This window comes from Sharpea porci (assembly GCF_009695655.1).
Taxonomy (GTDB): Bacteria; Bacillota_I; Bacilli_A; order Erysipelotrichales; family Coprobacillaceae; genus Sharpea; species Sharpea porci.
In genome coordinates this window covers 1-48,474 of the sequence record NZ_VUNM01000017.1, presented here as the reverse complement: position 1 = coordinate 48,474, position 48,474 = coordinate 1, and the positions used below count along the sequence as shown (strand labels likewise).

At 36.0% G+C, this 48,474-nt stretch carries 41 protein-coding genes and 1 tRNA gene; 36 read left to right on the top strand and 6 right to left on the bottom strand.

Annotated elements, in window-relative coordinates:
* Window positions 1-154: 154 nt before the first annotated feature.
* On the top strand, window positions 155-568 hold the full coding sequence (locus FYJ79_RS08020; RefSeq protein WP_154516569.1) for an Hsp20/alpha crystallin family protein: 414 nt from the start codon (window positions 155-157) through the stop codon (window positions 566-568).
* A gap of 35 nt (window positions 569-603) precedes the next feature.
* On the opposite strand, the gene FYJ79_RS08015 is transcribed toward FYJ79_RS08020, so the two are convergent.
* Window positions 604-1,290 (bottom strand): hypothetical protein, encoded by a 687-nt coding sequence (locus FYJ79_RS08015; protein WP_195837043.1) that lies wholly within the window; start codon window positions 1,288-1,290, stop codon window positions 604-606.
* 124 nt (window positions 1,291-1,414) lie between these two features.
* Here FYJ79_RS08015 and FYJ79_RS08010 point away from each other — a divergent pair.
* From FYJ79_RS08010 to FYJ79_RS07995, 4 genes are all read left to right on the top strand, one after another.
* Window positions 1,415-1,490, top strand: a tRNA-His gene (locus tag FYJ79_RS08010).
* 171 nt (window positions 1,491-1,661) lie between these two features.
* Complete coding sequence (locus tag FYJ79_RS08005) at window positions 1,662-1,937, top strand: hypothetical protein (RefSeq protein ID WP_154516563.1); 276 nt, start codon at window positions 1,662-1,664, stop codon at window positions 1,935-1,937.
* Between the two features lie 48 nt (window positions 1,938-1,985).
* Entirely contained in the window at window positions 1,986-2,384 is a 399-nt protein-coding gene (locus FYJ79_RS08000; RefSeq protein WP_154516559.1) for a hypothetical protein, read from the top strand.
* Complete coding sequence (locus tag FYJ79_RS07995) at window positions 2,374-2,976, top strand: hypothetical protein (protein ID WP_154516555.1); 603 nt, start codon at window positions 2,374-2,376, stop codon at window positions 2,974-2,976. The genes FYJ79_RS08000 and FYJ79_RS07995 overlap by 11 nt, the downstream gene beginning before the upstream one ends.
* A gap of 36 nt (window positions 2,977-3,012) precedes the next feature.
* Here FYJ79_RS07995 and FYJ79_RS07990 read toward each other — a convergent pair whose 3' ends face one another.
* Complete coding sequence (locus FYJ79_RS07990) at window positions 3,013-4,221, bottom strand: NADP-dependent isocitrate dehydrogenase (RefSeq protein ID WP_154516552.1); 1,209 nt, start codon at window positions 4,219-4,221, stop codon at window positions 3,013-3,015.
* 165 nt (window positions 4,222-4,386) lie between these two features.
* Between FYJ79_RS07990 and FYJ79_RS07985 the strand changes: the two genes are divergently transcribed.
* The 14 genes from FYJ79_RS07985 to FYJ79_RS07920 all read left to right on the top strand — a co-directional run bounded on the left by FYJ79_RS07985 (window position 4,387) and on the right by FYJ79_RS07920 (window position 18,109).
* Window positions 4,387-5,556, top strand: a complete 1,170-nt coding sequence (locus FYJ79_RS07985) for an aspartate aminotransferase family protein (RefSeq protein WP_154516549.1) — start codon at window positions 4,387-4,389, stop codon at window positions 5,554-5,556.
* Between the two features lie 54 nt (window positions 5,557-5,610).
* Window positions 5,611-7,653: a cysteine peptidase family C39 domain-containing protein gene (locus FYJ79_RS07980; protein WP_154516546.1), complete on the top strand. Its 2,043-nt coding sequence runs from the start codon at window positions 5,611-5,613 to the stop codon at window positions 7,651-7,653.
* On the top strand, window positions 7,650-8,114 hold the full coding sequence (ybeY, locus tag FYJ79_RS07975; RefSeq protein WP_154516543.1) for an rRNA maturation RNase YbeY: 465 nt from the start codon (window positions 7,650-7,652) through the stop codon (window positions 8,112-8,114). Before FYJ79_RS07980 ends, ybeY begins: the two co-directional genes overlap by 4 nt.
* A 1-nt stretch (window position 8,115) precedes the next feature.
* Window positions 8,116-8,514, top strand: coding sequence for a cytidine deaminase (locus FYJ79_RS07970; protein WP_154516540.1), 399 nt, complete (start codon window positions 8,116-8,118; stop codon window positions 8,512-8,514).
* Window positions 8,514-9,407 carry a GTPase Era gene (era, locus tag FYJ79_RS07965; RefSeq protein WP_154516537.1) on the top strand — a complete coding sequence of 298 codons (894 nt, stop codon included), beginning with the start codon at window positions 8,514-8,516 and terminating at the stop codon, window positions 9,405-9,407. Before FYJ79_RS07970 ends, era begins: the two co-directional genes overlap by 1 nt.
* The gene (recO, locus tag FYJ79_RS07960; RefSeq protein WP_154516534.1) at window positions 9,385-10,122 is read left to right on the top strand and encodes a DNA repair protein RecO; all 738 of its coding nucleotides are present in this window, start codon (window positions 9,385-9,387) and stop codon (window positions 10,120-10,122) included. Before era ends, recO begins: the two co-directional genes overlap by 23 nt.
* A 24-nt stretch (window positions 10,123-10,146) precedes the next feature.
* Window positions 10,147-11,025: an alpha/beta hydrolase gene (locus FYJ79_RS07955; RefSeq protein ID WP_154516531.1), complete on the top strand. Its 879-nt coding sequence runs from the start codon at window positions 10,147-10,149 to the stop codon at window positions 11,023-11,025.
* A 125-nt stretch (window positions 11,026-11,150) separates the two neighbouring features.
* Complete coding sequence (locus tag FYJ79_RS07950) at window positions 11,151-12,524, top strand: glycine--tRNA ligase (RefSeq protein WP_154516528.1); 1,374 nt, start codon at window positions 11,151-11,153, stop codon at window positions 12,522-12,524.
* A 15-nt stretch (window positions 12,525-12,539) separates the two neighbouring features.
* Window positions 12,540-14,327 carry a DNA primase gene (gene dnaG, locus FYJ79_RS07945; RefSeq protein ID WP_154516525.1) on the top strand — a complete coding sequence of 596 codons (1,788 nt, stop codon included), beginning with the start codon at window positions 12,540-12,542 and terminating at the stop codon, window positions 14,325-14,327.
* Window positions 14,327-15,580 (top strand): RNA polymerase sigma factor RpoD, encoded by a 1,254-nt coding sequence (rpoD, locus tag FYJ79_RS07940; RefSeq protein WP_154516522.1) that lies wholly within the window; start codon window positions 14,327-14,329, stop codon window positions 15,578-15,580. Before dnaG ends, rpoD begins: the two co-directional genes overlap by 1 nt.
* Entirely contained in the window at window positions 15,580-16,251 is a 672-nt protein-coding gene (locus tag FYJ79_RS07935; RefSeq protein WP_154516519.1) for a tRNA (adenine(22)-N(1))-methyltransferase, read from the top strand. The genes rpoD and FYJ79_RS07935 overlap by 1 nt, the downstream gene beginning before the upstream one ends.
* Entirely contained in the window at window positions 16,248-16,991 is a 744-nt protein-coding gene (locus FYJ79_RS07930; protein WP_321042827.1) for a Nif3-like dinuclear metal center hexameric protein, read from the top strand. Before FYJ79_RS07935 ends, FYJ79_RS07930 begins: the two co-directional genes overlap by 4 nt.
* A complete protein-coding gene (locus FYJ79_RS07925) occupies window positions 16,988-17,440 on the top strand; it encodes an NUDIX hydrolase (protein WP_154516516.1) in 453 nt (150 codons plus the stop codon). Before FYJ79_RS07930 ends, FYJ79_RS07925 begins: the two co-directional genes overlap by 4 nt.
* A 45-nt stretch (window positions 17,441-17,485) precedes the next feature.
* Window positions 17,486-18,109: an NUDIX hydrolase gene (locus tag FYJ79_RS07920; protein WP_154516513.1), complete on the top strand. Its 624-nt coding sequence runs from the start codon at window positions 17,486-17,488 to the stop codon at window positions 18,107-18,109.
* A 9-nt stretch (window positions 18,110-18,118) separates the two neighbouring features.
* On the opposite strand, the gene FYJ79_RS07915 is transcribed toward FYJ79_RS07920, so the two are convergent.
* On the bottom strand, window positions 18,119-19,033 hold the full coding sequence (locus tag FYJ79_RS07915) for a 4-hydroxy-3-methylbut-2-enyl diphosphate reductase (protein WP_154516510.1): 915 nt from the start codon (window positions 19,031-19,033) through the stop codon (window positions 18,119-18,121).
* A gap of 138 nt (window positions 19,034-19,171) precedes the next feature.
* On the opposite strand from FYJ79_RS07915, the gene FYJ79_RS07910 reads away from it, so the two are divergent.
* The 9 genes from FYJ79_RS07910 to FYJ79_RS07870 all read left to right on the top strand — a co-directional run bounded on the left by FYJ79_RS07910 (window position 19,172) and on the right by FYJ79_RS07870 (window position 32,445).
* Complete coding sequence (locus FYJ79_RS07910; RefSeq protein WP_154516507.1) at window positions 19,172-20,557, top strand: DEAD/DEAH box helicase; 1,386 nt, start codon at window positions 19,172-19,174, stop codon at window positions 20,555-20,557.
* A complete protein-coding gene (locus FYJ79_RS07905) occupies window positions 20,548-21,423 on the top strand; it encodes a deoxyribonuclease IV (protein WP_154516504.1) in 876 nt (291 codons plus the stop codon). Before FYJ79_RS07910 ends, FYJ79_RS07905 begins: the two co-directional genes overlap by 10 nt.
* Window positions 21,424-21,605: 182 nt before the next feature.
* The gene (locus FYJ79_RS07900) at window positions 21,606-22,667 is read left to right on the top strand and encodes a Fic family protein (RefSeq protein WP_154516501.1); all 1,062 of its coding nucleotides are present in this window, start codon (window positions 21,606-21,608) and stop codon (window positions 22,665-22,667) included.
* Complete coding sequence (locus FYJ79_RS07895) at window positions 22,654-24,156, top strand: type I restriction-modification system subunit M (RefSeq protein WP_154516498.1); 1,503 nt, start codon at window positions 22,654-22,656, stop codon at window positions 24,154-24,156. The genes FYJ79_RS07900 and FYJ79_RS07895 overlap by 14 nt, the downstream gene beginning before the upstream one ends.
* An 80-nt stretch (window positions 24,157-24,236) precedes the next feature.
* The gene (locus FYJ79_RS07890; RefSeq protein WP_154516495.1) at window positions 24,237-25,328 is read left to right on the top strand and encodes a restriction endonuclease subunit S; all 1,092 of its coding nucleotides are present in this window, start codon (window positions 24,237-24,239) and stop codon (window positions 25,326-25,328) included.
* Window positions 25,329-25,339: 11 nt separating this feature from the next.
* Window positions 25,340-26,467, top strand: coding sequence for a toll/interleukin-1 receptor domain-containing protein (locus FYJ79_RS07885; protein WP_154516492.1), 1,128 nt, complete (start codon window positions 25,340-25,342; stop codon window positions 26,465-26,467).
* Window positions 26,468-26,889: 422 nt separating this feature from the next.
* Window positions 26,890-27,858: a site-specific tyrosine recombinase/integron integrase gene (gene xerA, locus FYJ79_RS07880; protein ID WP_154516489.1), complete on the top strand. Its 969-nt coding sequence runs from the start codon at window positions 26,890-26,892 to the stop codon at window positions 27,856-27,858.
* Between the two features lie 26 nt (window positions 27,859-27,884).
* Window positions 27,885-28,973 (top strand): restriction endonuclease subunit S, encoded by a 1,089-nt coding sequence (locus tag FYJ79_RS07875; protein WP_154516486.1) that lies wholly within the window; start codon window positions 27,885-27,887, stop codon window positions 28,971-28,973.
* A gap of 109 nt (window positions 28,974-29,082) precedes the next feature.
* A complete protein-coding gene (locus FYJ79_RS07870) occupies window positions 29,083-32,445 on the top strand; it encodes a DEAD/DEAH box helicase family protein (protein ID WP_154516483.1) in 3,363 nt (1,120 codons plus the stop codon).
* A gap of 34 nt (window positions 32,446-32,479) precedes the next feature.
* On the opposite strand, the gene FYJ79_RS07865 is transcribed toward FYJ79_RS07870, so the two are convergent.
* Window positions 32,480-32,719, bottom strand: a complete 240-nt coding sequence (locus FYJ79_RS07865) for a hypothetical protein (protein ID WP_154516480.1) — start codon at window positions 32,717-32,719, stop codon at window positions 32,480-32,482.
* Between the two features lie 296 nt (window positions 32,720-33,015).
* Here FYJ79_RS07865 and FYJ79_RS07860 point away from each other — a divergent pair, with 296 nt between their 5' ends.
* Window positions 33,016-33,597: a manganese efflux pump MntP gene (locus FYJ79_RS07860; RefSeq protein ID WP_154516477.1), complete on the top strand. Its 582-nt coding sequence runs from the start codon at window positions 33,016-33,018 to the stop codon at window positions 33,595-33,597.
* Between the two features lie 39 nt (window positions 33,598-33,636).
* On the opposite strand, the gene ispG is transcribed toward FYJ79_RS07860, so the two are convergent.
* A complete protein-coding gene (gene ispG, locus FYJ79_RS07855; RefSeq protein ID WP_154516474.1) occupies window positions 33,637-34,716 on the bottom strand; it encodes a flavodoxin-dependent (E)-4-hydroxy-3-methylbut-2-enyl-diphosphate synthase in 1,080 nt (359 codons plus the stop codon).
* A gap of 121 nt (window positions 34,717-34,837) precedes the next feature.
* Entirely contained in the window at window positions 34,838-35,101 is a 264-nt protein-coding gene (rpsT, locus tag FYJ79_RS07850) for a 30S ribosomal protein S20 (protein WP_033162830.1), read from the bottom strand.
* 1,461 nt (window positions 35,102-36,562) lie between these two features.
* Here rpsT and glgB point away from each other — a divergent pair.
* The 7 genes from glgB to FYJ79_RS07815 form a co-directional block, all read left to right on the top strand.
* Window positions 36,563-38,707 carry a 1,4-alpha-glucan branching protein GlgB gene (gene glgB / locus FYJ79_RS07845; RefSeq protein ID WP_154516471.1) on the top strand — a complete coding sequence of 715 codons (2,145 nt, stop codon included), beginning with the start codon at window positions 36,563-36,565 and terminating at the stop codon, window positions 38,705-38,707.
* 25 nt (window positions 38,708-38,732) lie between these two features.
* Window positions 38,733-41,132, top strand: coding sequence for a glycogen/starch/alpha-glucan phosphorylase (locus tag FYJ79_RS07840; protein ID WP_154516468.1), 2,400 nt, complete (start codon window positions 38,733-38,735; stop codon window positions 41,130-41,132).
* Window positions 41,132-41,395, top strand: a complete 264-nt coding sequence (locus FYJ79_RS07835) for a DUF1292 domain-containing protein (protein ID WP_154516465.1) — start codon at window positions 41,132-41,134, stop codon at window positions 41,393-41,395. The genes FYJ79_RS07840 and FYJ79_RS07835 overlap by 1 nt, the downstream gene beginning before the upstream one ends.
* A gap of 95 nt (window positions 41,396-41,490) precedes the next feature.
* Window positions 41,491-43,578: a type I pullulanase gene (pulA, locus tag FYJ79_RS07830; RefSeq protein ID WP_154516462.1), complete on the top strand. Its 2,088-nt coding sequence runs from the start codon at window positions 41,491-41,493 to the stop codon at window positions 43,576-43,578.
* A gap of 7 nt (window positions 43,579-43,585) precedes the next feature.
* On the top strand, window positions 43,586-44,146 hold the full coding sequence (gene pth / locus FYJ79_RS07825; protein WP_154516459.1) for an aminoacyl-tRNA hydrolase: 561 nt from the start codon (window positions 43,586-43,588) through the stop codon (window positions 44,144-44,146).
* Window positions 44,147-44,150: 4 nt separating this feature from the next.
* Window positions 44,151-47,579: a transcription-repair coupling factor gene (gene mfd, locus FYJ79_RS07820; RefSeq protein WP_154516456.1), complete on the top strand. Its 3,429-nt coding sequence runs from the start codon at window positions 44,151-44,153 to the stop codon at window positions 47,577-47,579.
* Window positions 47,580-48,172: 593 nt separating this feature from the next.
* Window positions 48,173-48,474, top strand: a 302-nt coding sequence (locus tag FYJ79_RS07815) for a helix-turn-helix domain-containing protein (protein ID WP_195837042.1), incomplete at its 3' end; no start/stop codon positions are given.

The window sequence follows — 48,474 nt, the reverse complement described above, 5'->3', positions numbered from 1 at the left end:
TGATGGCATCAAGGAAAGTGATATCAATGCGAAATTCGATAATGGTGAATTGATCATCACCTTACCAAAGGCTGATGAAAAAGCTGTTGAAGAGAAACACTTTATTCCAATTGGTTAATGCATGAAAGACAAGCAATGAAAAGGAGATGTTATTATGCGTTACTTACCTACATTAGATAATTTGTTTGATGATATATTTGATTCTGATTTCTTAACACCTACTAAGAGTATTAATACAATGCGTACGGATATTAAAGAAGTGGATGGACAGTATCAATTAGCTATTGAACTTCCAGGATATGATAAGGATCATATTCATGTCGAATTAAAAGATGGCTATTTGAATGTTTCTGCTGATGCCAACGAGTCCAACGAAGATAAGGATGACAAGGGCAATATCATTCGTAGTGAAAGATATCATGGCACTTGTAGCCGTAGCTTCTATGTTGGTGAAAATTATAAGCCTGAAGATATTAATGCGAAATTTGATAATGGTGAATTGTTGATATGCTTGCCTAAGGAAACACCTGAGCAGGTTGAAGAGAATCACTTTATCGCTATTGAATAAAGCAAAAGACTGCTGCATGATGCAACAGTCTCTTTTTATTTCTTTTTGGACTTCTTTAAAGCATAAAGAATAATAGCGATGATTAAGGCAAGACCCCCAATAATAAGAAATAATATCTTTGCGTCAAATGTCTTACCTGTCTTACTGCTTACAACAATATTCTCAGCTTTCGCATCCGTCTTTAAGATTTCATGCAAAAGATCGACAGTCACTTTATTGCCTTTAACTTCGCCAATATTACTTTTAGCTTTATCAGGCATATTAAAGACTAATTTCATTTCAACACCATTCTTCTTGAGTGATTCTTCATTCATGTTGAAATTGTTGAGTGTCCCCGATGTAATATTGTTATCAGTGAGGGCGGAAGTGAAAGTCTTCATAGGGATTGTCACTTGCACACGGCCGTTTTTTACGACAGCCTTGATAGAAGAACTCATGGCATTGCTAGCTTCAACACCAATATATTTTTTTCCATCATGCGTCTCTTTAATGACGTGGGCAGAAACATCTTTATTATTTTTCGTGAATTGTTTTTTTAAGCTTTCGGTAAATTCGCTTTCCTTCATACCACTTGTTTTCAACGTATCCTCACTAGCAAGCATACGTACACTTGTCTTGACTTTGCCATTACCTGAAACATCAAGGGTCATATTCATCTTCATGCATCCGGACAATAGAAAGGCAAGTAGTATGAGAGATAAGCTTTTGAATCGTTTTTTCATCCTCATAACCTCCACTTTCATTCTAACATAAAAGCCTCTTTAAGACATCTTTTTGAAAAAAATATATTTACCCCTTTACAAACAACTTCATATCATGTATTATATCACTTGTCTTCAAGAGATGGCGGATATGGTGAAGTGGTTAACACACCGGATTGTGGCTCCGGCATGCGTCGGTTCGAACCCGATTATCCGCCCCATTTAGAAGATAGAGATCTGCTTAGGCAGATCTTTTTTGTCTTCTTAAATTCTTTATATATTCTTCTAAAATATTCTATATTACAATATAAAATATATAATGAAACATATAAACATAATTATGTTGCATAAATAGATTGAATATGTCATACTCTTAATAGAGAGGTGATTCTATGAATGCGACGAATGGGGATTATCTACATTTATATAAACGTTATGTAGATGTCATTACGGTTATGAAAAAGGATGGTCAGATGTTACCGCTATATCTTGCCTGGGATGATGAAAATGGAAGAAAGCTCTATAAAATTGACAAAGTACACCAAATTAAGAAGGCTGTGAGTGAAGTGGGAGGCTGTGGTATTCGCTATGATGTGCGTATTTCCGGTCATGAACGCCGTCTTTTCTATGAAAAGAATCGCTGGTTTATTGAATCCCATCAACCTTAATATTTTTTTAGAAAATGATTAATGATAGAATAGGAATGGAGGTTATTTATGATTACTGGAGCTACGATTATTTCTAATAATGTCAGTGTGAAACATATGCCTGAAGCTGGAGTGGATGCGCAGCAGACATTGAATATCACACCAACACATGCCACCTTAACGAGATATAAGCTTGATCAGAAGATGGTTGAAAAAGGGAAGGAAGAAGCAGACCTTGATGGACAGGCTATTCTTGATCTAATTGAACAGTCTTTTCATAAAACATCACCTATTATTGCTTCACTTGAAGACAATAGCTGGGAGATTATTGTCAAAGATGAAACAGGATACCGCTGGTTCTCTGGGAAAATGGGTGAGAAAATTTCTTATCAGGATCAGGATGTCAATGAGCTGATGGCCAAGATGCTGCCTTTTGAGAATTTGATATTATTTGGCTATGGCAAATAGAATACGTAAGATATCTGGGAAAAAGCCAAGCTGGCTACAAGTTTTTAAAGAAGACCTGATTATATTATTGCTCAGTGTTGGTATAAGTTTTCTTGTCAAGAATCAATCGGTCACAGCGTTGTCTTTTATTGATCAGGCTAATTTTATTCTTGTTGTGATGATGGCTTTAGTGCTCTTTTCCTATTCACCACTTGTGGGAACGTTGCGTTCTTTATGTTTTTATGGGGGAATGATTGTTGGAAAACATATACAAGCGATGATTTCTATGAACTACCAGCCTGATCAAAAGACAATCGTTGGGTTTGTGATTGTCATTATTGTAGCGATTGGGCTATGGTATAGCCGTGGAAAAGGACAAGTCAGTGAAATGATAGCGGGGGCTGCTTTAGGCTTCTTGCTTGTTTATGGTTTGAATATTGCTTTGAATCATTTGGCGATTAGTTCGCTTTATGATCTGGTCTTTCTTGTTTTTGGGGTGATTCTTCTTTACCAGAACATGAAACAAATGGTGATGGTTTGTCTTTATGGCTTATTGTTTTATTTTCCTTTCAAGATTATGATTTTACCGGGATATTATATGTTTCTAGGATAGAAAAACGCTCTCGTCTAGGCGAGAGCGCTTCTTTATTTATAAGAGCTTTTCAAGTTCCTGGCGAATTGCTTTTAAGAATTCTTCAGAATTCACCTGTTTAACTTCAACACCAGTTGCCAGAGCAGAAAGATCTTTAGTCATAACGCCACTATTTAATGTATTCAAACAAGCTTCTTCAAGCTTATCACCAAAACGCATTAAATCAGGCAAATGATCTTTTTCCCCACGTTTTCTTAAAGCTCCACTCCAGGCAAAGATTGTTGCCATTGGATTTGTAGAAGTGGCTTCACCTTTAAGATAGCGATAGTAGTGACGTGTCACTGTACCGTGGGCTGCTTCATATTCATAATTGCCTTCAGGAGAAACAAGGACACTTGTCATCATCGCAAGTGATCCAAAGGCTGTTGAAATCATATCACTCATCACATCACCATCATAGTTCTTACATGCCCAAATAAAACCACCCTTGGAACGAATAACTCTAGCGACAATATCATCGATAAGTGAATAGAAATATGTGAGGCTGGATGCTTCGAACTTCTCCTTATATTCGTTGTCATAGATTTCTTGGAAGATATCTTTGAAGCGATGATCATATTTCTTGCTGATTGTATCTTTAGCACCAAACCAAAGATCCTGTTTCATATCACGGGCATAATTGAAACAACTACGGGCAAAAGAACGAATAGAATCATCCTTATTATATTGTCCTTGTAAGACACCTGGCCCTTCAAATGTAAAGATTTCCTGACTGATTTCTTGCCCATCATCGCCTTTGAAATTTAATGTTGCCTTGCCTGGTCCTGGAACTCTGATCTCTGTTGATTTATAGACATCCCCATAGGCATGTCTGGCAATCGTAATAGGTTTTTCCCAGTTTTTCACAACAGGCTTGATGGGATCAATCATGATTGGCGCTCTAAAGACAGTACCATCTAAAATAGCACGTATTGTCCCATTAGGGGATTTCCACATTTCATGTAAGTTATATTCATCCATACGCTGTGCATTTGGCGTAATTGTAGCACACTTTACTGAGACACCATATTTCTTATTGGCATTTGCGGCATCAATAGTTACCTGGTCATTAGTTTCATCACGATGAGGTAAACCTAAATCATAATATTCACTCTTCAAATCGACAAAAGGAAGAATAAGCTCATCTTTAATCATCTTCCATAATACTCTTGTCATTTCATCGCCATCCATTTCTACAAGTGGCGTTGTCATCTGAATCTTAGCCATATCTGTATCCTCCATTTATTGATGATATTATACACAGATTGTATACAATTATGCAAGAAATTTATGAAAAAGCCAAAAGTAATAGAAATACTTCGGTAAATAGGGAGAAATATTGAAAAGTAATGTGTATTTTGATAGAGTGTACACAATATCAAAGGGGGTTGTATGATGTTAAATGATGAATATCTTATTCATGCCTATGGTCGTCATGAAGTTGCCATTGATCATGGTGAAGGTGTGTATTTATATGATACAAATGGTAAGAAATACTTGGATTTTTATGCTGGAATTGGTGTAAATGCGCTAGGCTATGGCTATCAGGCTTACAATGATGCTTTGCATAAGCAATTGGACAAGGTCCTGCATGTTTCTAACTATTTCTATACACCACCACTTCTCGAAGCAAGCAAGAAGGTTGTTGAAGCGACAAAACTTGATCAGGTCTTTTTTACGAATTCAGGTGCTGAAGCAATAGAAGGGGCTTTAAAGCTTGCTCGTAAATATTATTTCTTAAAACATGGAAAGGCAGATAGTGAGATTATCTCTTTCCATCACTCATTCCATGGCCGTACGACTGGAGCTGTCAAACTTACTGGAAATGCACATTATCAGGAAGCATTTGGGCCTTTGATGACAGGTGTAAAATATGCTAGTTTGAATGATCTGGAAAGTGTTAAAGCACTTATTAATGATCATACAGCAGCTATTATTGTTGAACCGGTTCAAGGTGAAGGTGGTGTCAATCCTTGTACCAAGGCTTTTCTACAAGGCTTAAGAGCGCTTTGTGATGAAAATGACTTATGTCTTATTCTTGATGAAGTTCAATCTGGAATGGGAAGAACGGGTAGCTTGATGACATATTTTCAGTTTGATATCATGCCTGATATTGTTTGTCTTGCCAAGGCACTGGGATGTGGTGTACCTGTTGGAGCTTTTGTGGCCAATAAGAAATATGGTGATGCCATGACACCTGGTGATCATGGGTCGACATATGGAGGTAATCCATTTGTCTGCGCGGCTGTATCGGCAGTTTTTGATATCTATGAAAAAGATCATATTGTCGAAAAAGCACAGGAAGCAGGACAATATTTGGAGACTAAGCTTGATGAACTTGAAGCAAAATGCAGTCATGTCATTGGACATCGTGGGTTAGGATTAATGCAGGGCATTGTCATTGATGAACCAAAGAGTGGCTTTTATGTCAAAGAAGCACTTGCGGCTGGCTTGATTGTTGTATCGGCAGGGGATGATGTTGTTCGATTATTACCCCCACTCATTATTACGCATCAAGAAATTGATCAGGCAATGGCTATTTTAGAAAAGATTTTAAAATAAGTGTGAGAAAAACATCTTCTATTGACAAATATATATATAGGAGGTGTTTTTTCTATGGGTAGATATCCTATTTATTTGCAGGATGATGAAAGAAGTTGTGGTGTTTATTGTTTAAAGATGTTGTTGAAGTATTATGGTATTGATGAAGATACAACCGTATTAAAGACCAAGACAAGGGTGGATGCCAGTGGGACAACGATCAAGGGCCTTGTTGAGACATTGAAGTCCTATCATGTTGAAACAAAAGCATATAAAGCATCACTTAAACAACTTGCAGACAATACAATTACTTTGCCAGCTATCTTGCATTTGATTGATGGGAAGCTTGGCCATTTTGTCGTTTTATATGAGCTAGGTGAACAATGTGTTATTGGTGATCCAGCTAAGGGCTTGTTGACACTTTCGCTTTCTGAACTAGAAGAAAAATATTCTGGCTTTGTGATTACCGTAAGACATATTGGTCGCTATTATGAGTATCATGATGTAACCTATAAGGATTTCTTAAAACAGACATATAAGCTTTATCAAAAAGAAATAAGCTTGCTTATTCGCTATGCCATTCTCTCATCATTGCTTTCTTTTGCCTTAAGTCGCCTTGTTGGTATGATGATTGATGAGATGAAAGTTAAGACACCACTATTCTTTGGAATTGCGCTTTTTATTGCCTATAGTATGTTAGGTCTTACAAAAATACTCTTGACAAAGATGAAAAATAAAAAGACGGTGTACTTTGAACGGGCGCTTAATAAGGAAGTTGTCTATCAGTCCATGGTGAATGCCTTGCACCTGCCTGAGCACTTGTTGAACAGTGATGTGGGGATGATTCAAGCGAAACTTCTCAATCTCTACCAGCTTTCATCCTATACAGTACGTTTTTATGAAGCTTTTAGTATTGATATTCTAACGATTATCTTGCTTTTGGGGGCATTATTGTGGATTTCTCCGATCATGGCATTGCCAGCCCTCTTGAGCTTTCTTGTCATCTTTTTCTATGTGAAAAAGTCTTCACAGACACTCTTTGAACTCTACAAGACAACCTATGAGAAACATAATAAGCATATGTCTGAATTGTTGGAATTTATTTCTTCAAGACATCTCTATCGTCAGCTTGCTTCAGGGAAGAAATGGGAAAAGCGTTTTGAACATGCTTATGAACAAGAAGCGAATAGTGTTGAAGATCAGGAAATAGAAAAAAAGCGTTTTGTCGCTCATTTAGAAATCCTTCATGTTCTTTCCTCAACCATTATTCTCACAGTAGGCTACTATTTATTTCATATGTCCAAGTTAAGTATGGGCAGCTTGCTTGCTTTCTATATGCTTTATAGTTTGATGGAAGGACCGATTATTGAACTTGCGACAAGCATGGTCTCATATAAAGAAAATGTCTTGTTGTTTGAAAGCTTTAAGGAATTTAGCTTACAACAACATGATGGAAATGAAGAACTGCAACAACCCATTCACTCTATACGCTTTGATCATGTCACTTATGGATATGGTTATCATGTCGATGTCTTAAAGCATCTTGATCTCACTATTGACCACAATCTCTTTATCATGGGGGCTAATGGGACAGGCAAAAGTACAATGATTTATTTATTAAAGGGCTTGGATGAATGTTTTAAAGGGAATATCTATCTCAATGATCAGGAAATCAGAACGCTAAAGAAAGTCTCGCTTTATAAACATATGACATATTGTGCGAGGGGAGAGAGTCTTCTTAAGGGCAGTGTGCGAGAGAACCTAGGTGTCAAGGACGAAACAGCTATTCTAGAAGTCTTAACGCTATTAGAGAGTGAAGAGCTCTTTTATCATCTTGATGATCAGTTAGAAATGGATGGTAAGCCATTTTCCTCAGGACAACAGGCGATTATTCAGATTGCCCGTTGTCTATTGAAAGAGAGTGATGTTTGTCTATTTGATGAGGTCTTTTCTTCGATTGCTTTTAGTAAAGCGAAGAGAATTGTGCATAAGATGATGAAGGCTTATCCTGAGCGAATTTTTGTGATTGTGACACATCAGTTAAATTTAATGAATAAAGGGGAAGAATATGTTATAATGGAGGATGGAAAAGTAAAGGAAATAAAGGTAAAAAGATGAATATTGATTTAGCTTATCAAAATGAAGTAACTGATTTTAAAGAAGATTATGAAGAAGACTTTCAGGCTATTATTCAAACAGCTTTAGAAGTCCTCGAGATAAAAGATGATATTGAAATGAGTGTAATTCTCGTTGATGACGAAAAGATTCATGAAATAAATCGTGACTATCGTCATATTGACCGTGCAACTGATGTCATTAGCTTTGCCTTAGAAGATAGTGAGCAGTTCTATATGGAAGGTATGCCAAGGGAGTTAGGAGATATCTTTATCTCTGTTGATCATGCGAAAGCGCAGGCCATAGAATATGGTCATTCATTAAGAAGAGAGATGTGTTTCTTGTTCTGTCATGGTTGTTTACATTTACTTGGTTATGATCATATGACTGAGGAAGAAGAAAAAGAAATGTTCCATTTACAGAAAGTCATTTTGGACAAGCTTGATATCAAGCGGGAGGGTTAGTATGAAAGATTATCAATATCTAGTGGACGAAGCTTATCGAGCAGCTAAGCACGCTTATATCCCTTATTCAAAGTTTCCTGTTGGAGCTTGTGTGGAAACACGTGATGGTCATTTGATTCATGGCTGTAATATTGAAAATGCGGCTTTTGGTTCAACAATGTGCGCAGAAAGAAATGCGGTTTATGGGGCATATTGTCAGGGCTATAGGAAAGATGATATAGTGGCTATAGCTATCGTTGGTGATGGGCCAACACTGATTTCACCATGTGGGGCATGTCGCCAGGTATTAAGTGAACTCTTAGATCCTCATACACCTGTCATCTTAGGTGCACGTGATCGCTATGAGGTCACAAATATGGAAGAATTATTACCAAGAATGTTCTTAGAGGAGGACCTTTAATGTATAAATCAGGATTTGTCAGTATTGTCGGCAGACCAAATGTAGGAAAATCAACACTATTGAACCAGCTCTTAAAAAGAAAGCTCGTCATCACATCCCCAACAGCCCAGACAACACGTAATACCGTTCAGGGCATTTTAACGGATGATGAGGCTCAGATTGTCTTCTTAGATACGCCAGGTGTTCATAAGCCACAGGATGGCTTAGGCTCATTCATGAATGCGAATGCCTTGAATTCGATGCTTGATATGGATGCTGTTGTGTTAGTAGAACCTGTTGATGAAAGTGTCGGACGGGGCGATAAATTCATCCTTTCAAGACTTGAAAAGGTGGAATGTCCTGTATTCTTAGCACTCAACAAGAGTGATCTTGTCAGTAAAGAACGCTTGATGGAAAAACTTGTAGAATGGCAATCGCTCTTTGATTTTGCCGGTATCATTCCTATTTCAGCAAAGAGTGGGGATAATGTCGATGAACTTGTCAAAACACTTAAAGATGTTTTACCAGAAGGGGAAGCCATTTACCCTAAGGATATGATTACTGATCATCCTGAACAGTTTATTCTTGCGGAATTTATTCGTGAACGTATTCTCTATTTTACACGTCAGGAAATTCCTCATGATGTGGCTATTGTTGTGGAATCATGGGAAGAAAATGAGAAAGAGATTTCTATTATGGCAGCCATTATAGTCGATCGACCAAGCCAGAAAGGTATCATTATTGGTAAACAGGGTGCGATGATTAAGAAAATCAGAGAACAGGCAAGACGTCAGATGACACGCTTTGTCGGCAAGACAGTGCATCTTGAACTCTTTGTCAAGGTTGAAAAGAACTGGCGTAATAAAACAAAATATCTGAAAGAATTTGGCTATGATGAGGACGACTACAAATAGCGAAATCACAAAGGGCATTGTCTTAAAGGCAATGCCCTATAAAGAAAATGATCAACTTGTCACAATCTATACCTATGAATTTGGCAAGCTGACAATCAGGGCAAGAGGAAGCCGTAAGCTCACCAGCAAGAATGCCCCTTCTTTGCTTAGTATCACCCAGGGTGAATATGAAATTACCTTGCATAATGGTCTTTCTACACTGATTAGAGGGACAGCGATAGACTATTATCAAAATATCAAGAAAACAATAGAAGCAGAGATTATCGCTAACTATCTTTTAGAATATTTCTATCGCTATGAAGAAGAAAACAAGCCTTCACTTGAACATTATCAATTCTTAGCGGGTATTCTTGAAGCATTGGATATTGGCTATGATTATCGTATTATTTATGCTTATATCAATTGTTTTATCATGAAAGAAAATGGTGTGGAACTAATGATGGATGGGTGTGTTGTGTGTGGTAATCATCATGTCGATGCCTTTTCTTTAGAGAGTGGGGGATTTGTCTGTCATGAGCATATGCATCTTAATGATCTGCGTCTGCCTAAAGAACAGCTTCAGGCTATTCGTTATCTCTACAAATGTCCTATTGAACGTCTTAATGAACTGCATCTTGCGGATATTGGGCCTATTCAGAAAATCTTTGAATATTATGTCGATGAATTCTGTGGGGTCAATCTCCGGTCTAGAAAATTTGTGAAAAGCATTCTATAATAGACACAAGTATGGAGGCGCCCCATGAAAAGAGAAGATACAATGACCTCTGCCCTCAAGACAACAGTCCATTTCTCAGTCTATGAACCAACGATTGTATTAAGAATTAAGGCTGTTGTGATTGTGGTGCATGACTTAGGTGAAAATAGACATAATTATGAACATTTTGCGAATGTATTAAGCCGTCAGGGCTATGTCGTAGTCGTTCCGGACTTAGTAGGACATGGTGAATCATTGGTGAATTTTGAACGAGGTTACTTTGGTGAAGGCGATATCACACAAGCCGTCATTCAGGACTATTTCAAGCTTCAAAATATCATCATGCGTAAATATCCTGATACATTCTATTTTATGCTTGGTTCAGGTGTAGGCAGTAATATTGCCTTGCTTTATGCGAGTCAGTATGGTGAATATTTATCAGGTTTGATGCTTCTTTCCCCAATTCGGCATTTAAGCCATTTAACGCTGCGTAAAATGGTTACAAAAATGCATATGCGTATAAAAGGCTCACATTATCATTCCCACAACCGTCTATTAAAACTGCGACCAACCCATGAAAGCGGGCTTGTCAAAAAAAGACGTGATCAGTTCAATGAAGCCTTCACTTATGCTTCAAAGGCTCTTGAAGATATTTATCAGTTTGTAGAAATGAGTAATTCTACTGAAACACTCCAGAATATTCCCCATCATTTACCAATATTTTTTGTCAGTGGCAAGAAAGATGGCATGACACATTTCTCTGCTGATCATAAATGGCTTTGTCCTTTGTATCAACAAGAAGGCTTTGAAGAAGTGAAATCTAAGATCTACTATCAGAGTGGTCATCATTTGATGTTTGATGTGGAACGAGAAGAATTATATAAGGATATATTGGATTATCTAAATGATCATATTTATTATTAGTACACTTATTGTTGGTTGACAAATAACTACTATAAGTGTACATATAAGATGTTTTAAAATATTATGAAATGACTTAGCTCAGGCTAGGTCATTTATCATTTTTGTGATAACTTAGGAGGCTCAAGATGGCATTAGATATGGAAAAACTCATCGCGCATGCGAAGAATAACGGCTTTGTCTACCAGGGTTCAGAAATCTATGATGGCTTAGCTAATACCTGGGATTATGGTCCTTTAGGTGTAGAATTAAAGAATAATATTAAACGTGCTTGGTGGAAACGTTTTATTCAGGAATCACCATATAACGTTGGTATTGATTCAGCTATTTTTATGAATCCAAGAGTATGGGAAGCAAGTGGTCATATTGGTAATTTCAATGACCCATTAATTGACTGTAAACAATGTGGTAAGAGACATAGAGCGGATAAACTTATTGAAGCTTATGATCCTAATATGCATGCTGATGGTATGGAACCAGAAGAAATGATGGCCTATATTAGAGAACATCATATTGCCTGTCCTGATTGTGGTGGACATGATTTCACTGATATCAGAAAATTCGAATTAATGTTTGAAACATCTATGGGTGTTGTCAAAGATGCCAAGAGCACTGTTTACTTAAGACCAGAAACAGCCCAGGGTATTTTCGTTAACTTCAAGAATGTAGCAAGAACAACACGTAAGAAAGTCCCATTTGGTATTGGTCAGATTGGTAAATCATTCCGTAATGAAATCACACCGGGTAATTTCATTTTCCGTACAAGAGAATTTGAACAGATGGAACTTGAATTCTTCACAAAACCTGATACAGACTTAGAATGGTTTAGCTATTGGCGTAGTGCCTGCATGAATTTCTTAAAGGACTTAGGTTTAAAGGAAGAAAACTTACGTTTTAGAGATCATGAACAAAAAGAATTATCATTCTATTCAAAAGCTACAACAGATATTGAATACCTCTATCCATTTGGCTGGGGTGAATTATGGGGTATTGCGGATCGTACTGACTATGATTTAAATAGACATATGGAATATTCGAAGAAAGATCTCACTTATCTTGATCCAACAACACATGAAAAGTATGTCCCATATGTCATTGAACCATCAGTAGGTGCTGATCGTCTCTTCTTGTCAATTATTGCTGATGCATATGATGAAGAAGAATTAGAGGGTGGCGATACAAGAATCGTAATGCACTTACATCCAGCTTTAGCACCAATCAAGGTGGCTGTATTACCACTTACAAAGAAATTAAGCGAAAAAGCAGAAGCTATTTATGCAGCATTATCTGTAGACTTCAATACAGAATATGATGTTTCTGGTAAGATTGGTAAACGTTATCGTCGTCAGGATGAGATTGGTACACCATTATGTGTAACAGTTGACTTTGATACATTCGAAGATGAAGCAGTTACTGTACGTGACCGTGATACTATGAAACAGGAACGTGTGAAGATTGCGGATTTAAAAGACTATATCGCTCAACGCGTCGCATTTAAATAATAAAGGAGGGAGTGTATGCCCCGTATTCCACAGGCAAAAATTGATGAAATCAGACAGAGTGTTGATATCGTTGATGTCATGGGGCAGTATCTTTCATTAACGAAAAAGGGCAGAAATTATGTCGCTATCTGTCCTTTTCATGAAGATACCCATCCCTCTCTTTCTATTTCAGAAAATAAACAAATCTATATGTGTTTTGTTTGTCATAATGGTGGTAATGTCTTTACATTCTTACAGAACTACCTACATATAAGCTATATTGAAGCGGTTGGTAAGGTGGCTGAAATGGGTCATGTAGACATGAGTGGCTATGATTTGACAAAACGTGTCGCTCCTGTTGACAATAAGCTTAAGCCTTATTATGACATGCATGAAGAAGCACAGAAAATTTATACATACTATTTAAATACTCAAGTTGGTATTGCGGCTAAGGATTATTTGCATGATCGTGGCTTTGATGAGGAAATCATCAAGACGTTTGGCATTGGCTATGCGCCAGCTAAAAATATTCTCTTTGATGCTTTCACAAAGCTTGGGTACGATACGATTGCGATGGAGAATTCAGGCTTAGTTATTGAATCCCACCAGCATTATGATCGATTCAGCGATCGTATCATCTTCCCATTATGGGATGAACAGGGACGTGTCGTTGGCTTCTCGGGCAGAATTTATCGCCCAAATCAAGAAGGCGCCAAATACATGAACTCACCAGAAAGTGAGATCTTCATTAAAGGTCAGACCCTCTATAACTACCATAATGCTTTGCGTCCAGCCAGGGAAGCAGGCTTTGTCTATATTAATGAAGGGTTTATGGATGTCATTGCGATGCATCGTGCCAAGCATGACAACTGTATTGCCTTGATGGGAACAGCTTTGACAAATGGACATGTGCGCATGTTGAAGAGGATGACGAAAAAGATCGTCCTTTGTCTAGATGGTGATGCAGCAGGACAGAATGCCGCCATGAAATCCTGTGATTTCTTGGTGAAAAATGGCTTTGAAGTGCGTATCATTCTTTTGCCTGACGGTCATGATCCCGATGAAATCTTTAAGACGGATGGCAAAGATGGCTTGGATCGTCTCTTAAGAGATGAGCTAACACCATTTGATTTCCTGATGCTTTTTGAGTCAGGCAGACTGGATTTACGTAACTATGATGATCGTTCAAAGTTATTTGATCGGGGTGTTGAAGTCATTAGCCAAATGACGGATGATAAACAAATTGATGATTGTGTGACAAAATTGTCCAATCTCACCCAATTCTCAAGAGAAATCATTCTTAATCACCTCCAGAATAAACAAATCGAGAAACCACAAGAATATGCACCGGTTGTTAGACAGATAGAAGAAACAAGAATGCTTGTGGATAAATATATCCAGGCCGAAAGAAACTTGCTTTTCTATATGTTGAATGATAAAGAAGTGGCCGAGCAGTATAAAGCGAAGGCAGGCTTCATGTACAATGATGTTTACCGTGTTGTGGCAAGCTATATTGTGGATTATTATCGCAAGAATAATGTCATGGATGAAGCCAATCTGATTGACCGTATTCTTTCTGATCGTATTAGTGAACAGAAGAAGAATATTCTTGTCCAGGCGATTGTAGAAATATCCAATATCCAGTTGCCTTTACCTGCCAGCAACCAACAAGATGCCATTCGTGATTATATTAAGACGATTGGTGAAAATGCGATTGAATTAAAGAAGAAACAGCTTTTGGATCAGTTCCAACATGTCCTTGATCCTAAACAACAAGCTGCCATACTTCAAGAGATAAATGAGTTAAAGAAGGAGACTATGTAATGGCTAAAAAGAAAAGTGTAAAAGGCGTTACTGTTGATGATCTTAAAAACCTCATTCTAGAAGAATCAAAGGCCAATGATGGCAAGTTATCTAGTGATGATGTTGATGAGTTATTCACAAAATATGATTTAGATGAAGAAACTATTGATGAATTACAAGAATTCATTAGTGGACATCCAGAAATTGAACTTGTAGAAGATGATGGTCTTGATGATTTAGAAGTTGATGACGATGACATCATGAGTGGCACAAGTGATTTGGATGATCTTGAAAGCCTTGATGATCTTGATGGCTTAGGTGGCGATAGTGATGCTGATATGCCTGATTTAGACTTTGATGCCGACTTAGACATGGGTGATACCATGAATATGTTGGAAGATGCCAAGACTGATGATGACAGTCAGCTAGGCTCAAATGTCAAGATCAGCGATCCTGTCAAGATGTACTTGAAGGAAATCGGTACTGTTGACCTCTTAACCCAGGAAGAAGAAGTTGAACTCGCTAGAAAGATTCAGGAAGGCGACGAGGAAGCTAAGAAGAAACTTGCTGCTGCTAACTTAAGATTGGTTGTATCTATCGCTAAGCGTTATGTAGGTCGTGGCATGCTTTTCTTGGATTTGATTCAGGAAGGAAATATGGGTCTTATTAAGGCTGTTGAAAAGTTCGACTATACAAAGGGCTTTAAATTCTCAACTTATGCCACATGGTGGATCAGACAAGCCATCACGAGAGCTATTGCCGACCAGGCAAGAACAATCCGTATTCCTGTTCATATGGTTGAAACCATCAATAAGCTTACACGTGTTCAGCGTCAGCTCATTCAGGAACTTGGCAGAGAACCAACGGCTGAAGAAATTGCCGATAAGATGGAAGGCATGACACCTGAAAAAGTCCGTGATATTCAGAAGATTTCCTTAGAACCTGTTTCCCTTGAAACACCAATTGGAGAAGAAGATGATTCACATTTAGGTGATTTCTTGGAAGATGAAGGGGCTATGTCTCCTGATGACTATGCATCCAATGAATTACTCAAGGATGAATTGAATGAAGTGCTTCTTGAATTAACTGATCGTGAAGAAAAAGTCTTAAGATTGAGATTTGGTCTTGATGATGGTCGTACAAGAACACTTGAAGAAGTAGGTAAGGAATTCAATGTCACAAGAGAACGTATCAGACAGATTGAAGCTAAGGCTTTAAGAAAACTGAAACATCCATCACGTTCTAAACGTTTAAAGGATTTCTTAGACAAGTAATGAAATTACATTCCAAACGCTTGCTTGCGATTGCTCAGGCTATTGCGCAATATAAGCAGGGAACAATCTTGGCAGATATTGGCACTGATCATGCTTATCTGCCTTGTTTTCTATATGATCAAGGTGTGATTGAAAAGGCTTATGCCTGTGATGTAGCTAAGGGACCTTTAGTTTCTTCCAAGCAAACAATCATGACTCATCATATGGAAGACCAAATTATTCCCTTGTTAGGCAATGGGTTGGATCCCATTGTCGATAAAGAGGTGGATATGATTTCTATTTGTGGCATGGGTGGAATGTTGATGATAGAAATCTTGGATGCGCATAAAGAGATGCATGATCATCGTTTCTTTCTACAAGCCAACAATGGCTTATCAGAATTACGAGCCTATTTAGAAAAGCATCACTTTCATATTATTGATGAGGATCTTGTAGAAGATGCTCATCATATTTATGAATATATGATCGTAGAAAAGGGAGAAATGGTTCTTGATGAAGATGATCTTCTCTTTGGGCCAATAAACCGTAAAAAGAAAAACAACCTCTTTAGGCAAAAATGGCAATTTGAATTAAATGTTCAAAAGAAAATTATTGCTTCTTTGCCTGAAGGACATCCTAAACGTACACAGGTTATGAAAATGATTAAAAAGATAGAGAAGGTGTTAGCGTGATTGTACAAGATATTATTGATATAATGCAAAGCCATTTTCCTGAACATATACAAGAAGAATGGGATAAAACGGGCTTTCAGTTGGGTGATCGTCAACAGAAAGTATCAAAAATCATGGTTGGACTAGATGCGGATATACGTACATTAGATGAAGCTATTGATCAAGGCTGTGATATGTTGATTACACATCATCCTTTCTTATTCAATAAGCTTGATCTTGATTTTAAGACTTCAACAGGCCGGTTTATTCAAAAAGCTATCATTCATCATATTGCCATTTATTCCGCTCATACCAACCTGGATAAGGTTGCTATGAATGTTTGGCTAGCAGAAGCTATGCAGCTAAGACATATTGAAGTTTGCGAAGATGATGGTTTGGTGCGTAAAGGTCAGCTTTCTCAACCTATGAGCATGAATGATTTTGTCAGCCATCTTAAGCAGACATTACATGTTGATGTTGTCAAGGTTGCAGGTAAGAAAGACGCAATACAAAGTGTGGCTGTATGTGGTGGTTCAGGAAGCGACTATATCGATGTCTTAAAGAACCAAGTTGATGCCTATGTCACAGGGGATTTAAAATATCATGCAGGTATGCAGGCATATGATGATGATTTTCTCTTGGTGGATGTTGGTCATCATGTTGAAGTCATTATGGTTAAGAAGCTCGCTGATATATTGAGAGAGGAAAGTAGCCTGGAAGTCGTTGAAAGCACGTCACCGGACTACTATCAGTACTTATGATTCTCACAACACTCGTTTATCTCAAACGCAATAACCAGACATTACTCCTTTATCGCAACAAGAAAGAAAAAGACATCAATGAAGGAAAGTGGATTGGTGTTGGGGGAAAGCTAAAACCAGGTGAATCACCCTATGAATGTGCAGTAAGGGAAACATATGAAGAGACCGGCTATATGATTCATAGTGCACGCTTTGTCGGAATGGTGACATTTCCAGGACTGTATTATGGGGAAGATGAATTGATGTTCATTTATACATCAACAGATTTCTCAGGCGAACTTCATGAAACAAATGAAGGGGAGTTACATTGGGTAAATGATGAAGAGGTCGGAACATTACCAACATGGGAAGCTGATCATCACTATCTTTCCTGGCTTGATGATGACAAGGTTCATGACGCGAAAGTTGTCTATCAAAATGACCATCTTGTCAGCTATGAAGAACATTGAGCTGTTTATTTTGAGTATGTTAGAATATAAAAAGGAAGTGATTAAATGCATGATATCTTAAAAAAGCTACAAGCAGAAAACCATAAACCTGCTCTTGCCTATAAGCATAAAGGAGCTTCAAGCGTCCTTATTCCCCTCATTGAAGAAAGGGGAGAAGTCTATGTTCTCTATGAAGTGCGTTCTGCTCATATCACTCAGCCATTGGAAGTCTGCTTTCCTGGTGGTCGTTTAGAGAAACATGAAAAACGCAAAAAAGCAGCTCTTCGCGAAACATGTGAAGAATTGCTTATCGATGAAAAAAACGTAGAAATCATAAGTGCACTTGATGGCCATCTAAGTGTCAATGGACGTGTTATCTGGCCTTTTATAGGCATCTTGCATGACTATCACAATACATTTTCGAAAGATGAAGTTGATCATGTCTTTAAAGTCCCGTTGTCTTATTTTCTTAATAATGAGCCTGAAGTGCATAAGATGGTTTATAAACCTTTTCTTGAAGAGAACTTCCCTTATGAATTGGTTGGAGGAAAGGATTATCCCTTCATGACTATGAAAAGAGACTTACTCTTCTATCAGTATGATGATGAAGTTATCTGGGGGATTACAGCTGAAATTACTTATAAGTTTATTCAAAAAATGAAAGATTATATGAAAAGCGATGACAAGTAGCCATCGCTTTTAAAGTATTTTGTTGTAATCAATTGTTGGTTTGATATAGGTTGTGGGATCATTTTCATCAAATTGACGAATAAAGTTAATAATCTGATTTGTCAGACTTGTTGGTGTTGAAGCACCTGAACTGATAGCGGCATGGTGTTTTCCTTTGAGTAAGTTGACATCAAGTTCATCAATAGAACCAATCATATATGTCTCTTTACCAGCTTGTTTTTGACTTATTGAAGCAAGCTTCTTCGTGTTATTGGAATGAGGATCTCCGACAATAAAGACAATATCAATATCATCATCCATATTCTTAATAGCTTCTTGTCTAATCTTTGTCGCATTACAGATTTCTTGTTCTATTGTGACATCATCAAGAATCCTTTTCGCATATTCACATAAATCATAGACATCAAAGAGTGACATTGTTGTCTGGTTAGTGATGATATATTTCTTATGTGGATCAACGTCATCAAAATCTTCTTTCTTGGTGATCAGATGAATATGTTCAGGATCAATCATCAGTGCCCCTTCACTTTCAGGATGACCCTTTTTGCCGATATAGAGCACTTCATAGCCTTCCTTAAGTTCCTCTTTAATCAAATCATGGGTCTTTATGACATCTAAGCAGCTTGCATCGATTACATTTAGCCCTTTTGCGAGGGCTTTTTGTGTAACTTCATCCCCAGCCCCATGGGCAGTAATGACAACGGTGCCTTCATGAACTTCATCCAAGAGTTCTAGTCTTGTCTTGGAAGCATCTTCAATCGTGATCGCCCCTAAGTCTTTGAGAGCATTGACAATATATTCATTATGAACAATCATTCCAAGGATATAGAGGGGCTTATGGCTTTTGGCTGCTTCTTTGGCAATGTTGATAGCACGGACAACCCCTTTACAATAACCTCTTGGTGTAATTCCAGTTACTTTCATGGTATACCTCTTTTCTACTTTAAGCCTATCAATTCTTGAAACAAAATGCAAGCGATAGAAAAGGATGAATTCATCAATAAAATTTGCTTTTGAATAAAATTATGTTATAATCAATTGGCTTAAAAGGAGGCGAAAAGTATGACTACATTTACAAATTATCACTTTCAAGAATTTGTCAATAAGACAATTGAACATATGCATTTTAATACACCAACACCAATTCAGGAAAAGGTGATTCCCCTTGTCACACATCATCGTGATATCATGGGTATTTCCCAGACAGGTACAGGTAAGACACATGCATTCCTCTTACCTATCATGAATGAGATCGATCCATCAAAAGACTGTGTTCAGGCAGTTATTGTCGCACCAACACGTGAACTTGCGATGCAGATCTATGAGAATGCGAAAGTCTTCAAGAAATATAATGAGGCATTACGTGTTTCACTTGTGATTGGTGGCAGTGATAAACAAAAAGCTATCGCTAAACTTAATCATCAGCCCCATGTTGTTATTGGAACACCGGGTAGAATTAAGGATCTTTCATTAAATGAACAAGCTTTAATCATTACCACGGCAACACGTTTTGTTATTGATGAAGCTGATATGACATTGGAATTTGGCTATTTAGAAGATCTTGATGAAGTCTTAGGCAAGATGCGTGAAGACTTACAAATGCTTGTTTTCTCGGCAACGATCCCTCAGGAACTCCAGGTCTTCTTAAGAAAATATATGAAGAATCCGGAATTGGTGCAGGTTGATGAAAAGAAAGCCTCATCAGATCATGTCAATCATTATTTAATTCCCACAAAACATAAAGATCGTTATGAAGTTTTAAGATCAATTATGAATATCATAGATCCTTATATCTGTATTATCTTCTGTAATACAAGACAGGAAGCTAGCCAGCTTACACATCAGTTAAGAAATGATGGGATTAAGGTTGGTGAGATTCATGGGGACTTACAGCCACGTGAAAGAAAACAGATGATGCGTAGAATTCATAATAATGAATATCAATATATTGTAGCGACAGATATTGCCGCAAGAGGTATTGATATCGACGGTGTATCCCATGTCATCAATATGGAATTCCCAACTGAAAAGGATTTCTATATTCACCGTTCTGGTCGTTGTGGCCGAGGCAGCTACACAGGCGAATGCTTCTCCATGTATGATACAAGCAATCAGGCTATGACAGAAGCTTTAGAAAAGAAGGGCATCCATTTCTTAATGAAAGAAATTAAGAAGGGTCATCTTGTCGATGCAGGTGAACGTCAGAAACGTAAGAATCGAACACATGAACCAAGTGAACTTGAAAAAGAAGTGGCTAAGATTGTGCGTAAGCCACGTAAAGTCAAACCTGGTTATAAGAAGAAGAGAAAAGCCGAAGTTGAAAAGCTTTATCGTAAAAAGAAACGTGAAATCATTCGTAATGATATTCGTCGTCAGAGAAAAGAACGCTATAAGAAAGCACAGCGTGAAAAGAGATTGGCTGAGGAGAATAATAGCTTATGGGATTAATTATTGGATCACATGTGGGTATGTCTGGTAAACAGATGCTTGTAGGAAGTGTCAAAGAAGCTTTAAGTTATAAGGCTAATACTTTCATGTTTTATACAGGCGCACCACAGAATACAAGACGCAAACCAATTAGTGAATTACGTGTTGATGAAGCTAAGGCTTTAATGAAGGATAATGGTATTGATATCAATCATGTTGTAGTGCATGCTCCTTATATTATCAATCTTGGCAATACGATTAAACCAGAGACATATGAATTGGCTGTTGATTTCTTAGCACAGGAAATTGAACGCGTGGATGAAATTGGGGCAAAGATTCTCGTTCTACATCCCGGTGCACATGTCAAAGGTGGTGTTGAAGCAGGACTTGATTCTATTGTCAAAGGACTTAATACGGTCTTAAAAGAAGATCAGGGCTGTACGATAGCCTTAGAAACAATGGCAGGCAAGGGGACTGAATTAGGCACTGATTTTGATCAGCTTCAATATATTATTGATCATGTTGAACTGCGTGATAAATTGGGATTATGTCTTGATACATGTCACTTAAATGATGCTGGCTATGATATTGATAACTTTGATGCTATTCTTGATGAAGTTGATGAGAAGTTAGGCTTAGAACGCGTAAAAGTCATTCATGTCAATGATTCCAAGAATCCTCGTGGTGCCCATAAGGACCGTCATGAAAACATTGGCTATGGAACAATTGGCTTTGATGCTCTCAATAAGGTTGTTCATAATCCAAGACTTGAGAATGTTCCAAAGATTCTTGAAACGCCTTATATTGAAGATGTAGCTCCTTATGGAGAAGAAATTGAGATGTTGAGAAAGCAAGTCTTCAACCCTCATCTTAAAGCAGTATTATAAAACCAAATGAAGACAAGGCTGTTATAAGTCTTGTCTTTTAATTTGGTCATTTTCAATTCAATTTAGTCATTTATATATAAAATGACCAAATTAAAACCGTTGACGACCAAATTGAAATTAGTTAGAATGATATCAGGTATAAGATATACAAAAATATGAATATAATAGAAGGAGGTGTAAAAATGCGTAATTATAGCTATACTGACAAATGGCAAAAACTGTTAACTGGTGATATTGTAAAAAAACTGACACTTATTAATGAGTATAAAGGAGAACAACGCTTGTTTATTGAAGCTCATAAGGACGAGCTAAAAGAGTTGATGGAAATTGCGAAGATTCAAAGTACAGAAGCTTCAAATAGAATTGAAGGAATTTCAACTGCGAATGAGAGATTGAAAAGTCTAGTTCAAGCTAAGACAACGCCACATAACAGAGATGAGTCTGAAATAGCAGGCTATCGTGATGTATTAAGTACCATTCATGAAAACTACGATTTTATTCCTATTAATGCAAACTACTTTTTGCAATTACATCGTGATTTATATAAATTTGTGGGTGCAAAAAGTGGTGGCTCTTTTAAAAATTCAGATAATATTATTAAAGAAACTGATGCAGATGGAAATGAAAGGATAAGATTTAAGCCAGTACCTGCTTGGGAAACACCTTCAGCTGTTGACGCCCTTTGCGATGCTTATCGTGAAGCGAAAGATAATGTGGATCCACTCATTCTCAATATGATGTTTATATTGGATTTTCTTTGCATTCATCCATTTAATGATGGAAATGGTAGAATGAGTAGATTATTGACATTGCTTTTGTTGTATCAATCTGGATTTATTGTTGGGAAATATGTGAGTATTGAAAAGATTATTGAGGAATCAAAAGAAACGTACTATGAAGTTTTACAAGATAGTTCAATAAACTGGTATGAGAACGAAAATGATTATAAGCCATTTGTGAATTATATGCTTGGTGTTATTATAAATGCGTATAGGGAGTTTGAATCAAGAGTAAAATTAGTGACTGATCCAAATATCTCTAAAGTAGATAGAGTTGAAATTATAATAAAAGAGCATCTAGGTCCAATAACAAAAGCAGAACTTATTGCGATGAACCCTGATATAAGTGAGACAACTATTCAAAGATCGTTAAAAGAATTATTAAAGGCTGATAAGATTAAAAAGATAGGTGGAGGCCGTTACACTAAATATGTGTGGAAAGAAGGATTAAATGATTACAGGTGAATTAAAGAATAAAATTGACGGATTATGGGATGTCTTTGCGGCAGGAGGACTTGTAAATCCATTAGAAGTTATTGAACAAATAACATATCTTATGTTCATAAGAGATCTTGATGATGTCGATAACAAAAGAGCAAAAGAAAGTGCCATGTTAGGATTACCTTATAAAAGTATCTTTGCGGATGAAGTAAAGATTGGTGATCGTACAATAGAAGGAAGACAACTTAAATGGTCAGTATTTCGTGACTTACCTGCTGGGAGAATGTATACAATCATGCAGGAATGGGTTTTCCCATTTATAAAGGATTTACATGGGGATAAGAACAGTGCTTATTCTAAATATATGGATGATGCTATTTTTAAACTTCCAACACCTTTGCTGCTTTCAAAAGTAGTAGATTCTTTGGATGAAATATACAGTATAATGAGTCAGGCTCAGTCTTCAGATGTACGTGGGGATGTCTATGAATATTTATTAAATAAAATAGCTCAAGCTGGAAGAAATGGGCAATTTAGAACTCCTAGGCATATTATTCGTATGATGGTCGAACTTGTAGATCCAAAGGCAGATGATGTTATTTGTGATCCTGCTTGTGGTACATCTGGATTTCTAGTTGCTGCAGCGGAATACCTTAAAGAAAAAAGAAAAGATGAAATCTTCTTTAATAAAGAAAAGAAAGACCATTATATGAATTCTATGTTCAATGGGTTTGATATGGATCGTACTATGCTTCGTATTGGTGCAATGAATATGATGACACATGGAATAGAAAACCCATTTATTGAATATCGCGATAGCCTATCAGAACAAAATACAGATAAAGATAAGTATAGTTTGATATTGGCTAATCCTCCTTTCAAAGGAAGTCTTGATGCAGATGCTGTATCAAATGACTTATTGAAAGTATGTAAAACAAAGAAAACAGAACTCTTATTTTTAGCTTTATTCCTGCGTATGTTGAAAATAGGTGGTAGATGTGCGTGTATCGTACCTGATGGTGTGCTGTTTGGGGCATCCAATGCACATAAGAGTATTCGAAAAAAAATTGTTGAAGAAAACAGACTTGAAGCAGTCATTTCTATGCCTTCTGGTGTATTTAAGCCATATGCTGGTGTATCTACAGCAGTTCTTGTGTTCACAAAAACTAATCATGGCGGTACAGACAATGTATGGTTCTATGATATGACTGCGGATGGCTATAGCTTAGATGACAAACGTACTCCTATTTCTGAAAATGACATCCCTGATATTATTGAAAGATTTAAACACCTAGATAAAGAGATTGAAAGAAAAAGAACTGAAAAGTCCTTCATGGTACCTAAGAAAGAAATAGAAGAAAATAATTATGATCTTTCAATCAATAAATACAAAGAAATTGAATATGTACCAGTTGAATATCCACCAACATCAGAAATAATGGCTAATATTCGAGAATTAGAAAAAGAAATAAGTAAAGAAATGGATGAGCTAGAAAGAATGCTTAACTCATAGAAAGGAAGAAAACAAGCCTGACAAATCCGGGTTTGTTTAGATGATAGAAAAATTCTATTTTGATATTTTTGGATTAATATATGAAAATTAGAGAAATTTGTACCTTTACACAAAAATCAAATATTAAAGCTGGTGAAGCTGTTGAAGATGGGAAATACATGTTTTTTACTTCTAGTTCAGAAGAAAACAAGCGATATGATGATTATCAAATCGATGGTGAAGCAATAATCATGGGAACTGGTGGAAATGCAACATTACATTATTATTCTGGCAAATTTAGTACGTCAACAGACTGTGTTGTTTTACAAACTAACGATAGCGTGAAGTGCAAATATCTATATTATTTTTTAAAGGCTAATATGAATATTCTGCAAGCTGGATTCAAAGGTGCTGGATTAAAGCACACTAATAAAGCTTATATTTCTGATATTGAAATTTATAATGTTCGTGATTTAGAACAACAGGATATTATTATTAGAACTTTAGATAACTTACAAAGTGTTATTGAAATGAGAAGTTTGGAGTTAAAAAAACTTGATGATCTTGTTAAAGCCCGATTTGTCGAGATGTTTGGGGACCCGATTAATAATGATAAGGGATGGAAAACTGCTTCTGTAGAAAGCTTATGCACAGAAATATATGGGGGAGGGACACCATCGAAAGCACATCCTGAGTATTATAAGGATGGTGATATTCCTTGGGTTTCTTCTAAAGATATGAAATGTAAAGTGATAAAAGATAGTCAAATTAAAATTAATCAATTAGGTGTAGAGAATAGTACAGCAAGAATGGTTCCTGTAAATTCAGTAATTATTGTTATTAGAAGTGGTATATTAAAGCATACATTACCGGTTGCTATCAATGCGGTTCCAATAACTATCAATCAAGATTTGAAAGCTTTTATTCCTAATGAACTAGTTCTAGCAAAGTTTCTATCTGTTCAGTTTAAAATGCATGAAAAGGATATATTATCTGGCGTCCGTGCTGTAACTGCAGACAATATTGAATTCAACTCATTAAAACAAAGAGAAATGATTGTCCCACCAATAGAATTACAGCAGCAATATGATGTATTTTTAAGCCAAGTCGACAAATCAAGGTTTGTTGTACAAAAAGCATTAGATGAAGCACAATTATTATTTGATTCATTAATGCAAGAATACTTTGGATAAGGAGATGGAAGATGAACAAAATAGACAAACTTAAATCAATAATAGGTGAAATAGATCAACTCATCTTGAAAAGAGTAACAAGTAGTTCTCCGGAATTTCTTGCATGGAAATCAAAAGCTGAAAGGTTTTTAATCAATGAATATGGTGCTGAGAGCTACGAAATAGATGAATTTAAAGAACAACAATACGACTTAAGCGTGTACGCCTTAAATACTCCTAAAAGTGATTTTTGTGATGCTTGTATAAGTGGACTTAAACGCGCCAAAGCGATTTTGTCTACATATTTAGAGGAACTTGAAGAAAGTAAAAATGATTTGAACAAAATCAATGCATATGATAAGCTGAAATATGAATTTAGGGGTATTAAAACAGTAATTGAGAATTATACAAAGGGTGGTTTTGTCACAAATGATTTGTATTCCCTAGAACAGGGGATACGTACTAATGATAAAGACAAGATTAAGTATTTTTTGTTAAGATTATTAGACTGGTATACAGAAAATTGGATGGATATTTGTGATAATAAATTTGTCATTAATTATGATGATCATGAAAAAAATAGGGAATTGATAAAAGAAATTTATGAGGGAATAGATGAAGTTGACTTTTCTCAATTCATAGATAGGAATGATTGTAATCGAAAATCAGAACCTGTCATTTTCCTAAGCCATAGTTCTACGGATAAAAAATATGGAAATGCTTTAGAAAAACTTCTTAGTGGTATAGGAATAGAAGGAGATCAACTAATATATACATCTCATCCACTACACAAAATTCCATTAGATCAGAATATTTATGAGTATTTGAGGAATTCTTTTAGTAGAAAAATATTTGTTATTGTTCTATGGTCTGATGAGTATTTAAATAGTCCAGCATGCTTAAATGAAATGGGCGCTGTGTGGGTAACTCAATCAGATTATACAAATATTTATGTACCTTCATTTAATTTTAAAAATCCTAAATATGCCCAATGTGCTGTGGATACGAATAGAATGGGAGCTATTCTAGATGGGAGCGATAAATGCAAAGCAAGCATTACTGAGTTAAAAGATAAGTTGATTAAAATGTTTGATTTAAGTGTTGATGAAAAACGCTGGATTTATATATTGGATCAGTTTATGATGGATATTTCGAATTAATAGAAATCATCGAATGAAACGTGGTTGATTAAAACTACCTATAAAAATTTACATGATTTGTTTTATAAGCTGAACTAAAACTGATTATTTTTTGATAGTTCAAAGTTTATTACATGGAACTTCTTTCAGTTATATTGTTATTTCGTTTCGAGAAAGCAACGCTTTAGTAAATGAAAAATCAATCTAGAAATACGAGCTATTCAATATTCCTGAGAGTTGCTTTTTATCAGATAGTGCTTTTTTATCCTGATCTTTATGATATAAAAAATAAGCATGATTTGAATGTTTAGCTTTGAAGTGATTTTAATATGCTAATAAATATGAGTTTGCTAAAATGCAAAAGCTATTAAATTCATTATCTTAAAAATAATTTGGATAATTATATAATGGTTGGTTGATGTTGGTATAAAGGAGATACCAACATGGATGAAAAAATCGTTATAGTATTGAATGAAATGTCTGCTTATCTAACAATTGAGCAGATGAAGAAACTACAAGAAGTTATATTGAAGACATTTGCAGAAAACACATTAGTGAAACAAAATATCTCTAATGAGGACTTTATGCAAATGTTTTTTGCTGCAAAACAAATAGAAGGTTGTTCATCAAGAACGATTAAGTTCTATAAAACAACATTAGAAGCCATGTTTGCACAAATAGAAACTGAAGTAAGAAAAATAACAACAGAAGAGATGCGTGAGTACTTGTCGGAATATCAAAAGAGAAATAACTGTTCGAATGTAACTATAGATAATGTAAGACGTAACATATCAAGTTTTTTTTCTTGGCTTGAGGAAGAGGATTATATTTTAAAAAGCCCGATGAAAAGAATTCATAAAATAAAGACAAAGAAAGTTGTTAAAAATACGATATCGGATGAAGCAATTGAAAAGCTTAGAGATGGTTGTAAGACAACGAGAGATAAAGCAATTATTGATCTATTATATTCAACAGGAATGCGTGTTGGGGAATTGGTTAATCTTAATATTGATGACATTGATTTAGAGGGTAGAGAATGTGTTGTTTATGGTAAAGGAGATAAAGAAAGACGTGTGTATTTTGATGCTAAGTCTAAAGTGCATCTAAAAGAATACATTGATTCTAGAAATGATGATAATCCAGCATTGTTTGTGACATTGAATACCCCGTTCAAGAGATTAAAAATTAGTGGTGTTGAAATACGTCTAAGAGAGCTAGGTAGAGAATTAAAACTCGAAAGAATACACCCACATAAATTTAGGAGAACGATGGCTACAAGAGCCATTGATAAAGGCATGCCTATAGAACAAGTACAAAAGATTCTTGGGCATTCACAAATCGATACAACAATGCAATATGCTATGGTAAATCAAAACAATGTAAAAGCTTCACATCAAAAATATATTTCCTGACAAATCCGGGTTTGGAGAGATAAAAGATGGAATATAGATTAGAAGATATTTTTGAACTCCAAATGGGTAAGACTCCTTCAAGGAATACCCCGGAATATTGGAGTTCAAAAGATAATAAGTGGATATCTATTGCAGATTTATCGAAGTGTGGAAAATACATAAAAGAAACAAAGGAATGTTTGTCTGATCGTGCGGTATTTGAGAGTAAAATTAGTCAGATACCAAAAAATACTGTTGTCATGAGTTTTAAGCTTTCAATTGGAAAGACTGCAATCACATCTGAACCCATGTATTCTAACGAAGCAATTATGTCGTTTAGGGATAAGCATGTAGTGGAACTTATACCTGACTACATATATTATATGTTTTCTAGTATGAACTGGGAGGATGGCACCAACAAAGCTGTTATGGGTAAAACTCTTAACAAAGCAACATTATCAAAATTTAAAGTAAATATACAAAATATAGATAAACAAAGAAATATAGTAGAAATTCTTGATAAAGTAACAGAGATTATTAATGATTATAAGTGTGAATTAGCGTCACTTGATGACCTTGTTAAAGCCCGATTTGTCGAGATGTTTGGGGATTTAAGAGAAAATCCAAAAGGTTGGAAATTACTTAGTGTTAATGAAATATCGGAAGTGATAACTGATGGGGAACATGCAACACCAAAGCGTACTTCAAAAGGAATATATTTGTTATCAGCAAGGAATATCCTTAATCATTCTTTGCAATTAAATGATGTAGACTATATTGATGAAACTGAGTATAACCGAATATCAAAGAGAATCGTACCAAAAGAGGGTGATGTGCTCATTTCGTGCTCTGGATCGGTCGGAAGATGTTGCAGCGTACCAGCCGGAATAAAATTTCAAATGGTTAGAAGTGCTGCATTAATAAGGTTCAAAAAAGATATACTGCCAGTATTTGCAGAATATATGATGACTTCAGAATATATACAAGAACAAATAAAAAAAGCGACGACTGTATCGGCACAAGCTAATTTGTTCCAAAGTAAAATAGCAAATCTAAAAGGATTTGTGCCGCCACTAGAGTTACAAAATGAATTCGTAGAATTAGTTAAGCAAGTCGACAAATCAAGGTTTGTATAAATAAGATAGTATTTATAAACTGTGTATTGTATTATAGACATATAGTGTTTTGTGCTTTTAGAAGGTTTATAATAGTTATATGTGAAGTATTTATCTTGGGGGTGTGAGCATGAAGACTAATTTTGATTATCTGAAAGAAGAACCGAAGTTTAAGGATTTTGCTAGTGTTGCAATTTCAGCAGAAAAAGTTTTCCTTCTAGACTCTGATGCATGTATTATAAATTGCCGTAGAGCAATGGAATTTGCTGTTAAATGGTTGTATTCAGTTGAAGAAGAACTAAAAAAACCATACCAAGATAATCTGCAAAGCTTAATGAATGCGGTAGAATTTAGAAATATTGTTGGTGAGGATCTCTTAAAGAGAATGAATTATATTCGTCGCTGTGGCAATAATGTTGCACATGGTGATAAGAAAATGGGCAAAGACGCAGCAATGCTTTGTTTAGAGAATCTCTTTATTTTTATGGACTTTGTTTCTTGCTGTTATGCAGATGAATATGAACAACGTGATTTTAATAAAGATTATATTAATGACCGTATAAAAAAAGCTAAGAGCAATCGTGCACAGTCTGAAACAATGAAAGCTGAATTGCAAAAAGAATTGCAAAACATAGCACAAAAAGATTTAGATTTAGAAAAATTGCGTAAAGAGAATGAATCTCTAAAAGCCGAGCTCTCAGCACGACGTATAGAAAATCAAGATAATTATATTCCAAGACCATTAGAGCTAACAGAATACTCAACACGAAAACTGTATATAGATGAAATGCTTAGAGATGCTGGCTGGGTTGAAGGGAAAGATTGGCTTAATGAAGTTAAATTAAATGGTATGCCTAACCAATCTGAGACAGGATATGCTGATTATGTGCTTTATGATGATATGCAGATGCCTCTAGCTGTTGTTGAAGCAAAGAGAACATGTGTAGACGTTGTAAAAGGACGTCAACAAGCTAAACTTTATGCTGATATTCTTGAGAAGGAGTCTGGTAGAAGACCGGTTGTATTCTTAACAAATGGTTTTGAGACACGCATTATTGATAATCAATATCCAGAAAGAAAAATAGCAGGTATTTATTCGAAGAGAGATATTGAAAAGCTTTTTAATCTTCAGCACATGAAGACAAGCTTAAAGTATGTAAATGTTGATAAGAGAATCGCTGGTAGATATTATCAAGAAGCAGCGGTAAAAGCAGTGTGTGAAAGTTTTGACCAAGATAATAGAAGAAAAGCTCTTCTTGTTATGGCGACTGGTTCTGGTAAAACTAGAACAGTTATTGCTTTGTGTAAAGTATTGCTAGAAGCTGGTTGGATCAAGAATGTGCTATTTTTGGCTGACCGTACTTCTCTTGTTACACAGGCTAAACGAAGCTTTGTTAATATGTTACCAGATTTATCTTGTACTAATCTTTGTGAAGATAAGGATAATATAAATGCTCATTGTGTTTTTTCAACTTATCAAACAATGATAAGTTGTGTAGATAATATAATGGATGATGAGGGCAAAATTTTTACAATTGGACATTTTGATCTTGTAATATGTGATGAAGCACATAGATCTATTTATAATAAATATAAAGATATTTTGAACTACTTTGATGCGCCACTTGTTGGCTTAACAGCAACACCTAAAGATGAGATTGATAAAAACACTTATTCTATTTTTGAATTAGAAAATGGTGTACCAACATATGGCTACGAGTTAGCACAGGCGGTTAAGGATGGATTTTTAGTTGATTATGTTTCTGTTGAAACAAAACTGAAATTCATTGAAGAAGGTATAACCTATGCTGATTTATCTGAAGAAGAAAAAAGGGAATATGAGGAAACTTTTGAAAATGAAGAAGTATTACCTTTAAAAATAGATTCATCAGCATTAAATACATGGTTATTTAATGAAGATACTATTAAGCAGGTTCTTCATATAGTAATGACAAATGGCTTAAAAATTCAATATGGTGAAAAAATAGGTAAGACAATCATATTTGCTAAAAATCATTTACATGCAGAAAAGATTATGGAAATTTTCAACAAAGAATATCCAAACCTATCTAAAGGAACAAATGGACAACCTTTTGTAAAAGTTATTGATAATCAAACAACATATTCACAAAGTGCAATAGATGAATTCTCTAATCCTAATGGTCTTCCTCAGATAGCTATATCGGTTGATATGCTTGATACCGGAATAGATGTACCTGAAGTATTGAATCTTGTATTCTTTAAAAAGGTGATGAGTAAGGCAAAGTTTTGGCAAATGATTGGACGTGGTACGCGTCTATGCCCTGGACTTATGGATGGGGAAGATAAATCGCAATTCTATATTTTTGATTTTTGTGGAAACTTTGAATTCTTCCGTATGTCTAAAGGACGTTCGACAACTAATATGATTGCATTACAAAGCGCAATTTTTAACCTGGAATTCCAGATGGCATATAAACTGCAAGACCTCAATTATCAAACAGATCAATTGATTGCATTTAGAAATGAATTAGTTGATACAATGGTCAATAAAGTAAAGGAAATAAAAAGAGATAATTTTGCTGTTAGACAACATATTAAATATGTTGATAAGTATGCGAAGAAAGAAAATTATCAGAGCATAACATTTGAAGATACGTTACAAGTTCGTGAAGAACTTGCTCCATATATTCAACCAGACGATGATGAAGCAACGGCAGTTCGCTTTGATGCATTAGTTTTTGGATTGGAATTAGCACAATTAGCGGGAAAAAAATATGGTCGATTAAAATCAGATCTTTACAAGAAAGTGGAAGCGATATCTTCAGTTGCAAACATTCCAGAAATACTTGCTCAAAAAGAATTAATTAGTCAAGTTTTAGAAGATGGCTATATTGACCGTGCAGGAATTAATGATTTCGAAAAGATTCGTATTAATCTTAGAAATTTGATGAAATATTTACCAACGGATAGAAAACGCCGATATGATACGAATTTCACTGATAACATTTTGGATATGTCATGGAATGATTCGGAGCTTGAAAATGATGATTTGAGGAATTATAAAGCAAAAGCAGAGTTTTGTATTATGCAACATGTCAACGATGAGGCAATTAAAAAAATCAAAACGAATCAACCACTTGATCAGGATGACCTAGAGTCTTTAGAACGTATCCTTTGGAATGAAGCAGGTACAAAAGAAGATTATCGACATGAATATGGTGAGAAGCCGCTAGGTGCCTTTGTAAGAAGCATTGTAGGTTTAGATATGAATGTTGCTAAAAAGGCATTTTCTGATTTCTTGGATGGTAAAAGAATGAGCAGTCGGCAAATCTATTTTGTCAATCAAATTGTTGAGTATATTGTCCATAATGGCATGATGACAGATTTTTCGGTATTACAAGAGTCTCCTTTTACTGATCAGGGAAGTGTCGTAGATATTTTTGATGATACTTCAGTTTGGATGTCAATTAGAAATGTTATTGATCAAATCAATTACAACGCCGTAATTTAAAAATCCTAAACCTGATGTGGTTTAGGATAGACTTTTAAGTGAGTAAAGGTTTGAAATACGTACACATCTTGTGAATAGCATCGATATTACAGTCAGCGAGATGACTAATGTATTCTTCTAAAATGCATGTATAGTCATCATTGACAATGGCATAGATGTTAGAACGCAGGGCACGTAGGATTTTAATTTGAGTATACTTATCTACGTGAATGTCATGTAATTCTAAGACTTGATTAAATTCATTTAATGAGATAGCGGTGAGATAATTGTTCATATGTATGTCTCCTTTTCTTATGCTTCTATATATGTATATGTCAGAAAAGAGGAAATTTCTCACAAAAAATTGAAAAAACTAAAATGTTAGTGTGGACTTACGAGACGAAGGCAAGGTATAGTAAAAACACGTGAGGGAGTAGCAGCCCAAGTGGGGATGAGTCAACATAATGGTTATGAAAGCCTGGTTCATCCATAATTGCAAGACTCATGTTTAGCGCAAGCTATGCATGGGGTGATTCTACATTCTAAGGTATAGCATATGTATGTGCTATACCTTTTTTCTGGAGGAAGATCATGTTTTCATTAGGTTTTATTTTCAATAGTTGTTTAACAGGCGTTGGCTTGGCAATGGACGCTTTTTCAGTAAGTCTTGCGAATGGCCTCAAAAATCCTCGTATGCGTTGGTATCAGCTTTTAAAGATAGCTGGCACTTTTGCCTGGTTCCAGTTTATGATGCCCATGATTGGCTGGTTCTGTGTTCATACTTTAGTGCGTTATTTTAAAGTCTTTGAGAAATTTATTCCTTATATTGCCTTGATTCTCTTGTTGTATATTGGTATCAATATGCTTAAGGAAGGCATGAGTGGGGAAATGAGTGAGGAAGAAGCAGAAATTGATCATTCGACTTTATTGATTCAAGGGATTGCGACTTCTATCGATGCTTTGTCTGTTGGTTTTACAATTGCTTCATATAATGTTTTGATGGCATTTGTGGCATGTGTTTTGATTGCAATTGTTACTCTTGTGATTTGTTTGGTGGGCTTACGTATTGGTATTAAGTTTGGTGAGAAGCTAGCAGAAAAAGCAACAATATTAGGTGGTTGCATCTTAATTTTCATTGGCTTAGAAATCTTTGTGACGGGTGTATTTATGTAAAAAAGACCATGTAGGAGCACATTCCTACATGGTTTGTTTTTATTTTTTGTTTTGTTTTTTCTCCTCAACGAGTTTTAAGATTTCTTTCTTTAATTCTGAAACTAACTGATCTTCAGGAATTTTACGGACAATTTCGCCACCTTTAATAAGCAAGCCTTCACCAACACCACCGGCAATACCAATATCTGCATTTCTTGCTTCACCAGGACCATTGACTGCACAGCCCATGATAGCCACAGTAATATCCTCATGAACGTTTGCCTGTAACCATGGTTCAAGTTCATTGGCAACAGGAAGCATGTTGTATTGAATACGGCCGCATGTTGGACAGCTGACCAGTGTTGGCACACCCCCAAGCAATCCTTCTTCCTTCAATAAGACTTTCGCTACCTGTATTTCTTTGACAGGATCATCACTTAAAGACACACGAATGGTATTACCAATACCTTCATAGAGTAATGTTCCTAATCCAAAAGCACTCTTAATTGTCCCACCTAATGCTGTACCTGCTTCAGTTACGCCAATATGTAAGGGATAGGGAAATGTTTTTGAAGCAAGTTCATAGGCCTTAATTGTCAGTAAAGTATTTGATGATTTCAAAGAAATGACGATATCATGGAAGTCTAAGTCTTCAAGAATCTTGACATGATTCATAGCACTCTCCACCATACCTTCAGGAGTAGGTTTACCATATTTCTTCAAGATTTCTCTTTCTAATGAACCACCATTAACACCAATACGAATAGGAATATGTTTTTCTTTACAAGCTTCAACAACAGCTCTTGTATGTTCAATAGAACCAATATTACCAGGATTAATACGAATCTTATCAATACCTGATGCTATAGCTGTTAAAGCTAAGCGGTAATCAAAATGAATATCGGCAACCATTGGAATATGAACCTTCTTCTTTATTTCACGAATAGCCAAAGCATCTTCCTGATCAAAGATAGCAACACGGATAAGTTCACAACCAGCTTCTTCTAACTCTAATATTTGTTTTACTGTTGCTTCAACATTCTTTGTCTTTGTATTACACATTGACTGAATGACAACATGATCATTACCACCAATTGTCAAATCACCAACATGTACAGATCTTGTTTCATTTCTTAACATATGTCAACCTCATTTCTTTCTTCATTTTATCCATAATGATTCAAGAATTCAATCATATGAACTTAAAGAAAAAAAGCTATTATGTCATAAGACATAATAGCCAAAGAAAAAACTCTCTTGATTAACCAAGAGAGTTGATTTTTTTCTGTAATCTTGACTTCTGGTTAGAAGCATAATTCTTCTTGTGAAGACCTTTAGATACAGAAGAATCTAATTTGCTTGCGCATGAATTATAAGCTTTGATAGCTTCTTCTTTATTACCAGCTTCAACTGCTGCTAAGACTTTCTTGATTTCAGTCTTTAATGCAGATTTAAAAGCAACATTCTTTGCATGTTTCTTATAATCGTTTTTATATCTTTTGATCTGCTGTTTCATGTGTGCCATAGTTCTCACCTCATCCTTTCGTTCATTTGCCCACTCATTCTAACAAAAAGCAATGCTAAATGCAACACTTTTTTTGTTTCTCAAAAGAGCACTCCATTTCTCTTCTTAATTTATTCTTGTTTGTCGCTTCTCATGCCTAAAGGTAAGAGATTCTCGATATGCGCCTTTTTTTAAGCTCTGACTCTATGTATTGTATTGCCTTCAGTTCTAGACATAATGAAGAAAACCAGGTTCACCAAAAGAAAAAAAGATATTTTATGTGAGAAAAATGTCTTTTTCTGGCGAATACATATATAGAGGGCACTTCCTCCGCCTCCGATTTGTGGCGGGAAAGGAGGGCTTTAGATGAGCGTGATCATCTGGATCTGCCGGTGCTTCGTTGAAGCAGTCATTTCGGTGATTGTGGAGAATGCACTTAAGGTCTGTCTCAGGACGATCAAGGCAGTCCGTAAAAGTCGCTCGAGCTAGGCCTCGTTAAAAGCTAGAAAGGACAGGAGGCACAACTCCTGTCCTTTCGCTTTGCTTTAGATAGCGTTCTCGAGAAGAGTATAGCGAAACATGCAGCATAAGTCAATATTTCGAAGATCTCATTTTAAGGATGCGAATATGATAAAGAAGCCCCACAGTGCTAATTTGGCACACTAAAAGAAAAAAAGATATTTTTATGTGAGAAAAATGTCTTTTTCTGGCAAATACATATATAGAGGGCACTTCCTCCGCCTCCGATTTGTGGCGGGAAAGGAGGGCTTTAGATGAGCGTGATCATCTGGATCTGCCGGTGCTTCGTTGAAGCAGTCATTTCGGTGATTGTGGAGAATGCACTTAAGGTCTGTCTCAGGACGATCAAGGCAGTCCGTAAAAATCGCTCGAGCTAGGCCTCGTTAAAAGCTAGAAAGGACAGGAGCCGCAACTCCTGTCCTTTCGCTTTGCTTTAGATAGCGTTCTCGAGAAGAGTATAGCGAAACATGCAGCATAAGTCAATATCACGAAGATTTCATTTTAAGAAACCTAGAATAGAAAATTTAAATTTCAGTTTAGGATATGATGTTAGGAATTAAGGCTTACACTTTACAGTGTGATGAATAGTGGAAGAATATTGAAGAGGCAATGTAAAAGTAAAGGAAGCAAAAAAAATGATGCGTGCCTACCTATCCCAGAAAAAAGTATCCACTAATCATGCTCCAACGAACATGATTAATATATATCCAAATCCATTATCTTGCGACTCTTTTTACTGTTGTATTATTGTTTGAATGTTGAAAGATCAATGCATTTTGAAGTAATACTTAGAGAATATATGATGATGACATAATAATATTAAAATGTTTTGAATTTGATAGGAAAAGGAATGAATTATTGTTGTTTAAGAATCACTATAATATTTTTATGAGATATCGAAAAGACATGGAATATTTACATGTATCATGTATAATGAAGGTAAATGAAAGGAGTTACATTTTTATGTTAGATAACTTTTTAATTCAATTATTCCATGAAGGAAAATGTATGGAAGCATATAAGGTGTTTGGTGCACATCCTGAAGAATATAATGGGGAGAAGGGTGTGCGTTTTACTGTATATGCGCCACATGCAAGAAGCGTCCAGGTTGTCGGGGATTTCAACCTTTGGGATGGTAAACTAGATTATATGGAAAGATATACTGATGGTGGTATTTTCACAAAATTCATTCCTAATGTACAGGAATACCAGGTTTATAAATATCGTATTGAAACATCATCTGGGGCACTTATTGATAAGGCTGACCCATATGCTTTCTTTAGTGAAATGAGACCAGGAACTGGTAGTAAATACTTTGATTTAGCTGGTTATGAATGGATGGATAAGAAATGGATGAAGAATCGTGACAAGAATTTCCATAAACCACTTTCTATCTATGAAGCTAATTTAGGTAGCTGGAAACTTAAGAAAGAATTTACAGATACAGAAGATGGTGAATTCTATTCATATGAAGAACTTATTGACCAAATTATTCCTTATGCAGTTGATCACGGTTTTACCCATCTTGAACTTATGCCATTGAATGAATTCCCATTTGATGGATCATGGGGTTATCAGGCAACAGGTTATTTCTCAGCAACAAGTCGTTATGGACATCCAAAACAGTTAATGGCCTTTATTGATGCGGCTCATGAAGCAGGCCTTGGTATCATTATGGATATGGTTTTGGCTCACTTTGTGAAAGATGGGCATGGCTTACATATGTTTGATGGTGGCTGTGTTTATGAATATGATGATATTAATAGAAGATATTCTGAATGGGATTCTGTTTATTTTGATTGTGGGAAGGAAGAAGTACGTTCGTTCTTAATGTCAGCAGTTGATTTCTGGGCTGATATTTATCATGTTGATGGATTCCGTTTTGATGCTGTCAGCAATATGCTTTACTGGAAGGGAAATAAATTCATCGGTCAGAATGATGGTGCCATTGAATTCTTGAAGCGCCTCAACAGTAATATGGCAGAGAAATTCCCAGCTGTCATGATGATTGCCGAAGATTCAACAGACTTCCCATATGTCACTAAGAGTGTGGCTGATGGTGGTGTTGGCTTTGACTATAAGTGGGATATGGGCTGGATGAATGACACATTGAGATATTTCAAAGAAGATCCAGTTTATCGTCAGTATGATCATAACTTACTCACTTTCTCAATGATGTATTTCTATACAGAAAACTTTATTTTACCATTCTCCCATGATGAAGTTGTTCATTCAAAGGGTACTATTCTTGATAAGATGTGGGGCGATAATGATCAGAAGTTTGCCCAGGTTAAATCACTTTATACATATATGTTCACTCATCCAGGTAAGAAGCTTAATTTCATGGGTAATGAATTAGCTGAATATAAAGAATGGGATGAAAGAAAGGCTCTAGGCTGGGATATTTTGAAATTCCCACAACATGATAGTTTCAATAAATTCTTTAGAGATTTAAATAAACTCTATACGACACATGATGCTTTCTATGATGATTATAATCCTGACTCATTTAAGTGGTTAGTTGTTGATGATAATAGTCAGTCAGTCTTTGCCTATGCGAGAATGAATCCAGATGGAGGATGCTTAGTCTTTGTTGGTAATTTCATTGGTAATCAACATGAAGAATATACTGTCCCTGTACCATTTGCAGGTAGCTATAAGGAAGTCTTGAATACAGATGCAAGTGAATATACAGGTTCTAACTATATTAATAGCCGTGCTATTCGCTCAAAGAAGGGCAAAGTGCTTAATGAAGAAAACTATATTACAGTCAAATTAGCACCATTTGCTTCTTGTGTATTTGAATATCATGGTGATGAAACATTAAATGGCTTACGTAAGGCAAAAGCAGAAGCTGAGGCCAAAGCAAAGAAAGAAGCAGAAGAAAAGGCTAGAAAAGAAGCTGAAGCTAAGGCTAAAGCAGAAACTAAGGCTAAAAAAGCAACAGAAAAGAAAACAACTGTTAAAAAAGATGTGCAAGCCAAAACAAAAAGTGATACAGTGAAGAAGTCTACTAAGGGGGCCCCTGCAAAGAGAACTGCCACAAAGAAGGCTGCAGACAAGGCTGTAAAAAAAGCAAGTAAGACAACAAAAAAATCGACAAATTAACTTAAATTTGGGGGAAAAGTACTAGATGTTTAAAACAAAAGAAGAATTTAAGTATGAGTTCTCAAAAAGAATCATTGAAACATATGGTCGTACAGTAGAAGAATCTCATATTACTGAAAAGTTCATGATTCTTGAAAACATGGTTCGTGATTATGCCTCAGTTAACTGGGCTATGACTAAGATGAGTGTCCAAAAACATGAACAAAAACAGGTTCATTATTTTTCTATGGAATTCTTGATGGGCCGTTTATTAGTCAATAATATGATGAACCTTGGTATTTATGATATTGCTAAGGAAGGGTTAGCTGACTATGGCATTAATATCCATGAACTTGAAGAACTTGAATCAGATGCTGGTTTAGGTAATGGTGGTTTAGGCCGTCTTGCCGCATGTTTTATGGACTCACTTGCTTCATTATCTTATCCTGCTTTTGGACATACTATTCGTTATACATATGGCTTCTTTGAGCAGAAGATTGAAGATGGCTATCAGGTAGAAGTACCAGATCAGTGGTTAAGACTTGGTAATGCCTGGGAAGTACGTAAACCAAAGCATCAGTGTGATGTTAAATTCTTTGGTCACGTTGTATGGAATGGTGAAAAACAGAAATGGGAACATGTTGATGCGGAATTAGTACGTGCAGTCCCATATGATGTCCCAATTGTTGGTGCAGATACAAAAGTAACGAATACATTAAGACTTTGGAAGTCAGAACCAGCTGATGACATCCCAAGAAATAAAGATTTCCGTCAGTATACTCAGGAAGTCAATGATATCACACAGACACTTTATCCAGATGATTCAACACCAGCTGGTAAGATGTTACGTCTTAAACAACAATATTTCTTTGTTGCTGCAGGCTTGAATTCTATTGTGCGTGCACACTTAAGAGTTTATCCAGATTTACATAATTTTGCCCAAAAGAATGTCATTCAGTTAAATGATACACATCCAGTTCTTGTTATTCCGGAATTAATGAGAATCTTGATTGATGATTATGAATTTGAATGGGATGAAGCATGGGAAATTGTTACTCATACTTGCGCTTATACAAACCATACTATCTTAGCTGAAGCCTTAGAAAAATGGCCTATTGAAATGATGAAGAATCTTTTACCACGTATTTATCAGATTATCGAAGAAATTCATCGTCGTTTCATCGGTTATGTAAAGATTGCTTCAAATGGTGATGAACAATTATTAAATCGTGTCATGATCTTACGTGATGGTCAGGTTCATATGGCAAGACTTGCGATTGCTGGTTCATTCTCAGTTAATGGTGTTGCTGCACTTCATACAGATATCTTAAAGAATCGTGAAATGCAGGACTTCGATCGCATTTTCCCAGGTAAGTTCAACAACAAGACTAACGGTGTTACACATCGTCGTTGGTTAGCTTATTGTAATCCACAGTTATCTGATTTATTACATGAAGCAATTGGCGATAGCTGGATTAAACATCCTGATGATTTAGAAAAACTTAAGAAGTTTGCGGATGATTCCATTATTCGCTCAAAGTTCCTCAATGTGAAATATCAGCGTAAAGAAGATCTAGCAAGATATATTAAGGAACATAATGGTATTGAAGTAGATGTTAATTCGATCTTTGATATTCAGGTTAAGAGATTACATGCTTATAAGCGTCAGTTATTAAATATTATGCATGTAATTTACTTATATCAGCGCATGAAGGAAGATCCAAGTTTCAGAATCTATCCACATACATATATCTTTGGGGCTAAGGCAGCACCATCATACTACTTTGCAAAGAAAGTTATTAAGCTCATCAATGCAGTAGCCGATGTTGTCAACAATGATCCAGTGACAAACCAGTATCTCAAGGTTGTCTTCATTGAAAACTATGGTGTTACAATTGCCGAACATATTATTCCTGCTGCTGATGTCTCTGAACAGATTTCCACAGCCGGTAAAGAAGCATCAGGTACTTCTAATATGAAATTCATGATGAATGGTGCAATTACACTTGGTACATTGGATGGTGCCAATGTTGAAATTGCAGAACGTGTTGGTGATGAAAACTGTGTGATCTTTGGTATGAAGGTTGAAGATATTAATAAGCTTAAAGCTGATAATAGTTATCATGCTTGGGATTACTATAATAATGACTTTAGAATCAAGAAGGTTGTTGATTCTTTAACTGATGGTACATTTGCATCAAGTCGTGAAGAATTTAAACTTATCTTTGATGAATTAATGAGTCATAATGATGAATATTATCTCTTGGCAGACTTCGATAGCTATGTCAAGGCACAGGAAAAGATTAATGCGCTCTATCAAGATCGCGAAAACTGGGCTAAGATGTGCATTATGAATATCGCTATGAGTGGCTATTTCTCAAGTGATCGTACAATCGAAGACTATGTTAAAGATATTTGGCACTTAGAAAGGGTAGCAAATAAGTAATGGATTTCACAAATGAACCTATCACGATAGTTGATGAATCAGGTGCAGAGAAAGAAGTAAGTTTGATTTTCTCTTATACTGATGAAGAAACAGGACGTGAATATATGTTATTTGGTGATGATGGTGAAGATGATGTCAATGTATTTGTATTCTATCGCGATCCAGATACACCAGAAGATGAACTTGAAGAAATTGAAACAGATGAAGAGTACGAACGTGTTACAGAAGTACTTGACGCCTTGCTTAGTAATCAAGACATTTAATTGAAAAGACCTGCCAAGCAGGTCTTTTCATGCATTCATGTTGTATCTTAAATAAATTATGTTAGAATAGAAAAATGTGAAAGGGGCGTTTTTGAATGCAGAGACAATCAATTAGAATGTATGCCGAGGCGATTGCCTTTGATGTCGTTAAGGTCTACCTTTCTAAAGGTTACTACAATGGAATTTCACCAAAGTTTTATATAAAAGATACACTTACTACCGAACAAAAGCTGCTTCATGGTGACATGGGTGAGGAAGAAAATGGCTTTAATACCTATTTGCTTCATGCATCCGTAATCCTTGGAAGAAGTTATGTCATTTCTGATGCTTATGGACTGACTTGTTATGTGGACTTCTCACCTATTGCTTTGACAAAAGAGTTTGATGAACTCTTTTATTATGATGGGGATGATTTAGGAGCCCACTATACACCTGGGGTAACGACATTTAAGGTCTGGTCACCACTCTCTACAGAAGTAACATTGAAAGTCTTTCGTAATGGGACAACACTCTTTTTCCCAATGAAAAGAGAAGATAAGGGGGTCTATAGTGCGAAAGTCTTTAAGGACTTAGATAACTGGCAATATCTATATGAAATAAAGATGAATGAGGATTCAGTAGAAAGCTGTGATCCCTATGCCTATGCCTCAACAGCCAATATGGCTTCATCCGTTGTTATTGATCTCAATAAAGTAAAGCCAAAGAAATATTCTTTAAAGCCAGTAGAACATTATACCGATGCCATCATCTATGAAGTTGGGGTACGTGATTTCTCAATGGATGGATATGGTGGATTGCGCCATAAAGGGAAGTTCCTTGCTTTTTCAGAAACAGGCAATAAGACGGTTATGGGCTATTCAACTGGTGTTGACTATCTCGAAAAGCTTGGCGTGACACATGTTCAGCTTATGCCAATTAATGACTTTGCGACTGTTGATGAAGATCACCCTTATGATCTCTATAACTGGGGTTATGATCCAGCCCAGTATAATGTCACTGAAGGCAGCTATGTCACATTGCCAAATGATGGTTATCGCCGTATCCGTGAATGCCAGGAAATGATTGATAATCTTCATCGTCATCGTATGCGTGTTATCATTGATGTCGTTTATAATCATATGCATGATGTCAATAAGAATACATTGGAAAAGACATGTCCCTATTATTTCTTTAGAAGGGATGAAAATGGCAATCTCTCCAATGGTTCATGGTGTGGCAATGACTTGAATAGTAAAGGCAGAATGTGTCGTAAATATATTCTTGATACTTTAAAACGCTGGCAAGTATTATATGGTGCTGATGGCTTTAGAATGGACTTGATGGGGATTGTAGATATAGAAACTGTCAACATGATTCTAGCTCAAGGTAAGAAGATTGACCCTAGCTTCATGCTTTATGGTGAAGGCTGGAATATGGGTACAGCCATACCCGAAAATGAACGCACAACAATTGAAAACAATCACCAGACACCTGGGGTAGGTTTCTTTAATGATCATTTTAGAGACACACTTCGTGGCAATAACCAGATTGAAACAAAGGGATATGTATCTGGAGATACCTATAAGACAAATGAAGCGATTATTTGTATGGCAGATTATCAGAAGTTCTATTCGATTGAACAGAATCTTAATTATATTGAATGTCATGATAATGCGACAATGTATGATAAGATTAATGTTTCTAATGTCGAAGAAAATGATCTTTGTAAGGAAAGACGTTGTCTTATGGGGGTTGGCATGACGATATTTGCCCAGGGTATTCCTTTCTTGCATGCTGGTCAGGAATTCTTTGATACGAAGCAGGGCAATAATAATTCCTATAATGCCGGTGACATGGTGAACCAGTTAGACTGGGGCCGTCGTGATCGCTATATTGAAGTAACAGAGGATGTTGCTTTGTTTATTAAATTAAGAAAGAATAATAAGTGCTTTAGAATGTTTGATTATGATGATATGCGTGCACATCTTGAAATCAATAATCTTAATCATCGTATGATTGAATATCATTTATGGCAGGATGAAGGGGAATATCGTGATTTCCGTATTTATTTCAATCCTTCTTATGACAAGATTGATGTAGAAATTGATGATGATTATAAAGTGCTCTATTGTATGGAAAATGAAAGAATTGTCAATCATCATATGACTGTTACAGGTGTATCAATGGTGATTTGTGCAAGATGAGGATAGTATGAAATTAATTGTTGGATTAGGTAATCCAGGAAAGAAGTATGATCAAACAAGACATAATACTGGATTCATGGTTATTGATGCTCTAGCAAAAAGACTTAATGTATCCGTTGATAATAAGAAATTTGATGGCCTTTATACGAAGTTGAAATATCAAGGAGAAGACATCATTCTCTTGAAACCTCAAACTTATATGAATGAATCAGGTCTATCAGTTAGTCAGGTGATGAAATATTTCAAGGTGGATAGCGATGATGTCATGGTTGTTTATGATGACATGGATATGCCGACAGGAAAATTACGTATTCGCCTGAAAGGTTCAGCAGGTGGTCATAATGGCATCAAGAGTCTGATTGCCCATATGCATACACAGGAATTTAAACGTATCCGTGTGGGCATTGATAAGATGAAGCATTATGATACTGTAGATTGGGTACTCGGACACTTCTCGATACCTGAAATGCAGCTCTTATTGCCCGGTATTGATAAGGCAGTAGATGCTATTGTATGCTGGATTGAGACGGATGATATGAATAAAGTCATGAATCAGTATAATGGGTGATGAAATGGAAAAAATTGTAGAAATATTAAAAAATAACCCTGCCGTTAAGACAATACTTAAGGGCAAAGGTCAAATTGTCACAAATGAAGCTAGTGATGAGGCTTATCTCATCGCTAGTGCTTTTTTGCTTCAGCCACGGACAATGATTATTGTCAAAGAATCACAATATCAGGCTATGCAGCTTTATACAAGCTTGCAGAATATGATTAATGATGTCGTTTATTTTCCAAGTGATGAATCATTGCGTGTTGAAGCTGTTGCTTATTCTTATGAATTGCTTGGTGAGCGTGTGAATGCATTAAATGCTTTATGTGAGAATAAACCTGTTATTGTTGTTGCACATACACATTCTGTTATTCGCTATGTCAGCTCTCCCGAAGTGTTTAAAGAAAACAAGCTCGCCTTACATGTCGGACAGGTCATTGAACCTAGTATGCTAAGAAAACAGCTGATATCTATGGGCTATCAGGTCACACAGCGTGTTGATACACCATTCTATATGAGTAAGCGTGGGGGTGTTATTGATGTCTATTCTATTCAATATGAATCACCAATTCGTATTGAATTCTTTGATGATGAAATTGATACCATTTCCTTCTATGACAAAGATACACAAAGACGTAGTGATAATGTCAAAGAAGTAGAAATATTACCGGCTACAGATATGCTTTATCGCAATGAAGAAGTTGATCAGGTTGTTGAGGCTATCAAAGCTCTAAAGGCCAAAAGTTCGCTTGAAGGCGAACAGAAAGAAGAGCTTGATGAGAATATTGAAATGGATATTCAATCGCTTTATGCTCGTGAATTCAGTCCACGTAGCTACCAGTATCTTTCACTTTTTAGCTCAACAGGTTCCTTGTTGGATTATGCACCGGATTGTCTTCTTATCACAGCTAGCTATGAAGGCATCAACAATCAATATAAACGCTTTGCCGAAGAGTCTTTCTACTATTTCCATGAACTTGAAGAAATCGGTGAAATGGTTAAAGGGCTTAAGCTCTATCATGATGTTGTAGCGTTGCTGAAGAAGCATCAGATCGACTTAATCAGCTTTAAAAGCAAAGAAAACCAGGTTCTATTTAATGCCCGACCAGTTCAGATTTCCTTAGTGAATTCCAAGACCTTCATCTCCCAGCTTAAAGACTATCTGACTTATGATAAAGTCCTTTTAGCCTTAAGTGAAAAGCACCATGTTGACAGCATGGTGAATATGTTTGATGAATTAGGAATGAAATATACGCTTGTCTCTGTTGATGATCAAATATATGAAGGTATTAATATCTGTCTTGCAAACTTGCCTGAAGGTATGGAGTTTGTCGATGAGAGAGTTGCTGTATTAACTTCAAACGAACTCTTTAAGAGTGCAACGCATAAGAAGCGCTATATTAAATATAAAAATGCCACAATTATAAAAGACTATAATGAATTGAATATTGGTGACTATGTTGTTCATGATGTTAATGGTATTGGTCAGTATATGGGTATTAAGACTCTTGAAGTAGGTGGTGTGCATAAGGACTATCTTTATATTGCCTATAAGGGAAATGATGTCCTCTATGTTCCTGTTGAAAACTTCCAGCTTATTAGAAAATATTCATCAAAAGATGGTAAAGTTCCTAGAATTAACGAACTCAATAGCACAAAGTGGCAAAAGGAAAAAGCCCGTGTTAGACAGAAAGTCGATGGCTTAGCTGATGATTTAATCGCTCTATATGCCGAAAGAATGAAACAGCCAGGTTTTGCCTTTGAACCAGATAGCGCGATGCAGCTCGAATTTGAAGAACAGTTTGGCTATAGCTTAACACCTGACCAGCAGCGTTCCGTTGATGAAATTAAGGCGGACATGGAGAAACCACGTCCAATGGACCGATTACTTTGTGGTGATGTTGGCTTTGGTAAGACGGAAGTGGCTTTACGTGCTTGTATGAAAGCTATCTTAAGTGGCAAACAATGTGCATTTTTATGCCCAACGACAATTCTTTCGCAACAACACTATCATACAATGAGCAAGCGATTTGAGAATTTCCCTGTTGAAATACGTTTATTGAATCGTTTTACAACAACGAAAGAGAAAAAAGCCATTCTGAAAGAACTTAAAGAAGGTAAAGTGGATCTTATTGTAGGAACACACCGTTTGCTTTCAAAGGATGTTGTCTATAAGGATTTAGGCTTACTTTGTATTGATGAAGAACAGCGTTTTGGTGTACGCCAGAAAGAGAAAATCAAAGAATATCGTAAGACAATTGATGTGCTTACACTGACTGCTACGCCAATTCCTCGAACACTGCAAATGAGCTTAATGGGTGTGCGTGGTCTTAGTCAGATTGAAACACCACCAATGAATAGACTGCCAGTGCAGACATATGTGGCTGAAATGAATCCACCATTAGTCAGACAAGTCATTGAACGTGAATTAGCCCGTGGGGGACAGGTCTTCTATCTTCATAATCGTACAGAGAATATTATGGAGACGGCTGCGATGATTCAAAACATGTTGCCAAATGCTAGAATAGGTATTGGTCATGGACAAATGAAAAAAGAAGAGCTTGAAGATGTTATGAATGACTTTGTGGAACATCATTATGATATTCTCGTCTGTACAACAATTATTGAAACAGGTATTGATATTCCTAATGCGAATACCATCATTGTTGAAGATGCAGATCGCTTTGGCTTAGCTCAGCTCTATCAGATTAAAGGACGTGTTGGCCGTTCAGAACGCTTAGCCTATGCCTATTTACTTTATCGTAAAAACAGACAGCTCAATGAAGAAGCTACAAAGCGTCTTAAAGCCATTAAAGACTTCACTCAGCTTGGTTCTGGTTATAAGATTGCTATGCGAGACTTATCCATCCGTGGGGCTGGTGATATCTTAGGTGGAGAACAGGCTGGCTTTATTGATACAGTTGGTTTCGATATGTATATGAAGATCTTGCAGGATGCAATTAAAGAAAAACAAGGCAAGAAAGATGAAGAAAGCGATGTTGTGCCAGTTAAGAATATCAAGGTTAATGGCTATATTCCTGAAGACTATGTCGAAAGTGATATGGAAAAACTTGAACTCTATCAAAGAGTCTATCATGCGAATAAGATGACTGAGCTTAATGCGGTAGAAAAAGAACTTGTCGATCTCTATGGCAAACTGCCACATGAAGTTGAGAATATTGTTGTGAAGCGTCGTTTTGAAATCCTTTGTCACAACAAGAATATTGATGAAGTCAAAGAAGATCCAAAGGGCCTTACAATGCGTTTCACTCAGGAATTCTCAGAACATACTGATGGTGAAAAGCTCTTTGAAATTGCCAACAAGCTCTTTACAAAACCACAATTCAAATATGCTGATAAAGAAATCTCTCTTTATGTCAAGAGTGCTCCTGATTATATCAATCAAGCCACATCATTCTTACAGACAGTACTGACTATGCATGCGTAAAAAAGATCTTTACGTAATTATAAGGTCCAAATGAGAATATAAAATTGTTTTAAACTGTGGGGAATCATTTGATTCCCCAGTTTTTGTGTATGCATAATTTCTGCTTTTCACCATTCTTCCTTAATAGTTATAGGAGACTCAACAATGAATTTATAAATTTATTCTTCGTAAAAATGTAATTTTCAGCAGTCTCTATTGTAGATTGTTTGTAGTATTAATTATGACTTTATCAAGTGATGAAGAGTACTTTATATAATAATTGACAATATTTAAAACAGTATGGTACACTACCATTGAAAGAAAGCGCTTTCTGTCTGTTTGAAAGGAGGATTATTTTATAAAAGGTGCCAAGCTTATAATTGCTATAATTATATTGATAAATATTATAGGTTGTAAGGATACAAATTATATAAATCAAAATTGAAAGATATTTCTAAATGGTTGTCGAAAAAGAAATTTTCTGTTTATTCTTTTGCATTAAGTTTTGGTGTAGATTTTGTCTATTATTATTTCAAATGTATCTTAGGTCTATAAATTGAGCCTAGGGGGGTGCGGACAAATTCTTGGACCCGGAATGACGGGGAGGAATAAAAATGTCATTTACTGAGGAAGAGAAAAAGAAAGCACTTCAATTGTATGATGAGACAGGATCGATTGCTAAGGTAATACATAATCTTGGATATCCAAGCAGGCAGAATATGTATACTTGGATAAAAAATCGAAATATTGAAAAGAAACACAAGGAATATAGTTTTACTAATTCACCAAACCATAGGATTCATCCATCGCTGGAAACAAAACTTGAAATACTTCACCGTTGCTTTGAAGAAGGAGAAGACATAAAATCAATATCAGAAGAATACGGATATTCAAGGACAAGTATTTATAGTTGGAG

Bases quoted from the DNA above. Each gene is read 5' to 3' on its own strand.
- FYJ79_RS07840 (WP_154516468.1), top strand. From the start codon at position 38,733: ATGTTTAAAACAAAAGAAGAATTTAAGTATGAGTTCTCAAAAAGAATC.
- FYJ79_RS07935 (WP_154516519.1), top strand. From the start codon at position 15,580: ATGAAATTACATTCCAAACGCTTGCTTGCGATTGCTCAGGCTATTGCG.
- rpoD (WP_154516522.1), top strand. From the start codon at position 14,327: ATGGCTAAAAAGAAAAGTGTAAAAGGCGTTACTGTTGATGATCTTAAA.
- FYJ79_RS07865 (WP_154516480.1), bottom strand. From the start codon at position 32,719: ATGAACAATTATCTCACCGCTATCTCATTAAATGAATTTAATCAAGTC.
- mfd (WP_154516456.1), top strand. From the start codon at position 44,151: ATGGAAAAAATTGTAGAAATATTAAAAAATAACCCTGCCGTTAAGACA.
- FYJ79_RS07915 (WP_154516510.1), bottom strand. From the start codon at position 19,033: ATGAAAGTAACTGGAATTACACCAAGAGGTTATTGTAAAGGGGTTGTC.
- FYJ79_RS07925 (WP_154516516.1), top strand. From the start codon at position 16,988: ATGATTCTCACAACACTCGTTTATCTCAAACGCAATAACCAGACATTA.
- FYJ79_RS07990 (WP_154516552.1), bottom strand. From the start codon at position 4,221: ATGGCTAAGATTCAGATGACAACGCCACTTGTAGAAATGGATGGCGAT.
- ispG (WP_154516474.1), bottom strand. From the start codon at position 34,716: ATGTTAAGAAATGAAACAAGATCTGTACATGTTGGTGATTTGACAATT.
- pth (WP_154516459.1), top strand. From the start codon at position 43,586: ATGAAATTAATTGTTGGATTAGGTAATCCAGGAAAGAAGTATGATCAA.
- recO (WP_154516534.1), top strand. From the start codon at position 9,385: ATGATGAGGACGACTACAAATAGCGAAATCACAAAGGGCATTGTCTTA.
- FYJ79_RS08020 (WP_154516569.1), top strand. From the start codon at position 155: ATGCGTTACTTACCTACATTAGATAATTTGTTTGATGATATATTTGAT.
- FYJ79_RS07890 (WP_154516495.1), top strand. From the start codon at position 24,237: ATGAAAATTAGAGAAATTTGTACCTTTACACAAAAATCAAATATTAAA.
- FYJ79_RS08005 (WP_154516563.1), top strand. From the start codon at position 1,662: ATGAATGCGACGAATGGGGATTATCTACATTTATATAAACGTTATGTA.
- FYJ79_RS07955 (WP_154516531.1), top strand. From the start codon at position 10,147: ATGAAAAGAGAAGATACAATGACCTCTGCCCTCAAGACAACAGTCCAT.
- era (WP_154516537.1), top strand. From the start codon at position 8,514: ATGTATAAATCAGGATTTGTCAGTATTGTCGGCAGACCAAATGTAGGA.
- FYJ79_RS07985 (WP_154516549.1), top strand. From the start codon at position 4,387: ATGATGTTAAATGATGAATATCTTATTCATGCCTATGGTCGTCATGAA.
- FYJ79_RS07895 (WP_154516498.1), top strand. From the start codon at position 22,654: ATGATTACAGGTGAATTAAAGAATAAAATTGACGGATTATGGGATGTC.
- FYJ79_RS07835 (WP_154516465.1), top strand. From the start codon at position 41,132: ATGGATTTCACAAATGAACCTATCACGATAGTTGATGAATCAGGTGCA.
- pulA (WP_154516462.1), top strand. From the start codon at position 41,491: ATGCAGAGACAATCAATTAGAATGTATGCCGAGGCGATTGCCTTTGAT.
- xerA (WP_154516489.1), top strand. From the start codon at position 26,890: ATGGATGAAAAAATCGTTATAGTATTGAATGAAATGTCTGCTTATCTA.
- FYJ79_RS07970 (WP_154516540.1), top strand. From the start codon at position 8,116: ATGAAAGATTATCAATATCTAGTGGACGAAGCTTATCGAGCAGCTAAG.
- FYJ79_RS07910 (WP_154516507.1), top strand. From the start codon at position 19,172: ATGACTACATTTACAAATTATCACTTTCAAGAATTTGTCAATAAGACA.
- FYJ79_RS08000 (WP_154516559.1), top strand. From the start codon at position 1,986: ATGATTACTGGAGCTACGATTATTTCTAATAATGTCAGTGTGAAACAT.
- FYJ79_RS07870 (WP_154516483.1), top strand. From the start codon at position 29,083: ATGAAGACTAATTTTGATTATCTGAAAGAAGAACCGAAGTTTAAGGAT.
- FYJ79_RS07900 (WP_154516501.1), top strand. From the start codon at position 21,606: ATGCGTAATTATAGCTATACTGACAAATGGCAAAAACTGTTAACTGGT.
- FYJ79_RS07995 (WP_154516555.1), top strand. From the start codon at position 2,374: ATGGCAAATAGAATACGTAAGATATCTGGGAAAAAGCCAAGCTGGCTA.
- FYJ79_RS07860 (WP_154516477.1), top strand. From the start codon at position 33,016: ATGTTTTCATTAGGTTTTATTTTCAATAGTTGTTTAACAGGCGTTGGC.
- FYJ79_RS07875 (WP_154516486.1), top strand. From the start codon at position 27,885: ATGGAATATAGATTAGAAGATATTTTTGAACTCCAAATGGGTAAGACT.
- FYJ79_RS07885 (WP_154516492.1), top strand. From the start codon at position 25,340: ATGAACAAAATAGACAAACTTAAATCAATAATAGGTGAAATAGATCAA.
- FYJ79_RS07920 (WP_154516513.1), top strand. From the start codon at position 17,486: ATGCATGATATCTTAAAAAAGCTACAAGCAGAAAACCATAAACCTGCT.
- glgB (WP_154516471.1), top strand. From the start codon at position 36,563: ATGTTAGATAACTTTTTAATTCAATTATTCCATGAAGGAAAATGTATG.
- FYJ79_RS07905 (WP_154516504.1), top strand. From the start codon at position 20,548: ATGGGATTAATTATTGGATCACATGTGGGTATGTCTGGTAAACAGATG.
- dnaG (WP_154516525.1), top strand. From the start codon at position 12,540: ATGCCCCGTATTCCACAGGCAAAAATTGATGAAATCAGACAGAGTGTT.
- FYJ79_RS07950 (WP_154516528.1), top strand. From the start codon at position 11,151: ATGGCATTAGATATGGAAAAACTCATCGCGCATGCGAAGAATAACGGC.
- ybeY (WP_154516543.1), top strand. From the start codon at position 7,650: ATGAATATTGATTTAGCTTATCAAAATGAAGTAACTGATTTTAAAGAA.
- rpsT (WP_033162830.1), bottom strand. From the start codon at position 35,101: ATGGCACACATGAAACAGCAGATCAAAAGATATAAAAACGATTATAAG.
- FYJ79_RS07980 (WP_154516546.1), top strand. From the start codon at position 5,611: ATGGGTAGATATCCTATTTATTTGCAGGATGATGAAAGAAGTTGTGGT.
- FYJ79_RS08015 (WP_195837043.1), bottom strand. From the start codon at position 1,290: ATGAAAAAACGATTCAAAAGCTTATCTCTCATACTACTTGCCTTTCTA.